This is a genomic window from Dietzia sp. NCCP-2495 (assembly GCF_026011735.1).
Lineage (GTDB): Bacteria > Actinomycetota > Actinomycetes > Mycobacteriales > Mycobacteriaceae > Dietzia.
Genome location: NZ_BRVN01000018.1, coordinates 1 through 56,802, shown reverse-complemented (window position 1 = coordinate 56,802; position 56,802 = coordinate 1). Strand labels below are relative to the sequence as shown.

The window sequence follows — 56,802 nt, the reverse complement described above, 5'->3', positions numbered from 1 at the left end:
GCAACACCGCGTCCGGCGACTCCCCGGTCACCGGGGCGCCGAACAGGGCCTCGTACTGCTCGGCGGGGACATTGAGCTCGTTCGGCAGTTCCACCGTGAGCAGCCCGTAGTCGTGCCCCAGCACGCTCTGCATGGCGCGGTGCAGGAACAACAGCACCAGGTCGACGGACTGTGGAGGGATCACCTGGTCCGGGTCCCGGTAGCCGAAGCGCACCCCCAGCACGTCGTCGTCGCCCCTGGGGTCGGGGACCACCGTGATCTCGATCGAGCGCGAGTGGAAGAACAGGTACTTGGAGGTCATCTCGAGCGCCTGGGTGGTGCTGCGCGCGTTCTTCACCGCCACCGCGACCGGCCCGAGCATGTCCAGGTCTTGCAGCTGTGCCACCCGTAGGCCCAGGTCCGGGCAGTCGAGCTCGGCGGCGGCCGTCTCCAGGAGCAGGGCGATCGACAGGTCCTCGACCAGGATCTCGTCGCTGTCCAGTGCCTGTGCGGGCAGTCCGCAGCGTCGTGCCAGGTCATTGGGGTCGCCGCCCAGCCCGGTGACCACCTGCCGGACGCCGCGCAGGCCGGCCGATCGGATGTACGCCATGCCGTCACACTGCGCCCGTTGGCGCGAAATCTCAACTTCTTGGCGCGTTCGGGAAAGTCTCGGCGGCGGCGGGCGGCTACGGTACTTGACATGAGCACCTCAGATGACAAGCAGGAGTGGCCGGGCTCGAGTCCCGAGAACCCGCTCGACCTGCTGATCGTGGGCGCCGGCATCTCCGGGATCGACCTCGCGCACCACGTCAACCAGGCCTTCCCACACTGGAACTGGGAGGTCCACGACAGCGCCGACGACCTGGGCGGCACGTGGCACACCTTCCGCTACCCCGGCATCCGCTCGGACTCGGACATGGCGACCTTCGGCTTCCCGTTCCGCCCTTGGCCGCACGGCTCCACGCTCGGCGGGGGCGCGGACATCAAGGAGTACATCCGCGAGGCCGCCCGGTCGGCCGGCGCGCTGGACCGCCTGCGCCTGCGGTCGTGGGTCGCCGACTCGAACTGGGAAAGCGCGCGTCAGCTGTATCGGATCACGTGCGTGACCGGTGGTGGCGAGGGCGAGACGGGCGCCGCCGGGGAGCGGTCCGGCCCCACCGAGCGGATCGTCTGGTCCCGCCGCGTCCACTACGGCTCGGGCTACTACTCCCACGCCGAGGGCTACCGCCCCGAGTTCCCGGGCGAGGCCGATTTCGCAGGGCGGATCATCCACCCGCAGCAGTGGCCCGACGACCTGGAATGTGCGGGCAAGAGGATCGTCGTGATCGGCTCGGGTGCCACGGCCGTGACGCTGCTGCCCGCGCTGGAGGAACTCAGCGCCGAGGTGACGATGCTGCAGCGCACTCCCAGTTACATCGGTCCGCTGCCCACCAAGGACCGAATCAGCGCGTTCTGGAAGCGGGTGCTCCCCGGATCGGCCGCGTACAGGGTCGCCCGCCTCAACCACGGCGCGCGGGACATGTCGCAGTACGTGATCGCGCAGCGGGCGCCGTGGCTGTTCAAGGCCGCCCTGCGTGCGATGCAGCGCCGCTTCATCCCGGACGAGATGATCGACGAGCACTTCACACCGAGCTACCGGCCGTGGGACCAGCGCGTCTGCAAGGCCCCCGACGGCGACATCTTCCGCTCCCTGCAGCGCGGCGCCCGTGTGGTGACCGGAAACATCGAGACCTTCACGCCGACCGGCATCCGCCTCACTACAGGCGTCGAGATCCCCGCCGACGTGATCGTCTCGGCCACCGGCCTGCGCCTGCTGGCGTTCGGCGGCGGCACGCTGAGCATCGACGGCCGACCGCTGGACATCCCCGCGCAGGCCACCTACCGCGGCATGATGCTCGCCGGCGTGCCCAACTTCAGCTTCACCGTGGGCTACATCAACTCCTCGTGGACGCTGCGTGCGGACATGGTCTCGCGCTACATGGTCAAGCTGTGGAAGCGCGGCGACGAGGTCTACGCCCCAGTGCTGCCGGACGCGCCCGCGAACCGTCTCCTGCTCGAGTTCGACGCCGGCTACATCAAGCGCGACGGCCACCGTTTCCCCAAGCAGGGCGACGAGCGTCCGTGGCGCTACGTGCAGAACTACCTGGTGGAGATCCCGGAGCTGGCGTTCGGCGACCAGAGCCGCGGGATGGCGTTCGGGCCGGACGTGGAGCTGTCCGGCGCGCGCCTGGCCGGGGACCGCGACCACCAGGCGGAGAAAAACCGCGGGGTGGGGACTGACCGCGGGGTGGAGAGAGCGAACGACAACGACGACGACAAGGTGGGCCTGAGCCGATGAGCGTGTCCGAAACCCTACGCACCGTCCTGGGCGAGAAGATCCCGGAAGCCGGACCCGGGGGCCGGCGGGTCCTCATCACCGGCGCCGCCTCCGGACTGGGTCTGGCGCTGGCCCACGAGTACCTGGCGCTGGGCGACGAGGTGATCCTCACCGATATCCATGCCGAGGCCCCACCCGAGGTCACGGAGCTGCCGGGCATCTGGTCATACCGGAAACTCGACGTGACCTCAGATGCCGATTGGGCGGACGTCGCAGTCGTCGTCGACTCCCTCGACATCCTCGTCAACAACGCCGGTATCGCCGTCGGCGGTTCACTCGAGACCACGACCATGGCCTCCTGGGAGCGCATCATCGACATCAACGTGCTCGGCATCGTCCGGGGCTGCCGCGCGCTGGCCGGCAACCTGCCGCGGGGAGGGCGGATCGTCATCACCGCCTCCGCCGCGGGCCTCGTCCACGCGCCGTCGATGAGCGCCTACAACGCCACCAAGGCCGCGGCCGTCGCCCTGGGCGAGACCCTCGACGCCGAACTGCGCCCGCGCGGGATCACCACGTCGGTCATCTGCCCGCAGTTCTTCCGGTCGGGGCTCGCCGACTCGCTGTCCGGGGATGACCCGGAGGCCGACGAGATGGCCCGGAAGTTGCTGTCCAAGACCCACCTGACCTCGGAGATCATCGCCAGACGGTCGGTGAAGGGGATCGAGGCGCGGCGCACCGTCATCACCCCGGACGCGTTCGCCACGTTCGCCTGGTACTCCAAGCGGTACACGCGCGCCACCTTCCTCGCGAGCACTCGGCTCATCGGCCGGGTGACGGGAAATTCGAGCGGAACGACCGCCGTGGCGCATGCCGAGAGCGCGACGTGACCGCGCCTGCCGGACGCGGTCAGCCGCGAAGCGTCCGTGGTCAGCACAGCTAGCCGCGAAGCGTCCGCCTGAACAGGTCCTCGAGCGTCTGGAACATCCGCTCGGCGCCGGCTTCCTGGTACGACGCGGTGTCCGACATGCTGAACCCGTGCGGCGCGTCCGGATAAGTCTCGTTCCGCGCCGTGAGCCCGGCGGCGTCGAGCGCCCGGCCCAGTTCGGCGATCGCCTCCGCGTCGTTGGCCGGGTCGGCGTCGGCGTGCCCGAATGCGAACTCGGCGCGGCAGTGGGGAAGCAGCAGGTGTGGACTCTCGTCGGAACCGTCGACCAGGGCCGCGCCGTGGAACCCGGCCGCCGCGGCGACCAGTTCGGGACGCAGGGCCGCCGCGCGGATCGCGAGCCGTGCACCCATACAGTAGCCGGTCACGCCGACCTGGCCCGGGGTGGCGTGCTCACCCAGGACGTCCAGCCAGCGCTCGGTGTCCGGGTTGGACTGGTCCGGTGTGTAGCCCTGCACACGCGGCATGATGACCGGTCCGTAGGCTTTTCGGTTCTCGGGGACGGTGAGGTCCAAAGGCGGCAGTAGCTCTTCGCGGGTGCCGAGTCGGTAGAAGACATTCGGGGCCAGGACCGTGTAGCCCCAGCCGGCGATCCGGTCGGCCATCTCCTCGATGCGTGGCCGCAGTCCGATGGCGTCGATGAACAGCAACACTCCCGGCCCGGACCCGGTGAGGTAGGCCTCCGCGGTGCCGTCGTCCGTGGTGATCTCGAGCGTGGTTCCCATATCACGTGCTTACCACGTGGGTACGTCACGTCACCGGCCACAGCACGAGCACCGCCATCAGCACGAGCACCGCCATCAGCACGAACACCGGCACAGGCGCGTGCGCCGGCACCGGCGCCGGCGAACGGGAGCTCGGCCGGATGCGAGATCGCCTCGGAGGGTGCAGGGTGGGGGCATGAGTAATTCCACCTCCATCACCGTCGAGCGCGTGATCGACCACTCGGCGGCCGAGATCTTCGAGTTCCTGTCCAACCCCGAGAACCATGCCCGGCTGGACGGCTCCGGATTCGTGCGCGGCGACCACAAGACCGACCGGATCCAGCAGGTCGGCGACACTTTCCAGATGGATATGGAAGGTCCGCACCGGGGCGGCGAATACCGCACCGAGAATCACGTCGTGGGCTACGCAGCGGACAAACTGCTGGCCTGGCGGACAGCGCCCGGTCCCGGCATCGAGCCCCCGGGCTGGGAGTGGGTCTGGGAGCTCGAGCCGCAGGGTTCCGACTCGACACTGGTGCGTCATACCTACGACTGGTCGAAGGTCACGGACAAGAAGTACCTGGAGAAGATCAAGTTCCCGCTGGTCTCGCAGCAGCAGCTTGAGGACGCGCTGGCGAACCTCGCGGCGGCCGTGGCCGGCTGACGCCCGGCTCTCGGACAGCTGACGCCCGGAATTAGGCCAACTGACGCCCTGCTTCGGACCGGCTGACGTCCGGTGTCGAGCAGGAGTTCATTCCGCATTCACCCGGATCTTCCGGGCGGGTGGTGTGAGACTGTCATCATTGGGCGCTCATGTGGTTCTCAGGATGAGGAGTTTTCTGGATGTCTCGATCGATCGGCCGTCGTACGGTACAGGCGTCTCTCGCGGTTCTCACCGCCGGTGCCGTGGGTCTGGCCGGGTGTGCTGAGCCCGAGAGCACGGAGTCGGCCACGGCCGAGGGCTCCTCGGGTGCCACGGGTGAGATCACGCTGTACACCTCCGAGCCGCAGGCCAAGATCGACCAGATCATCGCCGCGTTCAACGAGGAGCAGCCGGGCATCGAGGTCAACGTGTTCCGCGCGGGTACCGGTGACCTCAAGGCCCGCATCGAGGCCGAGCGCTCCACCGGCGCCGTGGCCGCGGACATCCTCCTGGCCGCCGACGTCCCGACCTTCGAGGCGTACAAAGATGAGGACCTGCTCCGAGAGTACGAGCCCGCCGAGGCCGACGCCCTCGAGGAGTTCGCGCTGGATCCGGACGGCTACTACGTCGGTACGCGCGTGATCCCGACCGTGATCGCCTACAACACCAACGACGTCACCGAGCCCCCGACGTCGTGGGCGGCGCTGACGGAGCCGGAATACAAGGACCGCATCGTCCTACCCAACCCGGACGTCTCCGGAGCCGCGGCGTTCAACGCGGCGGCGTGGAGCCTCCAGCCGGAGCTCGGCTCCGAGTGGATCCAGGCGCTCGGTGCCAACTCCCCGCAGGTGGCCGAGTCCAACGGACCGGTCGCGCAGGCCGTGGCCGAGGGCGCCCGGTCGATCGGCATCGTGGTCGACTACCTGGTTCGCGACCTCGCGGCCAAGGGCTCGCCGATCGCTGTCAGCTACCCGGAGGAAGGCGTCCCCTACATCACCCAGCCCGGCGCGATCTTCGCCGACGCCCCGAACCCGGAGGCGGCCGAACTGTTCCTCGACTTCATCGTCTCGAAGACGGGCCAGGAGCTCGCCGTCGAGCAGAGCTACCTGCCGGTCCGTGACGATGCGGGTAGCCCCGAGGGAGCACCGGCCATGGCCGATATCACCCTGTTCGACCAGGATCTGGACGAGATCGCGGCCTCCAAGGAGTCGGCGGTGGCCGCCTTCAACGAGGCCGTCCGGTAGGTGACCCTCACCCTTCGTCTCGCCCTGTGGGCGGCCCTCGCGGGCGTCATGGTCGTGCCCCTGGCCATGGTCGTCTCGCTGGGGCTGGGGGCCAACCACCTGCCCGAGCTCATCGAGGAAGGTCTGGGGCAGGCCACGGTCAACAGTCTCGTCAGCTCTCTGCTGTCCGCGATCGGAGCCGTGATCATCGGCACGATCATGGCATTCCTGCTGGACCGCACCGACCTGCCCGGTCGAGGAGCCCTGCGTCTGCTGCTGCTCACACCGCTGTTCATCCCGCCGTTCATCGGGGCCATCGCGTGGAGCGGACTGCTCACCGACGGCGGACTGTTGGACCGTGTGTTCGGCGTGGCGCCGTGGAATTTCTACGGCGGTCCCGGCGTGGTGTTCTTGTTGACCCTGCACGCCTACCCGATGGCGTATTTCGTGGTCACGGCGGCGCTGCGCAGGATCCCGGCGGAGTTCGAGGAGGCGTCGAGACTGTCAGGGTCCACGGCACTTCGCACGCACCTCGACGTGACGATGCCGCTCATCCGACCGGCGATGGCCGCGGCGTTCACCCTGACGTTCGTCAGTGGGATCGGCGACTTCGGCATCCCCGTGATCGTGGGTCTGCCCGCGGGGTACGAGACCCTGTCGACCCTGGTCTACCGGATGCTCGAGTCGGGGTCGGTGGTCTCGCCCCTGCAGACGGTGTCGCAGATCGGGATCGTGTTGTTGCTGCTCGGCGTGCTGGGAACGCTACTGGACCGGCAGGTCTCCAAGGGCGGGGTGGAGTTCGGCGGGACAGGTCGAGTCGCCGAGCCACAGGAACTCGGACGCGCCCGCCGTCCGCTGGGCGTTGCGGCGTGGGTGGTCAGCGTCGTGGTGACCGCGGCCCCGCTCGTGGGCCTGCTGGTCCGGGCGCTGCTTCCGGCGCCCGGTGTCCCGCTCACACTCGACACCGCGACACTCGATAATTTCCGCCGCGCTCTCACCGCCCCGACCACTGTCGACGGAATCGTCAACTCCGTGTTCCTGGCGCTGGGTGCCGCACTGATCTGTGGCGTGATCGGCCTCCTCGTGGGGCTGTTCACCACCCGCCTGGCCAACCGGGACAGGGAACCGATGCTGCTGAGCGTCCTGCTTCCCCAGGCCGTGCCGGGACTGGTGATCGCCACCGGATGGCTCATCCTCGGCCGCTACACCGGCCTGTTCAACACCAGGTGGGTGATCCTCGGGGCGTATGTCACCGCGTTCACCGCGATCGTCGTGCAGACGGTCCGGGGCCCGCTCGCGGGAATCCACTCGTCGATGGAGGAGGCCGCACGAATCGGGGGCGCCGGAGCGTTGCGCAGTCGGATGGACACCAGCGTCCGGCTGGCCCTCCCGGCGGCGGGGATCGGCATGGTGATGGTGGCGCTCACCGCCGTCCGTGAGTTGACCCTGTCGGTGCTGCTCGTCGCCCCGGGCACCCAGACACTGGGAGTGGTGATCTTCCAGTACCAGCGGGCCGGGGACTACAACGCCTCGTCGGCCCTGTCGGTGGCGCTCATGGCCGTGGGCCTGCTGGCCCTGGCGCTGTTCGGAGCACGCTTCGCGGGGACGTCGACCGGGTTGTCTGCGGCGTCTACCGCGTCGACTCGCGCCTCGACCCGTGCCACGCCCCGAGGCAGTTCCTCGACAGACGGGGCCCCCTCCAGTGGACCCGTGATCGATGCCGCCCCAGATCCCATCTCGAACGACACCGGGAGTAACCGTGCCTGACCTCGTCGCCCGCGGCGTGGATGTCCGCTTCGGCGAGACCGCCGCCCTCACCTCGCTCGATCTGGAGGCGGGCGCCGGCTCGATCCTCGCGTTGGTCGGCCCGTCGGGATCGGGCAAGTCGACTTTCCTGCGTGCGGTCGCGGGGTTCGAGCGTCCCACGTCCGGCACGATCCGGGTCGGTGACCGGCACCTGTTCGGCGACGGCGTGAACCTGCCTCCGGAGCAGCGTGGCCTGTCGATGGTGTTCCAGCACCACGCCGTGTGGCCGCACATGAGCGTTCGCGACAACGTGGCGTACCCGCTCAAACGGGCCGGGGTTCCGGCTGCCCAGCGTCGCGAACGGGTGGCAGAGGCGCTGGAGACGGTGGAGCTGGGACACCTGGCAGGCCGTCGGCCGGACACCCTCTCGGGTGGTCAGCGGCAGCGCGTCGCCCTGGCGCGGGCGATCGTCGCCAGACCGGGCGTGTTGCTTCTCGACGAGGCGCTCTCGGCACTCGACGAGCCGCTCCGCGCGTCCCTGCGGCTGGTCCTGCGGCGCCTGTCCGCGGAGCAGGGGCTGACGATGATCCACGTGACCCACGACAGGGACGAGGCGCTTGCGATCGGCGACCGCGTGGCCGTGCTCAACCGGGGTCGGCTCATGCAGTGCGCCGAGCCCGAGATCCTCGATTCACACCCCGGCAGCGCGTTCGTCGCCGGGTTCCTCCACGACGCGACTCTGATCACGGGGCGCGTCGACGCTGACGGTTTCCGATCCGCCGACGGAGGGATCAGCCTGGGCGGGGACCGGCTCGTGGCACCGGCCGGAGCCGTGGAGGGCCCGGCGACGCTGGCGCTCGTGCCGGGAGGGCTCGCGCTGGCGAACCCGGGAGCGGCGCCGGACCGGATCGGGGCGGAGTTCCTCACCTCGCTCTACGGGCGGAGCGAGCGCACGGTGATCTGCCGTCGCGGGGAGCTGGAGTTCCGGATCCCGGCACCGCCGGGCGGGGCCACGCCGACTGTGGTCGGGGAGTCGGTCGGGATCGACGTCACGCGCGGGTTCGTATACCCGCACTCCTAGCTCGGCCCCAGTCTGCGCGACCTACTCGGCCTCACTCTTGTGCCCGGTCCGGAGCGGTGTGCCGGAACTCACCACCGGCTCGCCGCCGGCTCTGCGGTAGCCGTGCGCCGATGCCGGAGACCGGCGGGAAATCCCAGTTCAGACGGACAGGCGGGGGGGTGGATGGTGGAGCCGTCGTCGTCCACATTTCCACCCCCTCCCACGCCGCGCGCGCCCGCTCTTCGGTTGCGCCGGACCCCGGGCCGGGTCGTAGTGTCTGCGGCTGTCCGAGAACGGATGCACGACACGAGACCCCCAGGGAGGTCACGACACATGCAGAAGAATCTCGCCCGAACCCTTGCCGGTGCGTTCCTCGCCGGCGGAGTCGCCACCGGAGCCGCCAGCCTGGCCACTCCTGCCGCCGGCGCAGCCCCGGTCTCCGCGTGGGACCAGGTCGCCCAGTGCGAGTCCGGCGGCAACTGGCAGATCAACACCGGCAACGGTTACTACGGCGGCCTCCAGTTCTCCGCCCAGACGTGGTCCGGCCACGGCGGCGGCCAGTACGCCGCCACCGCCGACCAGGCGACCAAGGAACAGCAGATCGAGATCGCCGAGAAGGTGCTCGCGAGCCAGGGCGCCGGCGCATGGCCCAACTGCGGCGGGCCGCTCGGCTGACGGGCAGCCCTTCAGGAATCCGCTACTCCTCCTACGGATTCGCTACCCTTCGAGCGGTAGCGGATCCCCAGGGGGAGTAGCGGATTGTTGGGGTGGGTGGGGATTCGGGCGGACGGTGTCGTAGCCGAGGTCTAATGTCGGTCATCGTGAGCGCCCCCGATCGTCTGTACACCCGACTCGTCACACGCGTCGACCCCGATGAAGTGACACTGCCGGAGGACGTGCGCCGCGCGGTGCCGCGCAACGGACTGAGGCTGGTCGCCGCCAACACCCTGCAGTCCTCCGGGGACCAGACCGTGAGCGCCTCGACCGTACTGCCGTGGTTGTTCCACGTCCTCGGCGTGCCGGCCGCGCTGGTGGGTCTGCTGGTGCCGATCCGGGAGTCCGGGTCGATGCTGCCGCAGGCCTTCCTCACCCCGCTGGTGGTGCGGGTGGAGAGGCGCAAGTGGGTCTTTGCCGCCGGCGCGCTCGTCCAGGCCGCGACGGTGGCGGTGATGGCGGTGATCGCCGCACTCGGGAGCGGGACCGCCGCCGGAGTGGGGATCCTGGTCGCCCTCGCCGGTTTCTCGCTGGGTCGGTGCCTGTGCTCGATCGCGTCGAAGGACGTACAGGGGCGAACCATTCCGTCCGGCGAGCGCGGACAGATCATCGGTCTGGCCACGTCGGCCTCGGGCTTCGTGGCGATCACGCTGGGCCTGGCGATACGGATACTCGGCGGTGAGGACCTCGACCACACCGCGCTGGCGATCCTGCTGGCGGTGGGCGCGATGCTGTGGATGCTCTCGGCATCGATCTATGCGCAGGTGCGCGAGCCGGCGGGGGAGAAGCACGCGGGCGCCGGGGATGGGGACGCCGCGGACAGTGGCGCCGCGAAACGTGACGGCTCGGGCTCCGAGGACGGTGACGCTGCGGACCAGCGGACGTCGTGGTTCGCCGACGCGGTGGCGCTGTTCCGCGAGGACGAGACCTTCCGGAAGTTCATCACCGTCCGCGGATTGTTGCTCGTGTCGTCGCTGAGTCCGCCGTTCATCGTGTCGATGTCGGTCGCCGCGGGCACCGGGGCGCTCACCGGGCTGGGCGGGTTCATCCTCGCCTCCGGGGTCGCGGCGCTGATCGGAGGCCGCATCTTCGGCCGGATGGCGGACCGGTCGAGTCGACTGCTCATGGCGCGGGCCGCGTCGGCGGCCTCGGTCGTGGCGATCGCGCTCGTCGTCGTCGTCGCACTGCCGGGCTTCAACGGCGGATCGGCGATCGGTGCGGCCGTGTTCGTCGGCGCGTACTTCCTGCTCACACTCCTGCACTCCGGCGTCCGGGTGGGGCGGAAGACCTACGTCGTGGACGTGGCCGAGGGGGACACGCGGACGGCCTACGTCGCGGTGGGCAACACGATGATGGGGGTCATCCTGCTGGTCGTCGGCGCCATCAGTTCGGCGCTCGCGCTGCTCGGAGTGCAGTGGGCGCTGGTCTTCCTCGCCGTGCTCGGGCTGATAGGTGCCGCCTCGTCGCTGCGGATGCCCGAGGTGTCCAAGGGAAGGTAGGCGGGGCCGGTCCTCCGTGGCACCGCGCGGTCAGTCCTCCGCGACGAACCCGGTCACGTCGTAGACCAGCTTCTGGATGCCGTTGGAATAAGACCCGCTCTCGACGAGCGTCAGCGCCTGCTTGGGCTTGTCCGACTCACTCCACATGCGCTTACCCGCGCCGAGGACGACAGGGAAGACCAACAGGTGATAGCGGTCGATGAGCTGCGGTGGTCGGGCTCGCCGCCGGGCGCCTCGACGACGCCGTCGAGAGAGACGAACGCGGTGTAGATCAGGGTGCGCATGGAGCCTCCGATGCCTGGGTCTACCAGGGTACGGCCCCGCCGCGGGGAGGGGAACGGTCAGAATTGCGGGCGACAGCGACAGTGACAGCGACAGTGACAGTGACAGTGACAGTGACAGTGACGGCGACGACGAGGAGTCTCCATGGCCGACGACCAGCGCACGCTCTCCGACTTCCGGGCGACCCGTCTCGACGGGACCGACCAAGACCTGGCCGAGTACGAAGGGAAGGTCGTACTGGTGGTCAACACCGCCAGCAAGTGTGGCTTCACCCCGCAGTACAAGGGCCTGCAGAAGTTGTACGAGGACCATCGGGACGACGGACTGGTGGTGCTGGGCTTCCCGTGCGACCAGTTCGCGCACCAGGAGCCGGGCGACGACGAGCAGATCGGCGCGTTCTGCGAGCGGAACTTCGGCGTCGAGTTCCCGATGTTCTCCAAGATCGAGGTCAACGGCGCGGGCGCACACCCGCTGTACACGTGGCTCAAAGCCCAGAAATCCGGACTGCTCGGCGGCCGCATCAAGTGGAACTTCACGAAGTTCCTTATCGGGCGGGACGGTCAGGTCGTGGCCCGGTTCGGGCCGAACACCAAGCCGGTTGACCTGCAGGGAGAGGTGGTCGAGGCGCTCCGGAGATAACAGCATGACGGGTCAATTAACGCCGTCGACTCAGGCTCCGTTAATGTCGTGAGGAGTTTTGTACACCCTCACGTCACTGGAGTCACATGTCCCTCCGACCTCGCCACATCGCGGCCTCTGCCGCAGGCGCCCTCGCCCTCGCCCTGACCGTCGGGTCCCTGACCCCGGCCGCCGCCCAGATCGACCCGTCCAGCCTCGGCGAGAGCGGTGTGGAGACCGCGCTCGAGGTGATCGGCTCGCTGCCGGTGGGCTCGACCGCCGGACTCATCGGCTCCGTCGGCTCGGCCGACTTCCCGCTCAGCTCTGGCTCGATCGAGCCGCTGCGCGGCACGCCCCGGCCGCACAAGGACGTCGAGGCGGCGGGCTTCGTCAGCAAGACCACCGTCGGAGCCTTCGAGTACTGGGTCGTGGACTCGTACGCGATGCAGCGTGAGGTCGTGGTCGAGGTCCTGCCCTCCAAGGGCGATGGCCCGGCGCCCGTGCTCTATCTTCTCGACGGCGTGGACTCCCCGGAGAGTCACTCCGGCTATCGGTCCATGGCCAAGGTCGACACCCGCCCGATCGCCGACGACAACGTCCACATCGTGTCGCCCACCGGCGCGTACGCGTCGTACTGGACCGACTGGCAGGAGAACGATCCGCTCCTGGGTAACTACAAGTGGGAGACGTTCCTCACCGAGGAGCTGCCCGGCATCGTCGCGAGTCAGTTGGAGACCACCGGGAAGAATGCCGTGGGCGGCGTCTCCATGGGTGCCCAGGCGGCCATGCACCTCGCGGCCTCGTACGACATGTACGACGCCGTGATGTCGTTCAGCGGCAACTACTCCACGATGGACGCGCTCGGCTACCAGACCATGCGCCTCACCGTGGAGACCCGCGGCGCCGACGTGGACAACATGTGGGGCCCGCGTGGAAGCGACGAGTGGGTTCGCAACGACACGATCTCGCACGTCGAGGGCCTGGACGGCAAGGCCGTCTACATCACCTCCGGCAACGGCGTCCTCGCCGCCGACGACATGGCCGTGTACCGCGACGACGTGCAGGCGTTGGCCGTGGGTGTGGTGCTCGAGCGGGGCGTCCTCGAGGCCACCGAGAAGTTCGAGCGGGCACTCGACAAGGCCGGAGTGGAGCACGAGGTTGTCTACACCCCGACCGGGGCGCACAACTGGTCGAACTTCCTCAAGAACTTCGACGCCGGATGGGACTACATCAAGGGCGACCTCGGAATCGCGTGACCCGGAGGCCCTGCGATCGGCCGAGCGGATGGCCGGGCGATGGGCGGGCGACTGTCCGAGCGGATGGCCGGGCGGCGGATCGCAGGCGGCGGCCGGCGAGTCAGACAGAACGAACTGACTCGCCGGCCGCGGTCTGTCCTCTGACGGCGTCCCGGCGCCGCTCCAGATAGCGCGCGATCGAGGAAATGGCCTCCTCGAGAACGCCTGCCTCCGGCAGGCAGACGATCCGGAAATGGTCCGGCTCCGGCCAGTTGAACCCAGTGCCGTGCGTGACGAGAACATGCTCCGAGCGCAACAGGTCGAGGACGAGCTCCTCGTCGTCGTCGACCCCGTACATCTCCCTGTCGATCCGCGGGAAGCAGTACAACGCCCCGCGCGGCGGCACGCAGCTCACCCCCGGGATCTCGTTGAGCAGGGCCGCGGCGCGCGCCAACTGCGACTCGAGGCGACCGCCAGGGTCCACGATGTCGGACGGCAGATCCGAGCCCGCGCTGCCCGACCTGCCCGCGGCCAGCGCCACCGGGATCGCGTACTGGCCCGGCACGTTGGGGCAGACCCGCATGTTGGACAGCAGCGTGATGCCCTCGAGCAGGTCCTCGGCCGCCTCGAGCGGACCCGTCACCGCCACCCAGCCCGCGCGGTACCCGCATACCCGGTACGACTTCGACAGGCCGCCGAACGTCAGGCACAGCACGGCGTCGCCCGCCGCGAGCGCGGCGTGATGATGCACCGCGTCACCGAACACCAGCTCCTCGTAGATCTCGTCACTGAGCAGGATCAGCCCGTGGCGGCGGGCGATGTCGGCCATCCCGCGGACCGTCTCCTCGCTGTACACCGCGCCCGTCGGGTTGTTGGGATTGATCAGCACGAGGGCTGTGGTGCGTGGGGTGACCTTGGACTCGATGTCGGAGAGCGAGGGGTTCCATCCGTTGTCCTCGTCCGCCAGATAGTGCACGGGCACGCCGCCGGTGAGGTTCACCGCACCCGTCCACGTGGGGTAGTCGGGCGCGGGGACCAGGATCTCGTCGCCCGGGTTGACCATGGCCTGCAGAGTCAGCGTGATGAGCTCGCTGACGCCGTTGCCGAGGAAGACGGTTTCCGGCGAGACCAGGTCGATGCCGCAGCGTCGGTAGTGCTCGGCGACGGCCTCACGGGCGACCGGGATGCCGCGGGAATCGGAGTAGGCCTGGCCGGCGTCGAGCTCGCGTGCCACGGCGTCGACGATCTCTGGGCGGGCCTGCAGACCGAACGGGCGCATGTTGCCCAGGTTGAGGCGCAGGATGTCGTGGCCCTCGGCCTCCAGGCGCATCGCCTCGGTGAGGATCGGGCCGCGGACGTCGTAGCGGACGTCGCGCAGGCGCGCGGACTGCCGGTAGGTGGGCGTCGGATGGGTGGTGGCCGTCGCGGAGCTGTGCATGAGGCCATTTCACCCGTTAAGTGGAGTGTTGAGTAGGTCCACTTTATGCAAAACGGCGAGACCACTTTGGCGTGCGCGCGGGTGACGCGATCGCGCGAGCCACTGAGGCCGGGTGACTTGGGGGCCGGGCTTGGCAGGCGGGGCGGCCGACTGGCTACCGGAAAATCTTGTCGGCGTCACTGCGAAGATCAGGCCGGATCTTCGCAGTGACGCCGACAAGGTTCGCAGCAGCGGCAACAAAGCGCTGCGGGACTGTGGCGCAGGGCGCTCAAGCCGCTGCGGGCGGGATGGGGCGAGGCGGGGCAGCGCGAGGCGGGGTGGCGCGAGGCCAGGCGGCGCGAAGCCGGGCAGCGCAGGGCGGCGCACCACCGCCGCAGGTCAGACCGTCGGGCCCTGCTGCTCCACGATCTTCGCGGACACGCCGGCCTCGCGGCCTTCGGCCTTGGCGGAGGCGAGCCGAGTCTCGTGCGCCACGCGGATGATCTCCGAGTAGTTGTCCTTGTGCTCGATGAGGCTCTCGCGGTACTTCGGCGCCACGCCCTCGGCCTTGCGGGTCCAGGTGTCCATGAGCTCCTCGGCCTTCTGCAGGTCCGCGGCGGAGGCGTCGCCCTCGGCCCGGAGCTCCGTGTACCGGTGCGAGTAGCGCTCGGCGTTCTGCAGCGCGCGCAGGGCCTTGCCCTTGGGGCTGTTGAGCGAGACCACGACGGTGATGCCCAGGATCACGACGATCACCAGCAGCGACAGGGTGGTGGGGATCTCCACGACGGGGACGTTCGCGCCGTCGTTGATGAACGGCAGGTTGTTCTCGTGCAGGGCGTGGAGGATCAGCTTTACGCCGATGAACCCGAGCACCGCCGAGAGGCCGTACGACAGGTACACCAGCCGGTCGAGCAGTCCGTCGATGAGGAAGTACAGCTGCCGCAGGCCCATCAGCGAGAACGCCGTGGCCGTGAACACGATGTACGGCTCCTGGGTAAGGCCGAAGATCGCGGGGATGGAGTCGAACGCGAACAGGATGTCGGTGGCGCCGATCGCGACCATGACCAGCAGCATCGGGGTCAGTAGCCGCTTTCCGTTCTCGACGGTGAACAGCTTGTCCTCGTGGTAGTGCTGCGAGGCCGGGAGGAACTTCTTGGCCAGGCGGACCATGATGTTGTCGGCCTCGTCCTCAGCCTCGTCTCCGGTCAGCTCGCCCTTGAGCTGCTGGCCGGCGATGAGCAGGAGCGCAATACCGAAGAGGTAGAACACGTCCGACCAGGCCTCGATGATCGCGGCGCCGAGCAGGATGAAGATCGTCCGCGAGATCAACGCGAACGTGATGCCGAACAGCAGCACCTTCTGCTGGTATTCACGGGGCACCTTGAAGGAGGCCATGATCACCAGGAACACGAAGAGATTGTCGACGCTGAGCGCCTTCTCGGTGATGTAGCCGGCGTAGTACTCGACCGCGTGCGTGGTGTCGCCCACGGCGAAGAACATGAGGCCGAACACCAGCGCGATGCCGATGTAGATAGCGGACCAGATCGCGGCCTCGCGAATCGTGGGGAGGTGCGCCTTGCGCACGTGGAAGATGTAGTCGAACGCCAGGAGGCCGACGATCACAGCGATCGTGATGCCCCAGAGCAGGCCGTTGATCTCCATGCTGGAACGGATCCTTTCGTGAGAGACGGTGCGGGGACGACGAGGTCCCGTGAGTCTCTCCGCTCACCCGGGCCTTGACCGTTGGTGTGAGCCGCTGTGCCCGGCCGACCCGATCCTCGGGCCCGCGTGCTGACGTCCACAGCGTGATGGATACTCCCCCACTGCTGGTGAATGCTACACGCTGGCGGGCGACTTCTCCGGACTCGTGACCGCGGTCGCCGCCTACGCTTGGTCCATGTCCCGCACCTCCCGCCCCGGCGCCCTGGTCCTGGGGCAAGTGTCGGGAGCCGCGGATCTGGTGGACGCGATCATCGAGCGCATCACGGACGGCGCCCTGTCCGACGGCGACCGCCTGCCGTCCACACGCACGCTGGCCGAGCAGACGGGCCTGTCCCGGGGGACGGTCGTGCGCGCGTTCGACGAACTCTCCGCTGCCGGCTTCGTGGCCTCCGAACACGGCTCCGGCACCCGCGTCAGCCGGGGCGCCGCGCAGGCCGCCCGCGCGGGTGCCCGGACCCGGCGGAGTGACGGTGCTGCGGCTGAGGCCTCGTCGTCGCCCCTACCCGAGCCCCGTACGGGGCGATCGCCGCGCGACCTGCGTCCCGGGATCCCGGACGCCGCGCTGGTGGAGGAGCGCGCGTGGCGGTCGGCGGTGCGGGCGGCCGCGGCGCAGGGGCTCGCTGGGGTCAACCCGTGGGAGGAGCCGAGACCGACGGTGCGCGCGGCGTTGGCGGGGCACCTGCGGCGGCATCGCGGGATCGCCGGCGCGGACCCGCTGTTGTTCGACTCGTCGCGCTCTGCGATCGCCGCCCTGTGCGCCGCGTTCGTCGCCCAGGCCGAGGAGGCCGGCCGGCCGGGCCCCGACGTGATCCCGTTCCACATGGAGGATCCCGGCTACCGCGGCGCGCTGCTCATGGCACGCGAGCAGGGGCTGGACGTGCACTTCCACCCCGTCGACCCGGACGGCCTCGACGCCGGGCGCCTGGGCGAGGCGCCCGCGATCGTGTTCACCACGCCCGCACACCAGTACCCGCTCGGCCACCGCATGAGTGTCGAGCATCGGGTCGCGCTGGTGGAGTGGGCGCGGCGGACGGGCTCGCTGGTGATCGAGGACGACTACGACGGCGAGTTCCGCTACGGCGTCGCCCCGTTGCCCGCGCTCGCGACGCTGCCGGGCGCCGACGGGTGCGTGGCGTACCTCGGCACGTCGTCCAAGTCCGTGGCCCCTGACCTGCGCGTCGCCTGGTGTCTGCCGCCGGCGGCGTTGCGGCGCGAGGTGGACAAGTGGCTCGCGGTGCACCGTCGGGGGCCGTCGTCGCTGCCGGCGGAGGCGCTGGGCGGGTTCATGGCCGCGGGCGCGATGGACCGTCACCTCGCGCGGGCGGCGCGGGTGTACAGCGATCGGCGCGCGCGCCTGGTGGCCGCGCTGGCGCGCGAGTGCCCGACGGTGGACGTGACAGGCGTCGAGGCGGGGCTCCACCTGTGCGTGTTGTTGCCCGGATATGACGACGACGACGTGGTCCGCGCCCTCGAGCGGGCCGGATGGCGGACGCGGTCGCTGAGTAGTCAGTCCGCGCGGTTCCGGCTGTCCGGCCTGGTACTGAGCTATTCGCGGCTGGTGGCACGCGATGCGGACGCGTTCGCCGCGGCGCTGCGCGAGGTGCTGGGCGGGACGAGTTCGGGTTGATCCGCATCGGCGGGCGCTTCCCCTCGCCGCGTCGCCGCTTCCCACCGCTGCGTCGCCGTTCCTTTTCCCGGTTGCAAGACATGCTCTCGCGACTGCAAGACACCCGGTGCGATTCTGACACCGCTCGTCGCACCGGTGGTCTTGCAAACTGGGAGCAATGTCTTGCAACCGAGGGACGCGGGCGCGCTTGGGTGCTTAGATTCTGACAGTAGTCAGGTCGCCGCACGGCGGCCCGGCAGGTCGTCGTTCGGGCATTGTGAGCAGGAGTGTGGAGCACATGGAACAGCAGTCACTCGCGGGCAAGGTCGCCTTCATCACCGGGGCAGCCCGGGGCCAGGGGCGCAGTCACGCGGTGGAGCTGGCGCGGCGCGGGGCCCGCATCCTCGCCCTCGACATCTGCGAGGACATCGCGTCGGTGCCGTACGCCCTGGCCACGCAGTCGGATCTGGATCAGACCGTCGCCGAGGTGGAGGCGGTCGGCGGTGAGATCGTGGCGGTGAAGGGCGATGTGCGCGAGACCGCCGACGTCGCCGCGGCCGTTGACCGGTGCGTCGAGGCGTTCGGCGTGCCGGACATCGTCGTGGCCAACGCCGGCATCAACCTCCAGCGCGGGCAGGAACCGGATGCGCAGGTCGCGTTCATCGACACGATCATGGTCAACCTGGTGGGCGTGTGGAACACCGTGCACGCGATCGCGCCGCTGATGGTCGAGCGGGACCAGGGCGGATCGATCGTGCTCATCTCGTCCACGAACGGCCTGACCGGCCGCGGCGGCGACGGCTCGGGGGCCGTGACCGGGTACACCGCCAGCAAGCACGGCGTGGTGGGCATCATGCGCAGTCTCATGATCTGGCTGGCGCCGCACGGCATCCGCATCAACACCATCCACCCGGCCGGCGTGCCCACCGCGATGGTGTCGCACGCGGAGATGCAGGCCTGGTTCGCCGGCAACCCGGCCGGGCACACGATGGGCAACGCGTTGCCGGTGCCGATGCTCGACCCCATCGACATCTCGCGCGCGGTGCTCTACCTGGTGGAGGAGTCGGGCCGGCACATCACCGGCATCACGCTCCCTGTGGACGCCGGGTTCACCGGCAAGTAGCCGCCTCGCCGTCCCGCAGCCGAGTCACCTGGCTGCCTCGCCGCCCGGTCTGCGTCGCCGCCCGGCTGCGTCGGGAAGAGGGTTCGGCCCGCATCGACCGAGTGAGTCTGTGCGCTTTCCGCTTCTCGATCGAGCCTTCGACTCGGCGGGAGTCGCTCGGCGCGGGCGGGAGTTCATCCTGGGGAGCGGATGGTGTGGGCCTCTGGGCGGCAGGCGGCGATTCAGCGCTGGCGGGCGGCCCGGGTGCGCAGCCACCCGGCCAGCACGAGCGCCAGCGCGATCAGGCAGAGGTAGACCAGCGCCCCGCCGCGGCCCCACGCCGGGTCGAGCGCGAGGTCCTGCCCACTGCCGTAGACGCCGTTGAGGAACGGCATGAACCGGGTGAGCACGTCGCCGCGCGGCAGCAGGATCACCGCGTTCTCCACGAGCAACGACCACACGGTCATCACCGCCACCGCAGCCGGCGCGGAGGGGATCAGCGCGCCGATCCCCAGCCCCACACCCACGGCGCTGAATGCGTAGACCGGCAGCGCCCACAGGAAGCGCACGCCCTCCGGGGTGAACGCGTCGACCTCGGAGTGGACGCCGGGAAAGAACACGGGCAGCGCGAGCATGGTGAGCATCGTCGCGATCCCGAGCAGGACCGCGGCCAGCCCGCCGAGCACCACCCAGCGCGCGAACATGCTGGTCAACAGTCTCGGTGAGGCGTACCGGCGGGTCTCGGCGACCGGCCCGGCCTCGCTCTCTGCCTGGCGGTAGGCGGCCGAGACCGCAAACACGGTCACGCCGATCCACAGCAGCCAGCACACGGAGTTGGTGGTGCTCACCGCGGTCTCGCCGAGCAGTCCGTCGCGTGTGTTCAGCGACTCGGACACCGCCGCCACGACCAGCGTGATGAGCAGGGGTAGCAGCACACCGAGAGGCAGCGTCAGCCGGAACAGGAAGCTGCGGGGGCCGCCGATCGCGACGGCCTCACCGGAGATGTTGCGCCACGGCACCCGGGCGGGGCGGGCGATGCCCCCGACCGTCGGGGCGCCAGGAACAGCGAGGACCCGATCGCGGCCACCGCTCCCGAGACCAGGACGGTCGGCCAGTTGATCTCCCGACCGCCCCGGCTCACGGCCCCGAACCGGCCGCTGTCGCCGAAAGTGCCGGGGTTGTCGTCGTCGTTCCGGGTTCCATCCAGACCGTTATGGTAAGCCTCACTAACTCTGTGCCAACATCGTGCTGTGCCAGGCACAGTGGGCGGGGGCTCCGGCTGTCGTCAAGGTCTCCGGTCGACGCTGTCGGACCCGAGCCGCACAATCGGCCCATGACGAACCGGCGTGAAGATCGTAACGAACCCACCGGCGACAGCGGGTCAGGGCGCCTGCATCTGGTGAAGGGAGGCCCCTGGGCGCAGGCGGTGGCCGCACTGACCGGCGATGAACGGGCGAACACCGACGACCTCCGGTGGGAGTTCCCCGACGATGTTCGGGACGAGGAGATCGTTCTGAGTGTTGTCGACGTGCCGGGCGAGGTGATCATCGAGATCGGTGTCGCTGAGCAGGCAGCCGACGGGGTCGACGTCGATGGGTGGCAGTTCTTCGCTGACGGAGTGGCGGTCGCGGCGATCGAGCAACGGCTCGGGTGCGACCTGCCTTCCGCTCCGGTCACGATCGAGGACGCGGAATTCGCTCGCCGGATCATCGAAGCGGTCGAGAACGAAGCGGAAAGCCCGACCTCTTGGCGCGGCGCGGCACTGTCCGCCGATCCGGCGACTGAGCGATGCACGAGTCAGGTTCGTCCTATCCCGCCGTACGCCGAGTTCTTCGGGTGTGCGGTCTGCGAGCGGACCGACAGCGAGCTCGAAGTGCATCGCCTGGCCGAGCAGGAGGATCTCGAGTTCGCGGAAACCGATGAGGTGTACGTGTGCGTCTCATGTCACGATCGATTGCACACGGCGCTTCCTCCACAACTCGCAGAATTGATCTGCGCCGACCGTCCGCTGTGTCCCTCGTGCTCGATGGCGCGGACCCGGCTGTTCCACGGTGGGATGATCCCGGGCCCGCCGCCGCCGGGCCGCATCGCGACCGGATGCGTGATTCCCAGCGCGGCGGACGACGAGTACGAGTGTGGATCGTGTGGTTTCGCGTGGTCCGAGCAGGACTGGCACTTCCCGTACGCGACGGCGACCGATCAGGGCCGACGACTGCGGGCTCGGCTGGCGGACATTCCGCCTCACCCGGACGCCGAGCATCCGGAACTGTGGTGGCCCGGCCGTCTGGTGGTGGGACGAGTGGATGCGGAAGGGCCGCCGGCCGGCGTCGAAGCCTTATGGGACGGATCCGAGCACGCGGTCATGCTCGGCGACGATCGCCGGGTCTACACCGTCGACCCCCGGACCATCCGAGGCCTGGAGCCCGCGTCGCTTACCGTCGACCCCATGGGTTCTCCACACGTCACATCCCACGCTGGCGATCAGCTGTTCCCGCGACTGCGCGATCCTGGCGGCGAGGTGACCCTGTGCAGTCCTTACCTCACGACCAAGATCGCTGAACGACTAGCTGATCTGGCAGCCGAGTCTGATGTCGATTGGTACCTGATGACCAGGCTCGATCCTCGCGCTGCCGCTCACGGTTACCTCTCCGCCGACGGGCTCGACGCACTCCTCGATGCGGGAGTCGCCATCCGGGACTGCAGGGGCCTCCATGCCAAGGCTTACGTCGTGGGCGAGGGTTTCGCGATGGTCGGGTCGGCCAACCTGACCGGCACAGGGCTGGGTTGGGACGACCCAGCCGACAGGATCGGCTATCCAAACTCCGAACTGTCCGTCGTGGTTCCCCCGGCCGAGGTGCCGGTGGTCCAGAGCATGCTGGATACGTGGTGGGACGCGGGGGCGTACGTTGACGCAGATGCGGTCCAGGTTCTTCGTGAGCGCGCGGCGCGGATCGAACCAGAGCCGCCGGAGGGCGGGACGGGCACACACGATGTCGCGGAGCTCCTGCGATACGCCACCCAGCCCGATGTGACGCTGTGGGTCAAGGCGCAGGATGGGTCGGCAGTCCCCGAGTCCTGGGCCCATTTGGCGTGGTTCTCCAGTCCGAGCGCGACCGCCCGGCCGACGATCAAGCCGGGTGACCTGGCGGTCATCTACTCCCGACAGGACAGGGGCTGCTACGCGATTGTCGAGATCCTCGATGGCCCGGAGTTCAATCCCGACTTTGTGGCGGAGTGGGAAGGAGAGGTCGGCGGCCGAAAGTGGCCCTGGGTCTATCGCACGACTCCGCGACTGGTTCCGGGCGCCCTGACGCTTGTGCCGCCCAGCTCGCTGGGACTCACGAATCAGGCTCTGCAGGGATTCGCCACAAAGCTCTCCGGAGAGGCGTTCGAGTCGGCCGCTCGGGCCCTGGCCCGTCCCTAACGTGGAAGCCGAGCGGATGCATTAGCGAATGGGCAGTCCTACGGTAAGCCACCATGGGCACTCCGTACTGGCAGCGCAGCACCATTGACGTCCCCGCAGTCGGCATCCCCGCCGACGAACATGTGGACCTTGTCATAGCGGGTGCAGGCTTCACCGGCCTGATCACCGCGCTCATGGCGGCGGCGCGCGGCCACTCGGTGGTGGTGCTCGAAGCGCGGACCGTCGGCGCGGGCGCCAGCGGGGCGACCACGGCCAAGGTGTCGGTGCTGCAGGGCACGCGGCTCTCCGCCATCCGGTCGCGCCACGGCCTGGACACCGCCCGCGCCTACGCCGACGCCAACCTGTACGGCCTGGACTGGTGGGCCGAGTTCTGCGAGACCCACGATGTGGCCGTGCAGCGCCCGCGGGCGGTGACGTTCTCGCGCGGCCTGCTCGGCGGGTCCGCGCTGGGCAAGGAGATGCGGACCCTTCGCGAACTGGGGCTGCCCGCGCGGTGGTACGACCGGATCGACGTGCCGTTCCCTGCCAAGGCCGCGGTCGAGCTGCCGGAGCAGCTGCAGTTCGACCCCACTGAGGCGCTGGCCGCGCTGGTTCGGGCGGTCGAGGCGCTCGGCGTGCGGATCGTGGAGGGCGCGCGCGTCACCGGCCTCGATGCGCGGGGCAGCGGGGACGAGGCGTTTGTCGACGTGACCGTCGACGGGGTGGCGGGCGATGTCGTCGTCGACACCTCCGACGCCTCAGGCACCTCCGACACCACGGCCGCGCGCGCCGCCACCCGCCGCTCCACCCTCACCGCGCGCGACGTGGTGCTGGCCACGGCGACGCCGGCGCTCGACCGCGGCCCCTCGGTCGCGACAATGGAGGCCGAACGCTCCTACCTGTGCGCCTTCGACTACGCGGGCGGGCTGCCGGAGGGCATGTACGTCTCCGTCGAGAGCCCGGCGCGGTCGCTGCGCGCGGTCCCGTCCGCGGGCGGCGAGGTGCTGCTCGTCGGCGGCAACGGCCACCGCACCGGCACGGCCGCCGGGACCGCCGACAAGCTCGACTCCCTGCGCGAGTACGCGGAGAAGTACTTCCCGGGCGCGCGCCTCACGCACGGCTGGTCCGCGCAGGACTACCACCCGGTGACGATGCTGCCCCGCTCCGGACCACTGCCGTGGGGACGCGGGCGGGTCCACTTCGCTGGCGGCTACAGCAAATGGGGACTGGCGGCGGCGCCCGCAGCCGCGGGGATCATGGTCGACCGCCTCGAGGGGCGGCAGCCGCGGACGTCGTTCGGTCGGCCCACGATCACCGGCACGGTCCGCGGCGCGGTACCACTCGCGGCGGGGCTACCGGCGCAACTCGCCGCGACCGCGGCGCAGGCGGTCGTACGGCCACCACGGCCGAGCATCCGGCCGATGGGCCAGGCCAGGGGCGACGACGACGAGACCTGCCGTGTCGGACTGCTGTGCCCCCACCTGGGAGCCGTACTGAGCTGGAACGAAGCGGAGCGGTCCTGGGACTGCCCGTGGCACGGGTCGCGATTCTCGGCGTGCGGCGAACTGCTCGAAGGACCGGCTGCGCGCGGACTCACGAGGTACGACGCCCACCACGGAGGTAGGACGGGATGAGCTCGGCGGAGCCTGGTCTCCTGTTCGGGCAGGTGTCCGCCTGTCAGCCCCGCGACCGGTAGGGGCCACGGAAACGGGTAGTTTCGGGCAGTCTGGAAGCGGATAGAAGCGCGGGAGTCGCCGGAACCCGGCGGTGGTGGCCGGCCGGCTGCCGAGTGCTCCCCTCGACAGGACAGGAACAGCGATGAGCCCCACCGATCATGGTCCGAACCCGTATGTCGTAGACATCGAGCAGGCCACCCTGGAGAACGACAACTACCGGACCACCCTGTGGACCGGACCGCACATGCAGCTCACGGTGATGAGCATCAAGCCGGGCGATGACATCGGGCTCGAGGTCCATGAGGACCACGATCAGTTCCTTCGCGTCGAGGCCGGTAAGGGCCGCGTGCAGATGGGCCCCGCCAAGGACCAGCTCGACTTCGAGCGCGAGGTCGGCGATGACTGGGTAATCCTTGTCCCGGCCGGCTCGTGGCATAACGTCACCAACATCGGTGACGACGACCTCAAGGTGTACTCGCTGTACGCCCCGCCGGAGCACGCTCACGGCACCGTCCACCCGACCAAGGCCGACGATCACCACGATCACTGATCGACTCACGCACCTGACCCGGGGGTCCTGTAGCGGCGTCCTCGCCGCCGCCGGGCCCCCGGCATGACACGCTGATGACGTGAAGACGCCGGTACCCGAATATCTGCTCGAGATCCGTGACGCGTGCTCGGTGGGCGCCGACGGTGAGTTGGCCGACTACATCCCCGAGCTCGCGTCCGTCGACCCGGACAGGTTCGCCGTGTCCGCCTGCACCCTTGACGGCGTCGTCTACACCGCCGGCGATGCGGACGCCGAGTTCACCATCCAGTCGATGAGCAAGCCGTTCATCTATGCCCTCGCCCTGCGGGACCGGGGAATCAAGAGTGTGCTGGAGAAGGTCGGCGTGGAGCCGTCCGGTGACGCGTTCAACGAGATCTCGCTCGAGCCGGAAACCGGACGCCCGGATAACCCGATGATCAACATCGGAGCCATCACTACGCACACCCTCGTCGGGCCGCCGGAGGCCACCGAGATCGAGCGGGACACGGCCGTGCAGGAGGGGCTCTCGGCGTTCGCGGGTCGCCCGCTGGACGTGGATATCACGGTCCTGGACTCCGAGCTGCGTACCGCGTTCCGCAACCGGGCGATGGCGAATCTGGTGCGGGCCGGAGGGATCATCGACGGCGACCCGGACGAGGCAGTCCGCGGCTACACCAGGCAGTGCGCCTACACGGTGACCGTCCGCGACCTGGCGGTGATGGCGGTGACCCTGGCGGCCGGCGGGGTCAATCCGGTGACCGCGGAACGGGTGGTCTCGGACGAGGTGGCGCGTCATGTGCTGGCGGTCATGGCCACGTGCGGCATGTACGACGCGGCCGGCGACTGGATGTCCACCGTCGGTATTCCGGCCAAGAGCGGGGTGTCGGGTGGGATCCTCGGTTCGCTGCCCGCCCAGGTCGGACTCGGGGTGTTCTCCCCTCGCCTGGACGCGCACGGGCACAGCGTCGAGGGGGTGCGGGCGTTCGAGCGGCTGTCGCGGGACCTCGACCTGCATCTGATGAACACCGCCGTCATGGATGTGGAAGTCGTCCGCTCGGTCCGCTACGACGAGGCCAACGATAGCCGCGTCTTCCGGCTGCAGGGTGCGATGACCTTCGCCAGCGCCGAACTCGTCCTGCGACGCCTCGCCGAGATCCCGCCCGGCGACGGTGAGGTGACCTTGGATCTGAGCCGCGTGTCCTCGGTCAACACCAGCGCCCGCCGGATGCTGCTCGACGGCATGCGCCGCCTCGCCGCCGACGGACACGTGATCGGGCTGGCCGACCCGAGCCGCCGCCTGCCCGACCCGGACCTCGGCGACGGGACGCGGCCCGTACCCCGGCGCGCGGCCCGCTGAACCGCGCCCCAACCTTCACACGGCCGAGGGTGGTGAAGGCGTTCGGTGATGCCGGCGACCTCCGCCCCGATGATCGCCACTCCCGGTGGGCGCGGGTGGGCAGGACTCAGACGCCGGCCCCGTTCGCGGACAGCGCGGCACGGACGGTCTCCGGCGCGGTCCTCATGGAGTGCTCGAACGCCGCCATCCGCCGGGACGCGCTCATGAAGTGGGCGCCCAGACCGGCGAGGTCGGCAGCGGTGGGCAGGATGGGGATGACGGTGATCCCGCGGGCCCGGACGGCCGCGACCTCGGCGCACCGGGTCGGACGTCTCGGGAGCAGCGGCGTCATGTCAGGCCTCCGGCCGGGGCGCGCGTTCCCAGTCGGCCACCGGGCCCGGCACCAGGTCGAACATCGGGTGCGGACGCGGCTCTGTGAGCCGCTCCAGCCACGCAGGGTCGCGCGCGGTGACCTTGCCGCGCAGGTGCGCCCACTCCAGCGCGAGCTGACCGTCGGTGAGCTCGAGTCGTTCGGCGCCCGCGGGCACCACGACCCGGGTGCGGTCGAAGCGGTATCCGCGCTCGTCCGCGCCATCCGCCAGCGCGTGCAGCCACGTGGCGATGCCCGCGACCGGATCGGGCAGGGTGCGGAACCGCTCGAGCTGCGGGTGGCTGCGATAACCGGTGGTCAGTCCGCGGAGCACCTTCTGCGCCAGCAGGCCCTCGCGCCACCCGGCGACAAGTGCGGAGCGGTCGAGGAGGTCGGGGTGGATACTCCACAGGCGCACCCGGTGAGTATAGGGCGCGCGGCGGCGTGGCCGCGAGTGTGCGCACGCCGCGGCGACGGAGACCGCGCTCGTATGGTGGTGGGATCGGTTCGGTGACGGTGCGAGACGGAGGCGACGGGCCATGACGACGACGACAACGCCCACACTCGACGACGTGATGGCGGAGCTCGGGGAGCTCGCCGATGCCCGGATCCGCGAGGTCAACGAGCGTCACGGCGACGATCACGCGGTGAACCTCACCACGCTGCGTGCCGTGGCCAAGAGGGTGAAGAAGAACCATCCCCTGGCGCTCGAGTTGTGGGGCACCGGTGATTCGGCGGCGCGGTTGCTGGCGCTGCTCATCTGCCGGCCGCGGGAGTTCTCGGCCCCCGACCTCGATGCGATGATCCGCGAGTCGCGCACCCGGAAGGTGCACGACTGGCTGGTGGGTTACGTGGTGATGAAGGGTCCGCACGCCGAGGAGCTGCGGGGGGCGTGGCTGGCCGACGCGGACCCGGTCGTGGCGAGTGCAGGCTGGGCGTTGACCGCGGCCCGGGTGGTCAAGAAGCCCGAGGGTCTGGACCTGCCCGCGTTGCTGGACCAGATCGAGGCCGAGATGGCCGGGGCGCACGAGCGACTGCAGTGGGAGATGAACACGACGCTCGCGCAGATCGGGATCGAGAACCCGGACCTGCGGCCGCGCGCGCTGGAGATCGGCGAGCGGCTGGGCGTCCTGCGGGACTATCCGACGCCTGCCAACTGCACGTCTCCGTACGCGCCGGAGTGGATCACCGAGATGGTGCGCCGCAAAGAGGGCTGACGCGGCCGCCCACTGCCGTCGAGTGGTCGGAGATCACGGCGTTCTGTGACCTCCACCTGGTGAAACGTGAGCGGGATCGACCACGCGGCGGCTGCTGAGGGGCCGGCGAGTGTGGAGATCGGCATCGTGGGCGGCAATCCGGACGGCCTCGCGGTAGAGCCTGCCGTGCGCCCGGGCGACGGTCACGTCCTCCGCATCGGGCGACCGCGGTGGAACCGGTGCGCCGTCGAGGGCGGCCAAGAGCGCGGCGTACATCTCCGACGTCAGCGCCTCCGCGGTGACGCGGGCCGGGTCGTACGAGGCGGCATCGGGGCCCCACTGCTGCACGAGATGGCCGATAGCGGGGATGACCGGGGGGAGGCCCAGGTCCCGGCACAGCTCCAGCCAGCCGGAATGCGTGCCGTGGCGGTGCGGCAGCACGAGAGCGTCGAACCCGGCGAGTGCCGCGCACAGGTCGGCATCGGACAGGTGCTCGTGCGCGCGGATTTCGACGGCTGGCGCGAGTCGGTCGAGTTCGATCGCCGCGGCGTACCGGGGGTGGCCGGGCTCGCGAGCCGCGGCAAGCGCATCCGACCGGACCATCACGACCAACCGCGTACCCGGCGGCAGGGCCGCGACCAGCGGGGCCAGGAGTTCCTCGACGGCGACCCCGGCCCGCAGCGAGCCCAGCACCACGCCCACCGCGCGAGGCGCTGGTTCCCGGAAACGTGTGTGCTGGTCGCAAAGCGTGTCGAGCCGACCCCGATGGTGCGGCTCGGTGATCTCGGGCGGCATGAGCCGGGGATGCGGGATGACGTGCGCGTCCACGCCCCAGTGTCGGCGGATCTCGGCGGCCGCGCCCGCGGTCAGCGTGATCACCGCATCCGCGCGGCGGACCAGGTGCCCGGTGCGCGCGAGGTGCGCCACGGGGTCGGGCTCGTGGGGGTTCGTCAGATCGTGCACGGTCACCACCAGGGGTAACCCGCGCGCGTGGACCGCGGCGACGAACTCCGCGACCTGCCCGGGGGTGCGGTGCTCGTAGCCGAAGTGAACGTGGACGAGGTCGGTGCCGTCGAGCACCTCGGGGCGCTCGGCGGCCTCCAACGCCGGGTGCGGCCACCACCGCGTGGGCTCGGCGGGGTCGAGTACGGGATCGGCCAGCACCTCGACGCCGGAGGCAGGGCCGACGGCATGCCGGACGTAGTCGTGGCCGGCCGGGACGGACAGGACCCGGATCCGTGGGGTCGAGGAGGGGCCGGAGATCACCCCGTCACCGTGCCCGCCGAAGCACGCCGTCGCCACCGCTCGCCGGCGCGGCTGCCGCGTCAGCCGGTTGCCGGCACCCCCGGCCCTGCCTACGCTCGCTCCGATGAGCACTCCGGATCAGCCCACGATCATGGTGATCGGGAACTGCCAGGCCGACGTCTATCGTGACCTGCTGCGCACCTCGCAGGAGGTCGCCGTGATCGATGTCCGACCGGTCTACGAGATGACGGCCCGCGACCTCCCGCGCCTGCATGCGGACCTCGCCTACACGGATGTGCTGATCATCCAGCCGATCCGCGACGACTACCGAGACCTGCCCCTGGGCCACCGCCAGCTCGCGGCCCGACTCCCGACGTCGGCCTCCGTGGCTCTGGTGCCGGTGCTGCGCTACGCCGGTCTGCACCCGTACCAGGTGCTGGTGCGCCCACCACGGGATCGCTCGCTCGTCCCACCGATCGCGCCCTACCACGACCTGCGCACCCTCGTGGCCGCCGCGACCGGCGACCACGATCTCCTCGAGGCCACTCCGACCACCGAGCAGGCCCGGGCCTCGGCGGAGGAGTCCGTCGAGGCGCTCCAAGTCCGCGAGCAGGCACACGGAGCGCTGCCCGTATCGGATCTCCTCGAGGGCTACCCGCGCTGGCACACCATCAACCACCCCGACCGGCAGACGCTGGCCACGGTGTTCGACCGCATCCTCGGGCACCTGCCCGCCGGCCTGCTGTCGGACCTTCCCCGGATCGGTGACCGCGAGCCCCTGGGCGCCACCCGCGCTCCCGTCGATCCCGCGGTGGAGCGTGCGCTGGGTCTGCCCGAGACCGGGCCCCGCGAGTGGCTGGTCGACGGGGTGCCGGTGCCCGAGCGCGAGATCGTGGACGCCCACCTCGCCTGGTACGCCGCCACCCCGGGCGTGGTCGACGAGGGACTGAGACGGCACGCGGCCCGCATCGAGTTGCTGGGGCTGATGCCCGCGTGATCAGCGCCGACTCCCCGGCCGACCGGCCACCTCTCACGGTCGCCCTGGGGCCGCCCGAGCACGGGGTGACCCGCTTCGCTGTGGACTGCGCCCGCGCCGCCGGGACCGCGCTGATCGAGGTCACCCACATCGACCACCTGACCGACGCCCTGACCGCATACCCCGGCACCCCCGTACACCTGCACATCACAGATCCGCTGTTCGGCTCGACACCTGACGAGGCCGCCGGGGCGGTCGAGTCGCTGGTGCGTGACCGCCCCGTCGCGGTGACCCTGCACGACGTCCCCCAACCGGCGGAGGGCGCGGAGCGGTGCCGGAGGCGGGCCCGGGCCTACCGCAGGATCGCCGCCGCATCGGGCCTGGTCATGGTGAGTTCCGGGCACGAGCGCCGTCTCTGCGCGGACGCGGGCATCGTCGTCGACGTCGTTGTCCCGCTGCCTGTCCCCGCTCTTCCTCTTCCCGCCCTGCCTACCTCGGCCCGGACGGGAGCGGCCCCGACAGCTCGCGCCGTCTCGGCCCTCGATGTGCGGTCGGTGGGCGTCTTCGGCTTCCTGCACCCGGGCAAGGCGGTTGACCTGGTCGCGGAGGCCGTCGCGCGGCTCGCGGCCGACGGCGACGACCGCGTGACTTTACGCCTGTTGGGCGCGCCGGCCGAGGGGCACGAGGACTACGTGGCCGCCGCGCTGGAGACCGTGCGCTCCGCCGGTGGCCGGGCGGAGGTGACCGGGCGGATCGACGACGACGAGCTCGCCGGCACGCTCGGCGCGGTGACCGTGCCGGTCGCCCTGTTCCGAAATGTCTCGGCCTCGGGCTCCCTCAACACCTGGGCTGCCGCGGGCCGCCGCCCGCTGGTCAGGGACTCGGACTACACCCGGGAGATGGAACAGATCCGGCCGAGCTCCCTGCTACTGGCCAGCGGCGCCGATCTTGCCGTGGACCTGCGCGCACTCCTCGACGACCCCGCGCCCACCGTGTGCGACATCCCGCCGCCCGGCCTGGACGAACTCGGGCGGGCGTACCTGTGGGCCTGGAAGGAGTGGCTCACATGAACGGCCAGCCCCCGCAGCGCGTTGACGTAGTGATCCCGTACTACCGGGGCCAACGGATGCTCGACCGGGTTCTGGCCGCCCTGAGCGGGCAGCGCGGACTTGCCGGGGTCGGGATCGGGCCGGCGGTGCGCGAAACGGTCGGGGACGATCCGACCGGGCACGTGCCAGCGGGGCCCATGCCGGCGGTAAGGCCGTCCATGCGGGTGATCGTCGCGGACGACGGGTCACCCACCCCGCCCTCCGTGCCGTCCGGGGTCACGGTGGTACGCCAGGACGACCGTGGTTTTCGCGCGTCGGCCGCGCGTCACCTCGGCGCGCAGGCGGGCAGTGGCGAGCTTCTGCTGTTCCTCGACGGAGATACCGTCCCCGGGCCCGACTACGTCGCCACGATGGTCGCCGCCCTGGCCCACGCGCCCGACTTGCTGGTGGTGGGCCGCCGCCGGTACGGGCACTTCGGCCCGGCCACTACAGCGGTCGAGCCGGAGGTGATCCTGCCCGACCCCGCCTGGCCCGCCGCGTTCTACGCAGAGACCGACAAACTGACCCGCGGCGAGGGCCTGTGGCGCGGAGTCCTGTCCGCGGTGTGCGGCCTGCACCGCCGCCTCTACGACCTCGCCGGGGGATTCGATCCCGGGATCATCGGCTACGGCGGTGAGGACTGGGACCTGGCCTGGCGCTGCGAACAGGCCGGCGGTCGCCTGCGCTACCTCCCCGACGCCGTGGCGTGGCACGACGGCCCGGACTGGGCGGGCCGCGCAGGCGACGGGGACGAGCGGGAAGACGTCCGACACCTGGCCCAGAAGAACGCCGAGACCGCCCGTTTGGCACCGCTCATCGCCTCGCCCTTCACGCGCCCCGCCGGCGGGATCTTCGCACTCCCGTCCATCGCTGTCCATGTCCATGCCGCGGGGTCCGCGTTCTCCGGGACCGGCTCCGCAGCCGCGACCTGCGTCTCTCTACTGCGCTGGGGTGATGTGGTCGCGACCGTCGACCCTGCCACCTCGGACTCCGGGGTGATCGCCGGCCTGTTCGCCGACGACCCACGGGTCGACGTGGGGGAGCGCGGCCGGTGGTGGCGACGCGGGGGGCAGGGCGTGGGTCCTCGTCGTCGTCCCGACATCCTGGTCGACATCCTCCGTCCCTGCGCGCTCGGGGATCTCCCCGTGGAGCGGTTGCGCGCACTGTGCCCACCCGTCGGGAGCGTGAGGATCGACGACGACGAGGGCCGCACCCTCGCCCACGTCCGCCTCTCGCGCGCACTGGCGCGCGAGCAGGAGTGGGGTGAGCGCCCGCTCGACCCGGCGCGGGTCGCGGCGCGGGACCTCGAGATCCGGCCCCCGGGGGACGACGGAACGGGAGTGCGACTCGAACGCGTGGTGGGCGGATGGTGAGAGCCGGGGGTGTCGCTCCGGTGGCGGAGGGCCCCCCGGGGGGCCACGATTGATGATCTGGCAGACCCGGAGGGCCCGGGGAGCTCCGTCAGCGGCAGGGGGATCGTGGATATCCGAAGCGGGGACCGGTTGGACATCGCCGTGATCGGCCCATCGAGGTTCCCCATCCGCGAGCCGTACGCCGGCGGTCTCGAGGTGGTGGTCGCCAATGAGGTGCGGGCCCTGCGCGACCGCGGGCACCGCGTCACCCTGTTCGCGGCGGCCGGCAGCGAGGGCCACGACCGGCGGTTCGAATTCACGACCATGGCCACGGCCATCGGCTTCGGCGACAGCTTCTATCCGCCCGGCGGTTACGAGGCCGACGCGGCCGAGTTCGACCGCCTGATGGACCACCTGGTCGGATCCACGTTCGACGTGATCCTCAACCACAGTCTCAGTCACGTCCCGCTCGTGCGGGCAGCCGACATGGCCGCGCCCGTGATCACGACGCTGCACTGCCCGCCCCTGGCGGCGATGCAGGCGGCGTTCGACAGGCTCGGGTCCGCGACCGGGCAGGTACTGGCCGTGAGTCGCTCGGTACTGAGCGCGTGGCAGATCCCGCACGGCGCCGAGGTCCTGCCCAACGGCGTCGACATGACGGTCTGGTCACCCCGCCCCGCGCCCGTAGGTCTGCACCGAGCGGTGTGGATGGGGCGGATCGTGCCCGAGAAGGGGCCGCACCTGGCCGTGGAGGCGGCCCGGCGGGCAGGCCTGCAACTCGATATCGCGGGCCGGGTCGGCGACCGCGAGTACATGAACAAAATCCTGGCCCCACGACTGCGCGCGGCCGGTGAGGCCGCCCGCTTCCACGGACCGCTCGGCCGGGACGCGCTGGTCCCACTGGTGGCCGGGGCATCGGTCGCGCTCGTGACCCCCTGCTGGGAGGAGCCGTTCGGGCTCACCTCCGTCGAGGCACTGGCCTGCGGCACCCCGGTTGTCGCGCTGGCCCGCGGTGGCACCCGCGAGATCCTCAGCGGACAGCCCGGGGTGGTACTGGTCAACCCGGGCTCCGACCCCGCATCAGCACTGGCCGCGGGCATCCCCGCCGCGCTGACCATGGACCGGGCCGCCACCGCCCGGGCGGCGGCCGCGGCCTTCTCCCACGACGCCCGCATCGACTCCCTCGAGGCCCGGTTGCGCGGTCTGCCCGTGGGGGCGGCCCTGTGATCGGCATCTACGCCCACCACCAGGGCAGCGGCCACCTTCAGCGGTCCCTGGCGGTGGCGACCGAACTCCGTGACGAGGTCACCATTCTCACGTCCGCGCCGGTCGCCCCCGCCATGAACCCCGACCCGGGGCGCGTGCAGATCCTGCCGCTGCCGCTGGACCACGACGGGTCGGCCACTGGGCTCGACCCGACCGCCGGGGGCCGCCTGCACTGGGCGCCGGAGCACCAGCCGGGGCTGCGCCGCCGGATGGCCCTGCTCGCCGAATGGATCGACCGCACCGGACCGGCGCTGCTGTGGACCGACATCTCCGTCGAGGTCACCCTGGCCGCCCGGCTCACCGGCACCCCCGTCGTCTCCACGGTTCTACCCGGCCGCCGTGACGACGCGCCGCACGCCCTCGCCCACGGCGTGTGTTCGGCCCTGGTGGCGGGCTGGCCACGATCGGCAGGCGCTCCCGTTCCTGCGGGTGCGGACCGCCCCCTCGTCCCGGTGGGTGGGGTCTCCCGATTCGCGGGCCGGGATCCGGCAGACGCGCGCGCCGCTGCCCGTGTTCGGGGCCGCCCCCGGGTGCTGCACCTGCGCGGCTCCGGAGGCAACGCCGCAGACCCCCGCTGGGACGCGGTCCGCGACCAGCTGACGGAGGTCGACTGGGTGTCGCTCGGTGGACCCGGCGGCAGATGGGTCGCCGACCCGTGGGACGAGATATGCCGCGCGGACGTGGTGGTCAGCGCTGCCGGGCAGAGTTCGATCGCCGACCTCGCCGCCGCCGACGCCCACGTGGTGGCCGCGCCCGAGATGCGCCCCTTCGATGAACAGGACGCCACCGCGGCCCACCTGGAGCGGCTCGGACTGGGCGCGGTGGTCGGACGCGATGACTCCGTGAACGACCTGGTCGCCGCGGTACGACTAACGCTCGAGCGGGCCCGATCCACCCCGGGCGCCGGGTCCGGGCTGCGGGAAGCGTGGGAGGTCGACGGGGCAGCGCAACGGCTGGCCGGGGTGCTGGATTCTGTCGCGCGGGAGCCCCTCGCCCTGGGTCCGGTCGTGCTGGAGCCCGTCGCGCCCGGATTCGCCGCGCAGGGGTCAGACGTGCAGGGCGTCGGGCGATGAGCGGGCGGACCTCGATCGCTGTGGTGACCGTGTGCACTCCCGGGCGCATCGACCACCTGCGCTCCCAACGCGAGGCTGTCGCGGCGAACCTGCCGGAGGCCCGGCACGTGGTGGTGCTCCCGGAGCGCCCCGGCAGCGCGGAGCTGGCTGCCGAACTTGCCGACCTCGGCACCATCACGGTGGAACTCCCGGCCGGGCCGAATCTGCCAGTGGCGCGAGCACGCAACCTCGGCGGGGATCGCGCTGCCGAGCTGGGGGTGGACCTGGTCGTCTTTCTGGATGCGGACTGCATGCCCGGCCCGGACCTGGGGTGCCGGTACGCCGAGATCCCCGACGGGTCCGTGGGCCTGGGACCGGTGACCTATCTGCCCGAGTCCGCCGGCGCTCCCGACCCGACCGACCTGCCTGGACTCACGGACCCGCACCCTGCACGCGATTTCCCCACCAGGGGCACGCGATCGCTGGAGCCGGACGAGTACGGGATGTTCTGGTCGCTGTCCTTCGCCGTGCGGCCCGCATTGTGGCGGTCTATCCGCGAGGACTTCGGCGGCTTCGACGAGGCGTTCACCGGTTACGGCGCCGAGGACACCGATTTCGGGCGCCGATTGCTCTACCGCCGGGTGCCAGTGGTCCTGGTCGCGGGGGCGCACGCCTATCACCGATGGCACCCGGTGTTCGACCCGCCGGTCGACCACCTCGACGACCTGCTCCGGAACGGCGCCCACTACGCCCGACGCTGGGGGGAGTGGCCGGCACCGGGCTGGTTCGCCGAGTTCGAGCGGAGGGGGCTGGTCCGCCGGGACGGGGAGGGCTGGGTGCGCGCGGGTGGCGAGTGGGACTGACCGTGACCAATCGACAAGAGCGTTCCGCACAGTCTTACTCGGAAGATGTGTGCCGAACGCTCTTGTCGACGGGAGGGGGACTCAGCCGAGGAACGCCTTGTCCGAGAGCGTGGCGCCCTTGATGTTGGCGAACTCGGCGAGCAGGTCGCGCACGGTGAGCCTGGACTTGGTCTCGGCGTCGGCCTCGTAGACGATCTGGCCCTCGTGCATCATGATCAGCCGGTTGCCCAGCCGGATGGCCTGCTCCATGTTGTGCGTGACCATGAGCGTGGTGAGCCCGCCCTCGCGGACGATGCGCTCGGTGATCGTGGTGACCAGTTCGGCGCGCTGCGGGTCCAGCGCCGCGGTGTGCTCGTCGAGGAGCATGATGCGCGGCTGCGTGAAGCCGGCCATGAGAAGCGAGAGCGCCTGCCTCTGGCCGCCGGAGAGCAGTCCGACCTTGGCGGTGAGACGGTCTTCGAGCCCCAGCTCGAGCATGGCGAGCTGCTCGACGAACTGGGCGCGACGCTTGGCCGACAGGCCCAGTCCGAGTCCACGCCGCTTGCCGCGCAGCAGCGCGAGCGACATGTTCTCCTCGATCGTGAGCGTGGGAGCGGTACCGGCGAGCGGGTCCTGGAACACTCGGCCGACATACCTGGCCCGCTTGTGCTCGGGGAGCCGGTTGACGGACTTGCCGTCGATCTCGATGGTGCCCGAGTCGATGGGCAGCCGACCGGAGACGGCGTTGAGCAGGGTCGACTTGCCGGCGCCGTTGGAGCCGATAACCGTGACGAAGTCGCCCTCGGCCATCGAGAGTTCGAGGGAGTTCAGCGCGCGCCGCTCGTTGACGGTGCCGGGGAAGAACGTCTTGGAGATGGAGTTGACGGTCAACATGGCCGGATCAGCCCTTCCCGTGTGCGGAGGCGGTGCCGGGGATCGTGGTGCCTGCGGCCGCGGCGCTGGTGGCCGTGGCGTCGGCATCCGCCGCCTCGTCGGTTTTGGCCCCGCTCGCCGCTGCCGGCGATACCGGTGATGCGCCGAGGCGACCGAACGGGCCGAGAATGCCCCGCCACCTGGGCAGGAGGAGGGCGATCACCACGAGCAGGGCGGTGATGGCCTTCATGTCGTTGGGGTCGAGTCCCACGTCGAGTGCGACGGCCATGATGAGTCGGTAGATTACCGAGCCGACGATCACGGCCATCACGGCCAACCACAGCCACCGCTGGCTGAGGATGGCCTGGCCCATGATCACCGACGCCAGGCCGACGAGGATCAGGCCGATACCCATCGAGATGTCGGCGAAGCCCTGGTACTGGGCGTAGATCGCGCCGCACATGCCCACGAAACCGTTGGACAGCGCGAGCGTCAGGGTCTTGGTGAAGTCCGTGGAGACGCCGAACGAGGAGATCATCGGGCCGTTGTCGCCGGTCGCCCGGATGGACAGGCCCAGGTTCGTGTGCAGGAACCAGATGACCACCACGCCCAGCGCCACCACGGAAGCGGCGAGGATCGCGACGCTGCCCCAACCACCGAGGAGTCCGGCCTCGCGCAACGGGGTGAACAGCGTGGTCTCACGCAGGAGCGGCACGTTAGCGCTGCCCATGATCCGCAGGTTGATGGACCACAGCGCGATCATGGTGAGGATGCCGGCGAGCAGGCCGTCGATCTTTCCCTTGGTGTGGAGCAGGCCTGTCACCACGCCGGCGAGGAACCCGGTGACGAACCCGGCGAGGGTCGCCAGCACAGGGTTCCAGCCAGCGAGGATCGCCATGGCCGCCGTGCCGGCGCCCGTGGTGAAGCTGCCGTCCACCGTGAGGTCGGGGAAGTTGAGGACACGGAAGGTCAGGTAGACCCCCAGAGCCATGACCCCGAAGATGAGGCCTTGCTCGACGGCGCCGATCACTTCTTCTCAGCCTCGGCGAGAATGTTCTCGGGAATGGTCACGCCCTGGCGCTCGGCGGCGGCCTCGTTCACCACGTAGGTGTACTCCTTGGCGGTCTCGACCGGCATCGTGGCCGGGTCGGCACCGTCCTGCAGGATACGCAGGGCCATCTCGCCGGTCTGGCGACCGAGCTCGGTGTAGTCGATGCCCAGCGTGGCGACGGCGCCGCCCTCGACGGTGCCCGACTCGGCGGCGATCACCGGGATCTTCTTGGCCTCGGCGACCTGGACCAGCGAGGCGATGCCGGAGACGACCATGTTGTCGGTCGGGACGTAGATCGCGTCGACGTCGCCCAGGGCCTCGACGGCCTGCTGGATCTCGGTGACGCTGGTGACGGTCTGCGTGGCGATCTCGAGGTCCATGCCCTCGGCGGCTTCGGTGGCCTGGTCGACCTGCACCTGCGAGTTGACCTCACCGGAGGCGTAGACGATGCCGACCTTCTCGGCGTCCGGCACGATCTCCTTGAGCAGCTCGAACTGCTTCTCGATCGGGGCCACGTCAGAGGTGCCCGTGACATTGGAGCCTGGGGCGTCCAGGGACTCGACGAGGTCGGCGGAGACCGGGTCGGTGACCGCGGTGAACAGCAGCGGGATGTCGATGATGTTCTGGGCCATCGCCTGCGCGGCGGGGGTCGCCACGGCCAGGGCCAGATCCAGGTCGGCGCCGGCGAACTGCTGGGCGATGGTCAGTGCGGTGCCCTGCTCGCCGTTGGCGTTCTGCTCGTCGAACTCCACGTCGACTCCCGCATCCTCGAATGCGGACTTGAAGCCCTCGGTGGCCGAGTCGAGCGCCGGGTGCTGGACCAGCTGGTTGATGCCGATCCGGTACGAGTCACCCTCGCCGCCGGTCGAATCGTCGCCGCCGGAGCAGCCGGTCAGGACAAGAGCCGAGGTGGCCACAAGTCCGGTGATGAGCTTCGCGCGTGAGAATGCCATGTGCAACGCCTTGTCGTGGGTCACGGTGAACGTGAGGGGCCGGATGCGTGAACTTACTGGTCTCACAGGGTACTCGGTAGAACCGAGCTCAGAAGGTCGGACTCTCGTCACCGGCACGCACGGGCGCGGAAATCTGCTATGAAGAGGCCCTTTCGGTCTCTGCCAGTTCCTTCTTCCACGTGCGGAAACCCTCTTCAGTGCGGCCGCGCCGCCAGTATCCCGAGATGGAGGCCCGGGCGGCGGGCACCCCGCGCTCGCGACGAAGGTAGGGGCGCACGTGCTTCATGACGGTTTCGGCCTCGCCGTGGACGAACACCTGTACGTCCCCCTCCGGCCAGGGCAAGCCGCGGATCGCTCCGACGAGCGGGGCTGAGCCGTCGCTGACCTCGGGGCCGGCGTCCGCGGACGACATCCCGCGGTGCAGCCACGTGACCTCGACGCCGGCGGGCGCGGTCAGGCCGATCTCGTCCTTGCTGGTCCCGACCTCGATGAACACCGCACCCTTGGCGTGGGAGGGAAGGGACTCCAGGGTTACGGCGATCGCGGGCACGGCGGTCTCGTCGCCGGCGAGGAGATGGAAGTCGGCTGCCGGGTCGGGCAGGTACCCGGCACCCGGTCCACGCACGGCGATCTCGGTGCCGGCGGTGACGGTACGCGCCCACGGTCCCGCGACGCCCTCGTCGCCGTGGACCACGAAGTCGATCCAGATCTCCCGTGCCTCCGGGTCGACCCGGCGCACGGTGTAGGTGCGCATCACCGTGTCGTCGCCATGGGCCAGTTCGAGCTTGATGTAGCTGTCCGTCTCCTCGCGTGGCGTGAATGCGTCGAATCCCGCGCCGCCCAGGACAACCCGCACCAGGTGGGCGCTCACCTTCTCGGTGCGAAGGACCGTGAGGGTCACTGGTGTGCGGGGCTTGGGGGCGGTCGGCTGGGGGGCGCTGGTCACTGAGACTCCTGACATATCACGCACAAGGAACTTAGGTCAGCCTATCCAAAATCGGCACAGTCTGTTGTGGGAGAGCCCGACTCGCTACCTGCCCGAACCGGGTAGTCCGGCCCCGGCTTCCGGTCGCCCGCCGGCCCGGAGGCGGACCACCTCGCCGTCGTCGCCGGCCCTCGCACCCAGCGCGGCGAGGGAACGATCCAGCTCGTCCGGCCCCGGATTGTGGTGGCCCAGGTGCACGGCCACCACCTCGGTCGCGGCGTCCACCGCGCCGACCTCGCGCAATCCGTCGAGCATCGCCCCGAAACGCGGAAGCCCCAGGTGGAACTCCGAGATCTCCTCGCGGTGGCCGAGCGTCTCCTCGAGGAACACCGCGTCGAACCGCACACCTCGCACGGCGTCGAACCAGGCTGGCTCCCACGGCCCGGTGTCGGTGGCCCACAGGATCCGCGTGCGGTCGGGCCCGGTGAGGTCGTACAGTACCGCGTCGCCGGAGCGGAACACCCGATGCTTCGCCGGCAGCGCCCGCACGTCGTACCGGCCCACGCGCACGCGATCCCCCGCGGTGACCGGCGTGAACCGCACCGGATCATCCGGCCCCACCCAGTCGCGGCACACCTGTAGCGCGTCCGCCGGCCCGACGAGTTCGAGCTCGGAGAGCCCCGGGATCCAGGACCGCTGGACCAACACCTGGGGACCGAGATGGTCGAAGTGGGCGTGCGTGATCAGGACGTGGCCGACCGCCGCGAGGGAGCGTCCGTGGCGAACCACCGCGCCGGGCGTCTCCGGTCCGCAGTCGATGAGCACGTCGTCGTCGACCAGTGCGGAGGTCTGGCCCCGCACCACGCCGCGCGCGCGTGCCGACTCGCATGATCCGCACCGACAGAACGGTGACGGCCACCCGTCCGCCGCACCCGTGCCGACCAGCAGGATCTCCATCACACAGACCCCCGCACCGGCAGCACCACCGGCCCGTCGCCGCGGTCCACCACCTCGACGCGCGCTCCGTAGACCTGCCCGATCCGCTGGGCGGTGAGCACCTCGCCCGGTCGCCCGTCGGCCACCACACGCCCGCCGTCGAGCAGCACCAGGCGCTCGCCGTACTGCGCCGCGGACGTGAGGTCGTGCATCGCGGCGACCACCGTCAGCCCCGACTCGCGACGCAGCTCGTCCACCAGGTCGAGCACCTGCTGCTGGTGGCCGATGTCGAGCGCGCTGGTCGGCTCGTCGAGCAGGAGGACGCGCGGTTGCTGCGCGAGCGCGCGCGCCAGGACGACCCGCTGGAGCTCGCCGCCGGAGAGGGTGGTGGCGATGCGTCCGGAGAGTTCGTGCAGGTCGAGGCGGTCGATGACGGTGTCGACGACGACGACGTCGTGATGCGACTCCGTCCCGAATCGCGGGATGTGGGGTGTGCGTCCCAGGCTGATCAGGTCGCGGGCCGTGACGCCGTCGGGGACGACCGGTCGCTGGGGCATCAACGCCACCGTGCGGGCGACATGGCGGCGCCCGACGCTGCGTTGTCCGGGATTGCGCTGTCCGGCACTGCGGCGTCCGGAACTGCGTTGCACGCCACCACGCGGGGTCATGCCCTCGATCTCGAGGTGCCCGGTGGAGCCGATGAGGCCCGCGAGCGCGAACATCAGGGTGGTCTTGCCGGAGCCGTTGGGGCCGACCAGCGAGACCCACGAGCCGGCGGGAACCGTCAGGTCGACGCCGTGCAGGATCGGGGTGCGGTCGCGGGAGACGCGAAGGTCGCGGCAGGTGATGGCGGGCTGCGCGGCGGTGTCGTCGTCGTTCATATCTGACCTCGGCTGCGGCGCAGGACCAGCATGAAGAACGGGGCGCCGATCGCGGCGGTGACCACGCCGATCGGCAGTTCCGCCGGAGTCATCGCGGTGCGGGCCACGATATCGGTCAGCACCAGGAATGCCGCGCCGACCAGCAGGGACACCGGCAGGAGCAGGCGGTGACCGGGGCCGATGAGCATGCGGACGGCGTGGGGGATCACGATCCCGACGAACCCGATCAGGCCCGAGACCGAGACCACCGCGGCGGTGCCGAGGGTCGCCACGCTGATGAGGATCAGCCGGACGCGGGCGGGCGCGATCCCCAGTGTCGCGGCCTCGACGTCGCCGACCGCCATCACGTCGAGCATGCGGCGGAACAGGAAGATCACGGCGATCGAGACGATGACATACGGCAGCACCCGCAGTACCTCGGCCCAGCCGTTGGTGGTGAGCCGGCCGAGCATCCAGGAGTAGACCTGCCGCAGGGTGTCGTCGTGGCGCTGCATGAAGAAGGTCTGGATGGCGCTGGCGAATGCGGCCACGGCCACACCGGCGAGGATGATCACCACCTCGCTGCGACCCCCGCCCACGCTGCGGCCCAGCGCGATGGTGGCCAGGACGGCGATCATGCCGCCCGCGAACGCCGCCGGCGGGACCGCCCCCGACGCGGCGGCTCCACCCACGACGATCGCCAGGGTCGCGCCCAAGCCGGCACCGCTGGAGACGCCCAGCAGGTACGGGTCGGCGAGCGGATTGCGGAAGACGCCCTGGTAGGTGGCGCCGGCGATCGCGAGCATCGCGCCGACGAGCGCCCCCAGCACCACGCGCGGGATGCGGATCTCCCACAGGATGACCTGCTGGCGCTGCGTGAGCCCGGAGTCGAGGTGGACGAACGGGATGCGGTCGAGCAACTCGAGCAGGACACCGCTCGCGGTGAGGCCGGCGGGCCCCACGAGGGTGCCGAGCAGGAGCGCCGCCAGCAGGACCAGCGTCGCCCCGCCCAGCACTCCGGCGCTGCGGGACGACGGGCGGGTCACGGCGTGGGCTGGGCGGCGGGCGCGTCGGCCCCGGCCTTGGCAGCAGCTTCAGCGTCGGCTCCGGCACCGGCACCGGCTCCGGCGCTGGCCGGGATCTCGGCGACGATGCCGGCGACCTCGCGCAGGAAGTCCACCACGCGCGGTCCCCAGCGGCTGGCCAGGTCCTCGTCAACCACGTACACGTTGCCCTCGCGCACGGCGGTCATCTGCTCCCAGCCCGGACGCTGCGCCACGATCTCCGGGGTCACGCCGCAGCACTGGCTGTCAGCCAGCAGAACCACGTCGGGGTCGGCCTCGAGGAGGAGTTCCTCCGACATCTGGGGGTACGTGTCACTGCCGTCGGCGACGGAGGTCATGCCCAGCATCGAGTAGATCTCGCCGATGTAGGTGGCGTCGGTGACGGTGTAGTAGGTGTCGTCGAGTTCATGGAAGTAGGTCAGCGGCGTCTCGCGCTCGGGCACCGAAGCCACGATCTCCTCGATCTCGGTCTGCATCTGAGACACCAGTTCGGCGGCCTCCCCGACGTGACCGGTGGCGGCGCCGACCTGCTCGAGCTGGGTATAGGTGTCATCCAGGGTCGACGCGGCGGGCAGGAGCAGCACCTCGACGCCAGCACGCTCGAGCCCGGAGACGATCTCGCCGTTGTCGTCCGACAGCACCACCAGGTCGGGGTCGTAGCCGAGGATCGCCTCCACGTTGGGCGTGTATCCGGACAGGTCCGTCACCGGCGCGTCCTCGGGGTAGTCCGAGCGCTCGTCCACGGCCACCACCTGGTCGCCCGCGCCCACCGCGAACAGCATCTCGGTGGTGGTGGGGGCCAGGGAGACGATGGACTGCGGCTCACCGGAGGCGGCCTCGCCCGTAGCGGACGGGTCGGCGGACGGCTCCTCGTTCGCCGGCGAGCACGCCGCGGCGACCAACGCCAGGGCGGCGAGCGGCGCGGCGACGAGGGAACGGGCGCGGGCGTTGCCGCGGGTGCGGGCGCTGGCGCCGGCTCGGGAGCTGCTACGGGAGCGCGGGGTGTCCATGGCATCCTCCGGTTCGCGGAGGGCGAAAACAGCTTCGGCCGCGGCAGAGGCGCCGCTGCGCGCAGGCCGTCCTTCGTCCGAGGTCAGTGCGTACGTCTCCGCGGCGACGGCCGACCTGACTTACCCGCGCCTCGGCGGGATCACAGTTGCGGGACAGCGCCGGACTCTCACCGGCTTCCACCGCGCGCCACGGTGTCCGGCGCAATTCGCCGAACCCCTCGAGCGTAGCCGACCCCGCAGGCGGCCGCTCCGCTGTGCTGCGCCCGTCTGCGTCGACACCACTGCGATTCTTGTGGCCACCACGGCGAGAATCTCGGCAGATCATCGCAGTGGTGGCAACAAACCTGACGCTGGACCGACGGGCAACCTGGGTCGCCGGGCCGTTGGCCTCCCCACGCCGCTGGAACGATGGGCAGCCTGCGTAGCCGGACCATTGGCCTCGCCACACCGCCGGGCGAGGAGAATGCCTGACGAGGTGGGCGGTGCCGACGCCCGTGACGAAAGGGCCGTAGACATGACGACGACAACGACCGGATCATCGGATTCCCCCGACGGACAGGCAGCAGATGCCGGGCCGAGGTCCGCGGACCTCCGCGACAAAGGGTTCGCGACCAGACGCGAGGTCATGAGCGACGGGTTCGTCGACCGGGCCATGGACCGCGCCACCGGCACGGCGTCGGAGGCGATCCAGTACGTGGTGACCGAGAACGTCTGGGGCAACATCTGGAACCGGCCGGGCCTCGGACGGCGGGACCGCAGCCTGCTCAACATCGGGATGCTCGTGGCGTTGCGCGCGAACGCCGAGCTGGCCGGGCACGTGCGCGGCGGGCTCACCAACGGGCTCACGCGCGAGGAGATCACCGAGGCCGTCATCCACGCCTCGGGGTACTGCGGGGCGCCCGCAGCGCTGTCGGCGATGAAGACCGTCCAGGAGGTCTTCGACGCTCTCGACGCCGGGTAGTCTCAGAACACCCATACTGGTGACGCCGCGCACTCCCCGACGCTAAGGAGCCCCTCCCATGTTGAGCACGATGATGCCCGAGCAGCTGAACGTCAGCACGATCCTGCAGTACGGCGCGACCGTCCACAAGGACGCCGTCGTCACCACGTGGACCGATTCGGGACCGCGCAAGATCAGCTTCGGCGAGATCGGGCAACGGACGGCGCAGCTGGCGAACGCCCTGCGCTCGCTGGGGATCGATGGAGACCAGCGGGTGGCGACGTTCCAGTGGAACAACTCGGAGCACATGGAGGCCTACCTCGCCATCCCGTCGATGGGGGCGGTCCTGCACCCGCTGAACATCCGGCTGTTCCCGGACCAGCTCGAGTTCGTGGCCAACCACGCCGAGGACAAGGTCGTCATCGTCGACCCGACCCTGATCCCCCTCCTGCAGCCGCTGCTGCCGAAGTTCTCCACGGTCGAGCACGTGATCGTCACGGGAGGGGCCGCCGCGTCGCTCGAGGCTCCCGAGGGCGTGCAGGTGCACGATTACGAGGAACTGCTCGCCGCGCAGCCCACCGAGTTCGAGTGGCCCGAGGTGGACGAGAACTCGGGCGCCGCGATGTGCTACACCTCCGGCACCACCGGCGACCCGAAGGGCGTCGTCTACTCGCACCGCTCGATCTACCTGCACTCGATGCAGATCTGCATGTCGGACGGCATGAATATCTCGCTGGACGACTATGCGCTGGCGATCGTGCCGATGTTCCACGCCATGTCGTGGGGCCTGCCGTACGCCTCGTTTATGGTGGGCGCCTCGCTGCTCATGCCTGAGCGATTCCTGCAGCCCGAGCCTCTCGCGGCGATGATCGCCAGCGAGAAGCCGACACTCGCCGCCGCCGTACCGACCATCTGGCAGGCCGTCGACGCCTACTCGGTGGACCATCCTGTCGACATGTCCAGCTTCCGTTCCGTCGTGGTGGGCGGCAGCTCCTGCCCGCCCGAGCTGATCCGCAAGTTCCGGGACAAGTACGGGATCAACATCACCCACGCCTGGGGTATGACCGAGACCTCCCCCATCGGCACGCTCTCCCGGCCCAAGGCGGACCTGCCCGAGGAGAAGCAGTTCGAGCTGCGTCAGACCCAGGGCCGACTGCTCGGAGGGGTCAAGGCCCGGATCGTCGACGATGCGGGTAGCGCGCTGCCCTGGGACGGCGAGTCCGTGGGCGAGTTGGAGGTCCGCGGCCCGTGGATCACCGGCAGCTACTACAAGGTGGATGCCTCGAATTCCTTCGACGACGGCTGGCTACGCACCGGCGACGTCGGCTACATCACGCCCGAGGGGTTCCTGCAGCTCACCGACCGCGCGAAGGACATCATCAAGTCCGGCGGCGAGTGGATCTCGTCGGTCGAGGTGGAGAACTACCTGCTCGAGCACCCGTCCGTCGCCGAGGCTGCCGTGATCGGCGTGCCCGACCCGAAGTGGGATGAGCGCCCCCTGGCCACTGTCGTGATCAAGGAGGGGCTGCCCGACCCGGACGTCGAGGAGCTGCGCGCCCACCTCGCGGAGCGGATGGCCAAGTGGCAGGTGCCGGAGCGATTCGCCTTTGTCGACGAGATCCCCAAGACCTCCGTCGGCAAGCTGGACAAGAAGCGCATCCGCTCCTCGCACGCCGACGGCGAGCTGACCGTGGTCAACGCACTGGAGAAGTAACACCCGCTCTGACCTGGACTGCCCTGCACATCGCGTGTAGGGCAGTCCAGGTCAGCGTTATGTGGAGGGTGGATTCGCGGGTGCAGGCCGCGACGGTCGCCGGAACCGGGCTGGATCAGCCCGAGCGGGCCCTCGAGTTGGCCCGGGCGATCCCCCTAGCGCTCCAGCGGACGCAGGTCCACCGGCAGCCCGTCGGACGGGTACGGCAACGAGTCGTTGCGCATCGGCGGGACGTATTCCAGCGGCACCGACCACTCGAAATTCCGCAGCAGCGCACTGAGCACCAGCTTGGACTCCATGTTCGCGAAGACCATGCCGAGGCACTTGTGCACTCCGCCGCCGAACGGCTCCCACGCGAAACGGTGCGACTTGTCCTCTCGGCGCTCGGGGGAGAACCGCTCGGGGTCGAAGATCTCGGGATCGGTCCAGTACTCGGGCAGGTGATGCGAGAGCATCGGCATGATCGCCACGAACTGCCCCTCGGGGATGTGCACCCCCAGTACCTGCGTGTCCTTGACCGCCCGGCGGGCCAGCACGGGGACGGGGGGATGGAGTCGTAGCGCCTCCTTCATCACCAGATCCAACTCGGGCACGTCCTCGATCTCCGCGAGCGTCGGCTCCGGGCCCAGCTCGAGGCACCGCTGGCGGCAGCGTTCCTGCCACCGGGGGTCCCGACCGAGTTCGTACACCATTGACGTGACCGTGCTGGTCGTGGTGTCGTGCGCGGCCATGAGGAGGAAGACCATCTGGTTGGTGATGTCGTCGTCGTCGATCCCGCCGGAGGCGTCGGCCACCTGACACAGGACGGAGAACAGGTCCTCGCCCGGATCGGCGCGGCGCGCCGGGAGGTGTCGGCGGAGGAAGTCCTCGAGGATACGACGACCACGAGCCGCACGCCCCCACTTGGTGACGGGGTTCGGCGTGGTGGTGCGTACCCAGCCGTTCGCGGCCAGGACGCAGTCGACGAACGCGGCGTTGACGCGCTCGATCTCTCCTGGCGCGGCCAGTTCGGCGCCGCCCATGAACACCGAGGTCGCGAGGTCGAGCGTGTGCGCCTTGAGTGCCGGGTAGATCTGGAAGGCCGGATCTGGCCGCCAGCCGGCGATGCCGGACTCGACCAGCGGCGCGAGGGTGCGTGTGTAGCCCTCGAGCCGCGGCCGGGTGAAGGCGTCCATCATCAGGGTGCGGTAGTGCTTGTGCTCGGCGAAGTCGAGCAGCATCAGCCCGCGGTGGAAGAACGGGCCGACCAGGTAGCCCCAGCCCGGGCCGTTCGCGAACGCCTTGTCCGGGTTCTGCAGTGCGATCTGGCAGGCGTCGGGGCCCAGGATCGCGGTCCAGGTCTGGCCGAGGAAGCTGAGCTCGGAGACGGGGCCGTGCTGGCGGTATCGGCGGAACATCGTCGCGAGGGGACTGTCGACGTACTCGAGCGTCCCGCCGATGATCGGTAGACGGGACGTCAGCGGGGCAGCCTGGGGCTGGAAGACCTTCTCGCGCTCGCGCGGATCCACGGCGAGGGACATGGGGCACCTCTTCGTCGGGTGACCCAGTCTGTGACTCCCGTCACCCGCCTGTCAACGGAATGGCGAAACTATCTGGACGCCAGTCCTGATGGTTCGCGGGGGCGTGCACCTGCCTGGCCCGATCGCGCAGCCGCCGCCACCCTTTAGCTGCGCAGCCTGGAAACGCCGCCGCAGCCGTGGGCGCGCCACTGGTGTGTCGACACCGCTGCGAAGCTCGATGCCGTCACTGCGAAGTCGTCGGTAAATATTCGCAGTGACGCCGACAAAAATCTGGGCGGGGCCGGAGACGGAGGCGTGGAGCGCTGCTGGCCGGAGCGGGCGGGAACGAATCAGTCCGGATCGGGCCAGTACGTGGAAGAGCTCCGCTGGCCGGAGTTGGCAGGACCGGATTGGACCGGATCAGCCCGGATCGGACCAGTGCCGAAGCCGTCAGGCGCGCGCGACCAGCGCCTCGATGTCGACGCCGTCGGGCAGGGCGCCGTACTCGGCGGAGCGATCAGAACCGAGGCGGGCCAGGCAGAACGCCTCCGCTACCGGGGCCGGGGCGTGGGCCAGCAGGACCGCGGCCTGCAGTGCGAGCGCCATCGCCTCGACCAGGCGCCGGGCGATCGCGGGCGCCGCTGCGGGTTCGGCGGCCGCGCGTCCGATGAGTGCGCGGACCCGTTCGACGTGCTGATCGAAGAGATCGTTGGTGCCTAGCTGCGCGGCGAGTTCGGCGTCGAAGGCGGCCACGGATTCCGGCTCGCGGCCCATGGCCCGCAGCACGTCCAGCGCGATGACGTTGCCCGAGCCCTCCCACACGGCGAGTACCGGTTGCTCGCGGTAGCGCCGGGCCAGCGGGAAACCCTCGGTGTAGCCGTTGCCGCCCAGGCACTCGAGCGACTCGTACGCGTGATTGGGTCCGCGCTTGCACACCCAGTACTTGGCGACGGCGGTGGCGAGGCGGCGGAAAGGGGCGGCGTCCTCGTCGTCGTGCGCCGCGGCCAGGCGCAGAGCGGTCCAGGTGGCGGCCTCGGACTCGAGCTGGAGATCCGCGATCACCGCGGCCATCGCCGGCTGGTCGATGAGGGTCGCTCCGAACGCGGCTCGGTGGCGGGCGTGCCACGCGGCCTCGGCCACTCCCTGGCGCATGCCGGCGGCCGCACCGAGAACGCAGTCCAGCCGCGTGCGTCCGACCATCTCGATGATCGTGCGGACCCCGCGTCCGGGCTCGCCCACCATCCAGCCGAGAGTGCCGTCGAACTCCACTTCGGAGGACGCGTTGGACTTGTTGCCGAGCTTGTCCTTGAGTCGCTGGACGAGGAACGGATTGCGCTCGCCGCCGGGCAGGACACGCGGCACGAGGAAGCAGCTCAGCCCCTCCGGCGCCTGGGCCAGCACGAGGAACGCGTCCGACTGCGGCGCGGAGCAGAACCACTTGTGGCCACGCAGGGAGTACATGCCAGAACCAGCCGCGGCGGCGGTGCCGGAGCCAGCGGCGCCAGAGGCGGGGCCGTCGTTGCCGGGAGTCGTAACCGTGACCGGCTCGGCGGTGGTGGTGTTGGCGCGGACATCGGAGCCGCCCTGCTTCTCGGTCATGGCCATACCGAACAGCACGCCCGACTTGGTGGCGGGATCGCGCAGCTCCGGGTCGTACACCGTGGACAACAGCGCGGGCTCCCACTCCGCCGCGAGCTCGGGGCTCATCCTCAGCGATGGCACCACCGCGTGCGTCATGGACAGCGGGCAGCCGTGCCCGGCCTCGACCTGCGAGACCAGCATGAACCCGGCCGCCCGCTCGACATTCGCGCCGACGCCGGGATCCGCCCACGCAGATGTGTGCAGACCCTTGGACACCGAGTACTCCATGATCCGGTGGTAGGCGGGGTGGAACTCGATCTGGTCGACGCGGTTGCCCCACCGGTCATGCGAGTGATGCGCCGGCGGGTGGATGTTGGCCAGCTCCGCGTCGCGCTGGTACTGCTCGGTACCCACGTGCTGTCCGATCTCGTGGAACCACTCGGCGCGGGCGCCGGGCGAGAACACGGCCAGCGCCTCCTGCAGCGCCGTGTTGAGGGCGAACTCGTCCACGCCGACCCGCGGGGGAGCCTGGTTGAGAACCTCGTGGGTGGTGCTGTTGCGCGTCGCCGCCATGGGATGCCTCTCTACGCATGTCGAACTGGCGGGGTCGGGCCGAGCGGTCAGGACTTGAAGTACATCAACTGATTGCTCACGGCCAACAACGTCCCGTCGCGGGACCACAGGCGCGCCGACTCGTCGTGATAATTGCCGTGGAAGCGGTGCGAGTGCACGCTCCCCAGCACGAAGTCGGTGCCGTGGGCCGCGAGCTCGTCCGCGGTGGCCAGGTAATAGACCGACAGGGTCACCGTCCCGGCGGGGACCGGCCGACCGAGCCGCAGGAACGATCGGGGGAAGAACGAATCCCCGAGAGCTGTGAGAGCGAGATGGTCGAGAGGGCGCTCCTGGGCGTCGCGGATCCACATCGTCGTCGTCGACGACTCCGATCCCTCCTCGGCGACGTCATCCCACCCACCGGTGACGAACCGCATGTCGTAGTTGGAGATCCACCGCACCCCACGGTCCTCCGACGCGCGCGGCAGCTCCTCCGGCGCCGGGACCTCCGGCGGCGCGGCCTCGGTCTCCGACCACGTCTCGCGGCGCAGCCCCGTCAGCGCGGTGGCGGTGGTGACCACCTCGTCACCCTGCCGCATCTCGAGGACCCAGTGCTGGTTCGAGCGGTTCGTCCGCACGGGGCGGGCTTCGATATCGAATCGGCCGTCCGCCACCGGGCCCGCGTAGTTGAGCGTCAACGCCAGCGGGTCGCCGTGCCGCTTGGGGTGCTGCAGGATCGCGTTCAACATGGTCGCCGCCGTGCTGCCGCCGAACGGGCCGACCATGTTCGCCCAGGCCTCGTGCGTGTGGCCGTGATACCAGTCGCCGCCGGCGTGCTCCAGCGCCACGGCCTGGTCGAACACGGAGCGATCGGAAGCGGAGGGATCGGACACGGTGCACCTTCCTTGGCGGCGGCGGACAGGACGAGGGAGGGCGGTCCGCCGGTGGGATCCACCGTACCCACGCCCGGCGTCGCGGTGAGATGCAGGACACACCACGTTGATTGTGACCGGTAACACCATCGCGCCCACGGGGGATATGACCTGTGAAGGCAGAGAGTCTTTGTGGAATGTTTGGAAAGGACACCGCTCATGTCCCGGACCGTCAGAACACTCACCGCCACGGCGTGCGCTGCAGGCCTTGTCGCCGCGGTCGCGCCCACCGCGAACGCCATCAACACCGACTCGCTCGGCGGCCCGCCGGCCGGGTGCGAGGTCGACGTCGAGCAGGTCGCCGAGGAGACCCCCGGCCCCTTCCCCGACACCGGCTGGACCGTCGGCGAGCACGGGAACCTGTGCGGCAACCTCGGCTACCTCTTCCTCGAGACCGAGGGCGGCACTCTCACCTCACCCACGAAGGTCCTGCTCTACCACCACGGTGAGCAGCTCGCGACGCAGCCCGGCGACACGCCCCGCGTGCTGCTCGGCGGCCACAGCGACTTCCACGTCGCGCTGCGCATCCAGCAGCCGCCGGCCGAGGACGAGCCCAATGCCGAGGCCACGTACGCGACCACCGTCTACGTGTGGAACCCCTTCGCCGGTGACGGCGACGCCAGCCCGATCGGTCCGCTGCCGTTCGGCATCACCGTCTGACCCGGCGGGCCGGCGGGCCGGCGGGGCTGCGGGGCGGGGCGACACGCGTCGCGGAAGGGGTGGATCGGACGTCATGGACGGATCGGGCGAGGGCCGGCCGCGGCGCGTGACCGCGGCCGTGGTGGTGCTGGTGGCGCTGCTCGCGATCGGGGTCGCCGTGGCGATCGGCCTGCGTCTCGGCGACATCGGTCTCGGCGACAGGCCGGCGACCGGGCCGGTCGCGGGAGACGCCACGAGCAGCACCTCGCGTACGGCTCCGCGGCCGCGGTCCGGTTCCTCCACGACGGACGCCGCCTCCACCGCGGTCACCTCGACCGCCCGCACTACCGCCCGCACCGTCGGCGCCGTGTGCGACGCCCGCCGGATCAACGCCGATCTGGGGTATCCGGGCAGCGGCTCGCGCATCGTCGACTGTGTCGGGGGCTGGGCGGTGATGGCCAGCGAGCACTCCGGCGACCCGTACTGGGTCTCGTTCCGCGACGGCCGCTGGCGCAACGAACGCAGCATCTCGATGTACCTGTTCACCTGCCCCGACGAGGCCATCGCCAGGGGCGCGCCAGCGTGGATGGCCGACAAACACCTGTCGAACTGTCCGGCCCTGAATCCCGTCACCTCCGACAGGCGTCCCCCGGGCACGGGGCCGTCCGCGACGCCTCCGGTCGGGACGTCGGGCGTGGCGCCGTCGCCGTCGGAGTCGAACGGGGTGTCGCTGTCGTTGCCCCCGTCGCCGTCAGATCCCCCGACTACGAGCGTGGAGATGGCGACGACGACAACCACCGTCCCCACGCCCGGCGCGTTGGCGGTCGCGGGCGCGGCCCGACAGGGCGTTTGAAACAAGCAGTTTTGCTTGATTGTTTTCGTGTCTGTGGCTACAGTCGCGCCATGGCAGAACTCGATGTGGGTTCCCGGGTGGCCTGACATCGGTCCACCGTTGATCTCACGCCCTGCCCCTCCCGCGACGGTGAACGGATGCGTGAGGACGTCAAGGCCCGGACCAGACGCACCGACCGACGAAAGGCTCACACGATGACCGACTCCACCCGCTCCCTCGCCGGGCGCACCCTGCTCATGTCGGGAGGCAGCCGCGGCATTGGCCTGGCCATCGCGCTGCGCGCCGCCCGTGACGGCGCGAACGTGGCGATGCTCGCCAAGACCGACAAGCCACACCCCAAGCTCGAGGGCACCGTCCATACGGCCGCTGCCGAGATCGAGTCGGCCGGCGGCCGCGCCTTGGCGGTGGTGGGGGATGTCCGCGACGAGAACTCGGTGGCCGAGGCCGTGGAGAAGACCGTTGCGGAGTTCGGCGGGATCGACATCGTCGTCAACAACGCCAGCGCTATCGACCTGTCGCCCACCCCGAGCCTGGACATGAAGAAGTACGACCTCATGCAGGACATCAACTGCCGGGGCTCGTTCCTGCTCGCCAAGACGGCGCTTCCGCACCTGGAGAAGTCCGAGGCCGCGCACGTCCTCACACTCTCCCCGCCGCTCAACCTCAACCCCAAGTGGGCCGGGAGCTTCCTCGGCTACACCATCGCCAAGTACGGCATGAGCCTGGTGACGCTCGGTCTGTCCGAGGAGCTCAAGGGCAAGTCCATCGCGGCTAACAGCTTGTGGCCCCGCACCACGATCGCCACGGCCGCCGTCGCCAACCTCCTGGGCGGCGAGGAGATGGTCGCCCGCAGCCGGACGCCGGAGATCATGGCGGACGCGGCGCACGAGATCCTCACCCGCGATCCCGGAGAGTGCACCGGCAACTTCTTCATCGACGACGAGGTGCTGGCCGAGGCCGGCATCACCGACCTGTCGCCGTACGGCGGGGAGAAGGAGCAGCTCGAACTGGACATCTTCCTCGACAGCTGGTGAGCCGCCCGCGGCGTTCGAGTCCCGACCTCGCCCACGTCGGGCGATAATGGGCGCCATGACTGATCCCGCGCAGCCCACTCGTGCAGCAGCAGCCGCCACCGCGCGGGCCACGTTCGCCGAGCTCAGCGAAGGTCGTTCCTTCCCGCCCATGTCCGGGCGTAAGCCGGTCGACCTGGCCGCGGCGGGGTTCGTGGAATCCGAGTGGGTGGTCTCCGGCGAGGCGGCCTCGTTCGACGTGGCTGCCACGCCGGGTGACGGGCGCTTCGAGCTCACCGTTGCCGATTCCGCGCCGTATGCGACCCGCGTACTCGTTCGCCGCCCGGCCGATCCGGCCCGGTTCAGCGGGGTGGTGCTGGTGGAGTGGCTCAACGTCAGTGGCGGCCAGGACGCGGCTCCGGACTGGACCTACCTCTCAGGCGAGATCCTGCGTGCCGGGCACGTGTGGGTCGGGGTGTCCGCGCAGTACATCGGGGTGGCCGGTGGAGAGGCCGCGGTGGCGATGGGCGGCCAGACCCAGGGCATGCGCCAAGCGTCGCCGCAGCGGTATGGCGATCTGCACCACCCGGGCGACGCGTACGCGTACGACATCGTCACGCAGGTCGGACGCTACGCGCAGGAACCCGTCGATGCCGACGGTGAGCCGACCGGACCGATCGGTGACCTGCGGCCGGAGACGGTGATCGCGGTGGGGGAGTCGCAGTCGGCCTACGCGCTGACGTCCTACATCAACGGGGTACATGCCGGCGTGAATCCCGGCGCCGGGGTGTTCGACGCGTTCCTCCTCCACAGCAGGGGAGCCGGCTTCCTGCCGTTCGACGATCGCGGCCGGGGCGCGGACATCCGGTCGTCGCTCGGGGTGGGGCCGGCGCGCCTGCGTGAGGACGTGGGCGTTCCGGTGCTGGTCGTGCAGGCCGAGGGCGATCTCACCGGTCTGCTCGCTGCTCTGCCTGCCCGGCAACCGGATTCGGAGTGGATCACCACGTGGGAGATCGCGGGGCAGGCGCACGCGGACGCCTTCCAGCTGGGCCGTTTCACGCGGTTCGTCGACTGCCAGGGCCCGGTCAACAGTGGTCAGCAGGTGTTCGTCCTGCGGGCAGGGCTGAGCCACCTGATCACGTGGGCGGGCGGGGGAGCGCGCCCGCCGGCCGCACCACCGATCGAGATGGACGACGACAACGACGACGACAACGCCGGCCGCCCACCTGCCGGTAGCAGTGCCTCCCCCGACGAGTGCGGCAATCGCCGGGGCGGCGTGCGGACCCCGATCGTGGAGGCGCCGGTCGAGCACCTGACGGGAGATGTCCACCCGGAGGCGCCGCCGATGTGCATGCTGCTCGGTCGGACGGTCGCCGTGGATGACGAGGTGCTTCGGGGCCGGTGGCGCAGCCGCGAGGAGTACCTGGCCGCCTACGCCGAGGCCACGGACCGCCTCATCGCCGAGGGGTTCCTGCTGGCCGAGGACCGAGAGGAGATCCTCGCCGACGCCCGCCCGGAACGCATCACCTGGTGAGACCGGCGGCGTAACTCGAGCGCATCACCTGGTGAGGGCGACGGCGCGGCTCGGGCGGGCGCGGAGGATCACCGCGACGAACAGGGCCTGCGCCGCCACATAGGTGGCCATCACCACGAGGCCGCGGTGGGACCAGTCCACGAGCTCGGGCCGGAAGGCGCCCAGGGCGATGAGGCCGTCCGAGGCCACGAACAGTGCGCCGCCCAGGCCGCCCACGAGGCCGTGGCCCGCCGCGAGGTAGGCCACCGCGAGCAGGAGCAGCCCGTAGACCACCACGGCGGGTGCCAGGACTCCGGCGGACGGAACGGTCACCGCGAGGAGGGCGATCGCCACCACCACGAGCAGCAGCACCCACGCCAGGGGCGGTCGGTGCCGAGGCGTCCGGGTGAACGCCACGATCCACAGGGCCTGCGCCACCGCGAAGCCGCCGACCATGGCGATGAACTGCAGGTCCTCCGGCATCACCTTCGGTAGCGAATCGCCGACCCAACTGCCGGCCAACGCACCGAGCGCCCACGGCCACGCCGGTCCCCGGTCCGACCGCGGAAGCACCAGCAGCACCACCGCGAGCGCGGGCATGAGCAGAAACTGGGTCCAGTCGGCCAGGGCGTCGGCCCCAGTCACGAGGGCGATCAGGTGGATCAGGGTCACAGCTGCGACGGGCAGCCAGCTCACAGCGCGCATGCGCGCTACGGTAGCCGCCTCACGTGCGGGTGGACGCGGTCGTTGTCGTCGTCGTTCCCGGCGGCGAGAACGGCATCGGTCATTTCTCCTCGCACAGCGGTGAGGACTGCGGCGGTTAATTCTTCGCGCCGCGGGTCGTTACCGCGTGCACCACCAGCGCCACCAACACGGCCGCGCAACACACGACACCCACGCCGAAGGCCATGGTGATACCCGCGTCGGTCGAGTAGGCCGCCCCCAGGGCCGTCTCCGACGGGTGCGCCGCCAGCACGGCGGCGGACACCGCGGCACCCACCGCGCCACCCACCGTGCGCAGCACCTGGTTGAAGCTCACCGCACTGCCCAACTGCTCCACGGCGACGCTGCGCGCGATGAGCGCCGGCATGGCGGCGTACCCCGACCCGATTCCCACGCCGAACAGGAACATGCCCACCGCGAGCGTCCAGAAATTGCTGTGGGTCAGCCACAGGAGCACCGACGCCACGGTCATCACCGCCGCGCCGACCGGCAGGAACATTGCCATGTCCACGCGCGTGGACAGGGCGCGGACCGCACGGTTGGCGGCGAGACTACCCATGGACAGCGGCGCCATCATGAAGCCGGCCCACATCAACGGCACCGCGAGACCGAACCCGGTCGCGGACGGTGCCTGGGCCACGAGCGACGCGATGGACAGACCGATGTACATCGAGGTGCCGAGCCCGATCGCCGTCGCGTTGGCGAGCAGGACCTCCGGCGTGCGGATCACCCGCAGGTTCACCAGGGGATGCAGGGTGTGGACGCTGTGGACCGCCCAGTTGATGAGCGAGAACACGGCCACGACGAGCGTGAGGATCGCCGTGAGCGAGGTCCAGCCCCAGGTCTGGGCCTCCGAGATCCACAGGAGTAGAGCGGCCAGGCCCACGCCCAGCAGCGCGGCGCCGCCCACGTCGAACGGCACCCGGGGCGCCAACGGATCCGGACCCGCGGGGACGAGTTTCCACACGGCCACGGCCGCCGTGGCCACGAAGACCGCCGCGAACGCGAACGCCGCGCGGAGATCGAACATCGCGGCCAGGATGCCGGTGAGCGGATACCCCAGGCCCATCCCCACCGAGACGGTCACCGACAGGGTGGAGATCGCCGGCTGGGACTGGGTGTAGGTCAGGTGGCGGCGGGCCAGCGCGATGGTGACCGGGACCGTCCCGTAGAGCAGCCCCTGGAGGCCGCGGCCGAGGAGGAACACCGCGAAGTTCGGGGCGGTCGCGGCGACGAGGGATCCCACGAAGATCACACTGAGGCTGATCAGGAGCAGGCGCCGCGTGTGTGGGCCGTCGGCGAGGCGACCCATGATGGGCGTGGCCACGGCACCGACCAGGAGGTTGATGGTGAGCATCCACTGGGCGGTACTGACGGTGACACCGAACTCCGTGGCGACCGACGGCACGAGAAGCATGCCCAGGGAGCTGACGATCGAGCTGGTCAGGGCCGCGTAGATCAGGCCCTGGACGAACCAGCGGGGCGCGGCGGCGCGGTCGGTGCGGGTCATGGGCGCACCTCGCCGGTGGTGTCGTGGTTCAGTCGGTCGAGCAGTGGCACGGCGGCGGCGAGGGCGCTGCGCTCGGCCTCGTCGAGGTGGTGCTCGATCGCGTGGGTGAGCCAGTTCTGGCCCGCCGTGCGTTCGGCGTGGAGCCGGTCGCGGCCGGCGTCGGTGAGCCGGACCAGGGTGCGGCGCCGGTCGTCGGGGTCCGGACTGCGCGAGACCAGGCCCATCGTCTCGAGTTCGCGGACGGCGTTGGCCACTGCCTGGTGGCTGATCCGTTCCAGGATCGCCAGGTCTGAGGCGGCGAGCGGGCCGCGGGTGTCGAGGTGGGCGAGGATGCCGACTTTGCCCTGGGAGAGGGTGCGGTGTTCCTTGAACCGTCGCCACAGCGGACGCAGGGCCTCGCGGAGGGCGGAGGCGAGCGCGTCGGGGCTGAGGTCGGGTTCCGTGCAGGTGCCAGTCATCGACCAAAGTGTACAACTAGGTTGCGCAATTAGATTGCGGGGTAGCCCTGGGGGTGCCTCTGTCT

51 protein-coding genes, 1 pseudogene and 1 riboswitch (1 of these 53 only partly in view) are annotated in these 56,802 nt (G+C 70.3%); of the genes and pseudogenes, 29 read left to right on the top strand and 23 right to left on the bottom strand.

Annotated elements, in window-relative coordinates; translation table 11 throughout:
• Positions 1-589: the 5' portion of an AraC family transcriptional regulator gene (locus OPF83_RS13700; RefSeq protein WP_264888070.1), read on the bottom strand. It extends 464 nt beyond the left edge of the window; the window shows 589 of its 1,053 coding nt (coding positions 1-589); the start codon lies at positions 587-589; the stop codon falls past the left edge of the window.
• 90 nt (positions 590-679) lie between these two features.
• Here OPF83_RS13700 and OPF83_RS13695 point away from each other — a divergent pair, with 90 nt between their 5' ends.
• Together OPF83_RS13695 and OPF83_RS13690 are read left to right on the top strand one after the other, a co-directional pair.
• Positions 680-2,317, top strand: a complete 1,638-nt coding sequence (locus OPF83_RS13695) for an NAD(P)/FAD-dependent oxidoreductase (RefSeq protein WP_264888069.1) — start codon at positions 680-682, stop codon at positions 2,315-2,317.
• The gene (locus OPF83_RS13690; protein WP_264888068.1) at positions 2,314-3,183 is read left to right on the top strand and encodes an SDR family NAD(P)-dependent oxidoreductase; all 870 of its coding nucleotides are present in this window, start codon (positions 2,314-2,316) and stop codon (positions 3,181-3,183) included. The genes OPF83_RS13695 and OPF83_RS13690 overlap by 4 nt, the downstream gene beginning before the upstream one ends.
• Before the next feature lie 49 nt (positions 3,184-3,232).
• Here OPF83_RS13690 and OPF83_RS13685 read toward each other — a convergent pair whose 3' ends face one another.
• A complete protein-coding gene (locus OPF83_RS13685) occupies positions 3,233-3,964 on the bottom strand; it encodes a dienelactone hydrolase family protein (RefSeq protein WP_264888066.1) in 732 nt (243 codons plus the stop codon).
• Between the two features lie 175 nt (positions 3,965-4,139).
• Between OPF83_RS13685 and OPF83_RS13680 the strand changes: the two genes are divergently transcribed.
• The 6 genes from OPF83_RS13680 to OPF83_RS13655 all read left to right on the top strand — a co-directional run bounded on the left by OPF83_RS13680 (position 4,140) and on the right by OPF83_RS13655 (position 10,828).
• Complete coding sequence (locus OPF83_RS13680) at positions 4,140-4,607, top strand: SRPBCC domain-containing protein (RefSeq protein WP_264888064.1); 468 nt, start codon at positions 4,140-4,142, stop codon at positions 4,605-4,607.
• 179 nt (positions 4,608-4,786) lie between these two features.
• Entirely contained in the window at positions 4,787-5,830 is a 1,044-nt protein-coding gene (locus OPF83_RS13675; RefSeq protein ID WP_264888062.1) for an ABC transporter substrate-binding protein, read from the top strand.
• Complete coding sequence (locus tag OPF83_RS13670; RefSeq protein ID WP_264888059.1) at positions 5,831-7,576, top strand: iron ABC transporter permease; 1,746 nt, start codon at positions 5,831-5,833, stop codon at positions 7,574-7,576.
• Complete coding sequence (locus OPF83_RS13665; RefSeq protein WP_264888057.1) at positions 7,569-8,636, top strand: ABC transporter ATP-binding protein; 1,068 nt, start codon at positions 7,569-7,571, stop codon at positions 8,634-8,636. The genes OPF83_RS13670 and OPF83_RS13665 overlap by 8 nt, the downstream gene beginning before the upstream one ends.
• Positions 8,637-8,948: 312 nt before the next feature.
• On the top strand, positions 8,949-9,290 hold the full coding sequence (locus OPF83_RS13660) for a transglycosylase family protein (RefSeq protein ID WP_264888055.1): 342 nt from the start codon (positions 8,949-8,951) through the stop codon (positions 9,288-9,290).
• Between the two features lie 146 nt (positions 9,291-9,436).
• Positions 9,437-10,828: an MFS transporter gene (locus OPF83_RS13655; protein ID WP_264888054.1), complete on the top strand. Its 1,392-nt coding sequence runs from the start codon at positions 9,437-9,439 to the stop codon at positions 10,826-10,828.
• Between the two features lie 30 nt (positions 10,829-10,858).
• Here OPF83_RS13655 and OPF83_RS13650 read toward each other — a convergent pair.
• Positions 10,859-11,032 (bottom strand): annotated as a pseudogene (locus OPF83_RS13650) (dihydrofolate reductase family protein); the annotation flags it as partial.
• Positions 11,033-11,254: 222 nt separating this feature from the next.
• On the opposite strand from OPF83_RS13650, the gene OPF83_RS13645 reads away from it, so the two are divergent.
• Positions 11,255-11,749 (top strand): glutathione peroxidase, encoded by a 495-nt coding sequence (locus OPF83_RS13645; RefSeq protein ID WP_264888053.1) that lies wholly within the window; start codon positions 11,255-11,257, stop codon positions 11,747-11,749.
• A gap of 86 nt (positions 11,750-11,835) precedes the next feature.
• Positions 11,836-12,984, top strand: a complete 1,149-nt coding sequence (locus OPF83_RS13640; RefSeq protein ID WP_264888051.1) for an alpha/beta hydrolase family protein — start codon at positions 11,836-11,838, stop codon at positions 12,982-12,984.
• A 100-nt stretch (positions 12,985-13,084) separates the two neighbouring features.
• On the opposite strand, the gene OPF83_RS13635 is transcribed toward OPF83_RS13640, so the two are convergent.
• Positions 13,085-14,401 carry a pyridoxal phosphate-dependent aminotransferase gene (locus OPF83_RS13635; RefSeq protein WP_264888049.1) on the bottom strand — a complete coding sequence of 439 codons (1,317 nt, stop codon included), beginning with the start codon at positions 14,399-14,401 and terminating at the stop codon, positions 13,085-13,087.
• 378 nt (positions 14,402-14,779) lie between these two features.
• Positions 14,780-16,042 (bottom strand): TerC family protein, encoded by a 1,263-nt coding sequence (locus tag OPF83_RS13630; RefSeq protein ID WP_264888047.1) that lies wholly within the window; start codon positions 16,040-16,042, stop codon positions 14,780-14,782.
• A 235-nt stretch (positions 16,043-16,277) separates the two neighbouring features.
• Here OPF83_RS13630 and OPF83_RS13625 point away from each other — a divergent pair, with 235 nt between their 5' ends.
• Positions 16,278-17,729, top strand: a complete 1,452-nt coding sequence (locus OPF83_RS13625; protein ID WP_264888046.1) for a PLP-dependent aminotransferase family protein — start codon at positions 16,278-16,280, stop codon at positions 17,727-17,729.
• Positions 17,730-18,006: 277 nt separating this feature from the next.
• On the top strand, positions 18,007-18,831 hold the full coding sequence (locus tag OPF83_RS13620; protein WP_264888044.1) for a mycofactocin-coupled SDR family oxidoreductase: 825 nt from the start codon (positions 18,007-18,009) through the stop codon (positions 18,829-18,831).
• Positions 18,832-19,052: 221 nt separating this feature from the next.
• Here OPF83_RS13620 and OPF83_RS13615 read toward each other — a convergent pair whose 3' ends face one another.
• Entirely contained in the window at positions 19,053-19,829 is a 777-nt protein-coding gene (locus OPF83_RS13615; RefSeq protein ID WP_264888042.1) for a hypothetical protein, read from the bottom strand.
• A 314-nt stretch (positions 19,830-20,143) separates the two neighbouring features.
• Here OPF83_RS13615 and OPF83_RS13610 point away from each other — a divergent pair, with 314 nt between their 5' ends.
• From OPF83_RS13610 to OPF83_RS13595, 4 genes are all read left to right on the top strand, one after another.
• The gene (locus OPF83_RS13610; protein WP_264888040.1) at positions 20,144-22,234 is read left to right on the top strand and encodes a phospholipase D-like domain-containing protein; all 2,091 of its coding nucleotides are present in this window, start codon (positions 20,144-20,146) and stop codon (positions 22,232-22,234) included.
• Between the two features lie 53 nt (positions 22,235-22,287).
• The gene (locus OPF83_RS13605; RefSeq protein ID WP_264888039.1) at positions 22,288-23,847 is read left to right on the top strand and encodes an FAD-dependent oxidoreductase; all 1,560 of its coding nucleotides are present in this window, start codon (positions 22,288-22,290) and stop codon (positions 23,845-23,847) included.
• Between the two features lie 184 nt (positions 23,848-24,031).
• Positions 24,032-24,439, top strand: a complete 408-nt coding sequence (locus tag OPF83_RS13600) for a cupin domain-containing protein (protein WP_264888037.1) — start codon at positions 24,032-24,034, stop codon at positions 24,437-24,439.
• A gap of 79 nt (positions 24,440-24,518) precedes the next feature.
• Positions 24,519-25,775: a glutaminase gene (locus OPF83_RS13595; protein WP_264888036.1), complete on the top strand. Its 1,257-nt coding sequence runs from the start codon at positions 24,519-24,521 to the stop codon at positions 25,773-25,775.
• A 106-nt stretch (positions 25,776-25,881) separates the two neighbouring features.
• On the opposite strand, the gene OPF83_RS13590 is transcribed toward OPF83_RS13595, so the two are convergent.
• Both OPF83_RS13590 and OPF83_RS13585 read right to left on the bottom strand, forming a co-directional pair.
• A complete protein-coding gene (locus OPF83_RS13590) occupies positions 25,882-26,106 on the bottom strand; it encodes a hypothetical protein (RefSeq protein WP_264888035.1) in 225 nt (74 codons plus the stop codon).
• A gap of 1 nt (position 26,107) precedes the next feature.
• Positions 26,108-26,542 carry a pyrimidine dimer DNA glycosylase/endonuclease V gene (locus OPF83_RS13585; protein ID WP_264888033.1) on the bottom strand — a complete coding sequence of 145 codons (435 nt, stop codon included), beginning with the start codon at positions 26,540-26,542 and terminating at the stop codon, positions 26,108-26,110.
• A gap of 121 nt (positions 26,543-26,663) precedes the next feature.
• On the opposite strand from OPF83_RS13585, the gene OPF83_RS13580 reads away from it, so the two are divergent.
• Positions 26,664-27,341 (top strand): DNA alkylation repair protein, encoded by a 678-nt coding sequence (locus tag OPF83_RS13580; RefSeq protein WP_264888032.1) that lies wholly within the window; start codon positions 26,664-26,666, stop codon positions 27,339-27,341.
• 33 nt (positions 27,342-27,374) lie between these two features.
• On the opposite strand, the gene OPF83_RS13575 is transcribed toward OPF83_RS13580, so the two are convergent.
• Positions 27,375-28,586, bottom strand: a complete 1,212-nt coding sequence (locus OPF83_RS13575) for a glycosyltransferase (protein WP_264888030.1) — start codon at positions 28,584-28,586, stop codon at positions 27,375-27,377.
• Positions 28,587-28,689: 103 nt separating this feature from the next.
• On the opposite strand from OPF83_RS13575, the gene OPF83_RS13570 reads away from it, so the two are divergent.
• The 6 genes from OPF83_RS13570 (at position 28,690) to OPF83_RS13545 (ending at position 35,162) form a co-directional block, all read left to right on the top strand.
• Positions 28,690-29,562 carry a WcbI family polysaccharide biosynthesis putative acetyltransferase gene (locus tag OPF83_RS13570; protein WP_264888028.1) on the top strand — a complete coding sequence of 291 codons (873 nt, stop codon included), beginning with the start codon at positions 28,690-28,692 and terminating at the stop codon, positions 29,560-29,562.
• Positions 29,559-30,611, top strand: a complete 1,053-nt coding sequence (locus tag OPF83_RS13565) for a hypothetical protein (protein WP_264888027.1) — start codon at positions 29,559-29,561, stop codon at positions 30,609-30,611. The genes OPF83_RS13570 and OPF83_RS13565 overlap by 4 nt, the downstream gene beginning before the upstream one ends.
• A complete protein-coding gene (locus OPF83_RS13560) occupies positions 30,608-32,002 on the top strand; it encodes a glycosyltransferase family 2 protein (protein WP_264888025.1) in 1,395 nt (464 codons plus the stop codon). Before OPF83_RS13565 ends, OPF83_RS13560 begins: the two co-directional genes overlap by 4 nt.
• 105 nt (positions 32,003-32,107) lie before the next feature.
• Positions 32,108-33,208 (top strand): glycosyltransferase, encoded by a 1,101-nt coding sequence (locus OPF83_RS13555; protein WP_264888023.1) that lies wholly within the window; start codon positions 32,108-32,110, stop codon positions 33,206-33,208.
• Positions 33,205-34,320, top strand: coding sequence for a hypothetical protein (locus OPF83_RS13550; protein WP_264888022.1), 1,116 nt, complete (start codon positions 33,205-33,207; stop codon positions 34,318-34,320). The genes OPF83_RS13555 and OPF83_RS13550 overlap by 4 nt, the downstream gene beginning before the upstream one ends.
• On the top strand, positions 34,317-35,162 hold the full coding sequence (locus OPF83_RS13545; RefSeq protein ID WP_264888021.1) for a glycosyltransferase family 2 protein: 846 nt from the start codon (positions 34,317-34,319) through the stop codon (positions 35,160-35,162). Before OPF83_RS13550 ends, OPF83_RS13545 begins: the two co-directional genes overlap by 4 nt.
• Positions 35,163-35,243: 81 nt before the next feature.
• On the opposite strand, the gene OPF83_RS13540 is transcribed toward OPF83_RS13545, so the two are convergent.
• The 8 genes from OPF83_RS13540 to OPF83_RS13505 form a co-directional block, all read right to left on the bottom strand.
• Positions 35,244-36,035, bottom strand: a complete 792-nt coding sequence (locus tag OPF83_RS13540; RefSeq protein ID WP_264888020.1) for an ABC transporter ATP-binding protein — start codon at positions 36,033-36,035, stop codon at positions 35,244-35,246.
• Between the two features lie 7 nt (positions 36,036-36,042).
• Positions 36,043-37,044: an ABC transporter permease gene (locus tag OPF83_RS13535; protein WP_264888019.1), complete on the bottom strand. Its 1,002-nt coding sequence runs from the start codon at positions 37,042-37,044 to the stop codon at positions 36,043-36,045.
• Positions 37,041-38,018, bottom strand: coding sequence for an ABC transporter substrate-binding protein (locus OPF83_RS13530; RefSeq protein ID WP_264888018.1), 978 nt, complete (start codon positions 38,016-38,018; stop codon positions 37,041-37,043). Before OPF83_RS13530 ends, OPF83_RS13535 begins: the two co-directional genes overlap by 4 nt.
• A gap of 136 nt (positions 38,019-38,154) precedes the next feature.
• Positions 38,155-38,964 carry a siderophore-interacting protein gene (locus OPF83_RS13525; RefSeq protein WP_264888017.1) on the bottom strand — a complete coding sequence of 270 codons (810 nt, stop codon included), beginning with the start codon at positions 38,962-38,964 and terminating at the stop codon, positions 38,155-38,157.
• 84 nt (positions 38,965-39,048) lie between these two features.
• A complete protein-coding gene (locus OPF83_RS13520; protein ID WP_264888016.1) occupies positions 39,049-39,900 on the bottom strand; it encodes an MBL fold metallo-hydrolase in 852 nt (283 codons plus the stop codon).
• The gene (locus OPF83_RS13515; protein WP_264888015.1) at positions 39,900-40,760 is read right to left on the bottom strand and encodes an ABC transporter ATP-binding protein; all 861 of its coding nucleotides are present in this window, start codon (positions 40,758-40,760) and stop codon (positions 39,900-39,902) included. Before OPF83_RS13515 ends, OPF83_RS13520 begins: the two co-directional genes overlap by 1 nt.
• The gene (locus OPF83_RS13510; RefSeq protein ID WP_264888014.1) at positions 40,757-41,785 is read right to left on the bottom strand and encodes an iron ABC transporter permease; all 1,029 of its coding nucleotides are present in this window, start codon (positions 41,783-41,785) and stop codon (positions 40,757-40,759) included. The genes OPF83_RS13515 and OPF83_RS13510 overlap by 4 nt, the downstream gene beginning before the upstream one ends.
• Positions 41,782-42,813, bottom strand: coding sequence for an ABC transporter substrate-binding protein (locus tag OPF83_RS13505; RefSeq protein ID WP_264888013.1), 1,032 nt, complete (start codon positions 42,811-42,813; stop codon positions 41,782-41,784). Before OPF83_RS13505 ends, OPF83_RS13510 begins: the two co-directional genes overlap by 4 nt.
• 114 nt (positions 42,814-42,927) lie before the next feature.
• Positions 42,928-42,988: riboswitch (cobalamin riboswitch) on the bottom strand.
• Positions 42,989-43,438: 450 nt separating this feature from the next.
• Here OPF83_RS13505 and OPF83_RS13500 point away from each other — a divergent pair.
• Complete coding sequence (locus tag OPF83_RS13500; RefSeq protein ID WP_264888077.1) at positions 43,439-43,774, top strand: carboxymuconolactone decarboxylase family protein; 336 nt, start codon at positions 43,439-43,441, stop codon at positions 43,772-43,774.
• Positions 43,775-43,832: 58 nt separating this feature from the next.
• A complete protein-coding gene (locus tag OPF83_RS13495; protein WP_264888012.1) occupies positions 43,833-45,467 on the top strand; it encodes a long-chain fatty acid--CoA ligase in 1,635 nt (544 codons plus the stop codon).
• Between the two features lie 155 nt (positions 45,468-45,622).
• Here OPF83_RS13495 and OPF83_RS13490 read toward each other — a convergent pair whose 3' ends face one another.
• The 3 genes from OPF83_RS13490 to OPF83_RS13480 form a co-directional block, all read right to left on the bottom strand.
• On the bottom strand, positions 45,623-46,987 hold the full coding sequence (locus OPF83_RS13490; RefSeq protein ID WP_264888011.1) for a cytochrome P450: 1,365 nt from the start codon (positions 46,985-46,987) through the stop codon (positions 45,623-45,625).
• Between the two features lie 429 nt (positions 46,988-47,416).
• Positions 47,417-49,120, bottom strand: coding sequence for an acyl-CoA dehydrogenase family protein (locus tag OPF83_RS13485; RefSeq protein ID WP_264888010.1), 1,704 nt, complete (start codon positions 49,118-49,120; stop codon positions 47,417-47,419).
• Between the two features lie 47 nt (positions 49,121-49,167).
• Positions 49,168-49,992 carry an acyl-CoA thioesterase II gene (locus tag OPF83_RS13480; protein WP_264888009.1) on the bottom strand — a complete coding sequence of 275 codons (825 nt, stop codon included), beginning with the start codon at positions 49,990-49,992 and terminating at the stop codon, positions 49,168-49,170.
• 198 nt (positions 49,993-50,190) lie between these two features.
• On the opposite strand from OPF83_RS13480, the gene OPF83_RS13475 reads away from it, so the two are divergent.
• From OPF83_RS13475 to OPF83_RS13460, 4 genes are all read left to right on the top strand, one after another.
• Positions 50,191-50,691, top strand: coding sequence for an LppP/LprE family lipoprotein (locus tag OPF83_RS13475; RefSeq protein WP_264888008.1), 501 nt, complete (start codon positions 50,191-50,193; stop codon positions 50,689-50,691).
• Positions 50,692-50,764: 73 nt separating this feature from the next.
• Positions 50,765-51,523, top strand: coding sequence for a hypothetical protein (locus tag OPF83_RS13470; protein WP_264888006.1), 759 nt, complete (start codon positions 50,765-50,767; stop codon positions 51,521-51,523).
• Positions 51,524-51,717: 194 nt separating this feature from the next.
• A complete protein-coding gene (locus tag OPF83_RS13465; RefSeq protein WP_264888005.1) occupies positions 51,718-52,557 on the top strand; it encodes an NAD(P)-dependent oxidoreductase in 840 nt (279 codons plus the stop codon).
• A gap of 55 nt (positions 52,558-52,612) precedes the next feature.
• Positions 52,613-54,067 carry an alpha/beta hydrolase domain-containing protein gene (locus OPF83_RS13460; RefSeq protein WP_264888004.1) on the top strand — a complete coding sequence of 485 codons (1,455 nt, stop codon included), beginning with the start codon at positions 52,613-52,615 and terminating at the stop codon, positions 54,065-54,067.
• A gap of 24 nt (positions 54,068-54,091) precedes the next feature.
• On the opposite strand, the gene OPF83_RS13455 is transcribed toward OPF83_RS13460, so the two are convergent.
• The 3 genes from OPF83_RS13455 to OPF83_RS13445 form a co-directional block, all read right to left on the bottom strand.
• Complete coding sequence (locus OPF83_RS13455) at positions 54,092-54,751, bottom strand: lysoplasmalogenase (protein WP_264888003.1); 660 nt, start codon at positions 54,749-54,751, stop codon at positions 54,092-54,094.
• A 115-nt stretch (positions 54,752-54,866) separates the two neighbouring features.
• Positions 54,867-56,279 (bottom strand): MFS transporter, encoded by a 1,413-nt coding sequence (locus OPF83_RS13450; protein WP_264888002.1) that lies wholly within the window; start codon positions 56,277-56,279, stop codon positions 54,867-54,869.
• The gene (locus tag OPF83_RS13445) at positions 56,276-56,737 is read right to left on the bottom strand and encodes a MarR family winged helix-turn-helix transcriptional regulator (protein ID WP_264888001.1); all 462 of its coding nucleotides are present in this window, start codon (positions 56,735-56,737) and stop codon (positions 56,276-56,278) included. Before OPF83_RS13445 ends, OPF83_RS13450 begins: the two co-directional genes overlap by 4 nt.
• Positions 56,738-56,802 lie beyond the last annotated feature (65 nt).

Bases quoted from the DNA above. Each gene is read 5' to 3' on its own strand.
- OPF83_RS13600 (WP_264888037.1), top strand. From the start codon at position 24,032: ATGAGCCCCACCGATCATGGTCCGAACCCGTATGTCGTAGACATCGAG.
- OPF83_RS13605 (WP_264888039.1), top strand. From the start codon at position 22,288: ATGGGCACTCCGTACTGGCAGCGCAGCACCATTGACGTCCCCGCAGTC.
- OPF83_RS13505 (WP_264888013.1), bottom strand. From the start codon at position 42,813: ATGGACACCCCGCGCTCCCGTAGCAGCTCCCGAGCCGGCGCCAGCGCC.
- OPF83_RS13590 (WP_264888035.1), bottom strand. From the start codon at position 26,106: ATGACGCCGCTGCTCCCGAGACGTCCGACCCGGTGCGCCGAGGTCGCG.
- OPF83_RS13580 (WP_264888032.1), top strand. From the start codon at position 26,664: ATGACGACGACGACAACGCCCACACTCGACGACGTGATGGCGGAGCTC.
- OPF83_RS13625 (WP_264888046.1), top strand. From the start codon at position 16,278: ATGTCCCGCACCTCCCGCCCCGGCGCCCTGGTCCTGGGGCAAGTGTCG.
- OPF83_RS13520 (WP_264888016.1), bottom strand. From the start codon at position 39,900: ATGGAGATCCTGCTGGTCGGCACGGGTGCGGCGGACGGGTGGCCGTCA.
- OPF83_RS13490 (WP_264888011.1), bottom strand. From the start codon at position 46,987: ATGTCCCTCGCCGTGGATCCGCGCGAGCGCGAGAAGGTCTTCCAGCCC.
- OPF83_RS13630 (WP_264888047.1), bottom strand. From the start codon at position 16,042: ATGGAGATCAACGGCCTGCTCTGGGGCATCACGATCGCTGTGATCGTC.
- OPF83_RS13455 (WP_264888003.1), bottom strand. From the start codon at position 54,751: ATGCGCGCTGTGAGCTGGCTGCCCGTCGCAGCTGTGACCCTGATCCAC.
- OPF83_RS13675 (WP_264888062.1), top strand. From the start codon at position 4,787: ATGTCTCGATCGATCGGCCGTCGTACGGTACAGGCGTCTCTCGCGGTT.
- OPF83_RS13460 (WP_264888004.1), top strand. From the start codon at position 52,613: ATGACTGATCCCGCGCAGCCCACTCGTGCAGCAGCAGCCGCCACCGCG.
- OPF83_RS13620 (WP_264888044.1), top strand. From the start codon at position 18,007: ATGGAACAGCAGTCACTCGCGGGCAAGGTCGCCTTCATCACCGGGGCA.
- OPF83_RS13515 (WP_264888015.1), bottom strand. From the start codon at position 40,760: ATGAACGACGACGACACCGCCGCGCAGCCCGCCATCACCTGCCGCGAC.
- OPF83_RS13540 (WP_264888020.1), bottom strand. From the start codon at position 36,035: ATGTTGACCGTCAACTCCATCTCCAAGACGTTCTTCCCCGGCACCGTC.
- OPF83_RS13660 (WP_264888055.1), top strand. From the start codon at position 8,949: ATGCAGAAGAATCTCGCCCGAACCCTTGCCGGTGCGTTCCTCGCCGGC.
- OPF83_RS13470 (WP_264888006.1), top strand. From the start codon at position 50,765: ATGGACGGATCGGGCGAGGGCCGGCCGCGGCGCGTGACCGCGGCCGTG.
- OPF83_RS13500 (WP_264888077.1), top strand. From the start codon at position 43,439: ATGAGCGACGGGTTCGTCGACCGGGCCATGGACCGCGCCACCGGCACG.
- OPF83_RS13680 (WP_264888064.1), top strand. From the start codon at position 4,140: ATGAGTAATTCCACCTCCATCACCGTCGAGCGCGTGATCGACCACTCG.
- OPF83_RS13610 (WP_264888040.1), top strand. From the start codon at position 20,144: ATGACGAACCGGCGTGAAGATCGTAACGAACCCACCGGCGACAGCGGG.
- OPF83_RS13645 (WP_264888053.1), top strand. From the start codon at position 11,255: ATGGCCGACGACCAGCGCACGCTCTCCGACTTCCGGGCGACCCGTCTC.
- OPF83_RS13635 (WP_264888049.1), bottom strand. From the start codon at position 14,401: ATGCACAGCTCCGCGACGGCCACCACCCATCCGACGCCCACCTACCGG.
- OPF83_RS13560 (WP_264888025.1), top strand. From the start codon at position 30,608: ATGAACGGCCAGCCCCCGCAGCGCGTTGACGTAGTGATCCCGTACTAC.
- OPF83_RS13445 (WP_264888001.1), bottom strand. From the start codon at position 56,737: ATGACTGGCACCTGCACGGAACCCGACCTCAGCCCCGACGCGCTCGCC.
- OPF83_RS13475 (WP_264888008.1), top strand. From the start codon at position 50,191: ATGTCCCGGACCGTCAGAACACTCACCGCCACGGCGTGCGCTGCAGGC.
- OPF83_RS13450 (WP_264888002.1), bottom strand. From the start codon at position 56,279: ATGACCCGCACCGACCGCGCCGCCGCGCCCCGCTGGTTCGTCCAGGGC.
- OPF83_RS13485 (WP_264888010.1), bottom strand. From the start codon at position 49,120: ATGGCGGCGACGCGCAACAGCACCACCCACGAGGTTCTCAACCAGGCT.
- OPF83_RS13640 (WP_264888051.1), top strand. From the start codon at position 11,836: ATGTCCCTCCGACCTCGCCACATCGCGGCCTCTGCCGCAGGCGCCCTC.
- OPF83_RS13530 (WP_264888018.1), bottom strand. From the start codon at position 38,018: ATGGCATTCTCACGCGCGAAGCTCATCACCGGACTTGTGGCCACCTCG.
- OPF83_RS13570 (WP_264888028.1), top strand. From the start codon at position 28,690: ATGAGCACTCCGGATCAGCCCACGATCATGGTGATCGGGAACTGCCAG.
- OPF83_RS13685 (WP_264888066.1), bottom strand. From the start codon at position 3,964: ATGGGAACCACGCTCGAGATCACCACGGACGACGGCACCGCGGAGGCC.
- OPF83_RS13545 (WP_264888021.1), top strand. From the start codon at position 34,317: ATGAGCGGGCGGACCTCGATCGCTGTGGTGACCGTGTGCACTCCCGGG.
- OPF83_RS13465 (WP_264888005.1), top strand. From the start codon at position 51,718: ATGACCGACTCCACCCGCTCCCTCGCCGGGCGCACCCTGCTCATGTCG.
- OPF83_RS13495 (WP_264888012.1), top strand. From the start codon at position 43,833: ATGTTGAGCACGATGATGCCCGAGCAGCTGAACGTCAGCACGATCCTG.
- OPF83_RS13695 (WP_264888069.1), top strand. From the start codon at position 680: ATGAGCACCTCAGATGACAAGCAGGAGTGGCCGGGCTCGAGTCCCGAG.
- OPF83_RS13690 (WP_264888068.1), top strand. From the start codon at position 2,314: ATGAGCGTGTCCGAAACCCTACGCACCGTCCTGGGCGAGAAGATCCCG.